The organism is Nocardiopsis sp. NPDC006832, from assembly GCF_040635885.1.
Classification (GTDB): domain Bacteria; phylum Actinomycetota; class Actinomycetes; order Streptosporangiales; family Streptosporangiaceae; genus Nocardiopsis.
Genome location: NZ_JBEYLC010000038.1, coordinates 1 through 57,671, shown reverse-complemented (window position 1 = coordinate 57,671; position 57,671 = coordinate 1). Strand labels below are relative to the sequence as shown.

39 protein-coding genes (1 of these 39 running past the window's edge) are annotated in these 57,671 nt (G+C 69.8%); 9 read left to right on the top strand and 30 right to left on the bottom strand.

Translation table 11 applies throughout. The features are described 5' to 3' along the window. Nucleotides 1-1,542 carry the start of an amino acid adenylation domain-containing protein gene (locus tag ABZ717_RS18400; protein ID WP_358511829.1) on the bottom strand. Its footprint begins 3,813 nt before the window's first position, so the window shows 1,542 of its 5,355 coding nt (coding positions 1-1,542); it begins with the start codon at nucleotides 1,540-1,542; its stop codon lies beyond the left edge, outside the window. Between the two features lie 203 nt (nucleotides 1,543-1,745). Between ABZ717_RS18400 and ABZ717_RS18395 the strand changes: the two genes are divergently transcribed. Continuing rightward, nucleotides 1,746-3,035 (top strand): MFS transporter, encoded by a 1,290-nt coding sequence (locus tag ABZ717_RS18395; RefSeq protein WP_358511826.1) that lies wholly within the window; start codon nucleotides 1,746-1,748, stop codon nucleotides 3,033-3,035. Nucleotides 3,036-3,122: 87 nt separating this feature from the next. On the opposite strand, the gene ABZ717_RS18390 is transcribed toward ABZ717_RS18395, so the two are convergent. The 11 genes from ABZ717_RS18390 to ABZ717_RS18340 form a co-directional block, all read right to left on the bottom strand. Next, nucleotides 3,123-4,751 carry a condensation domain-containing protein gene (locus ABZ717_RS18390; RefSeq protein ID WP_358511823.1) on the bottom strand — a complete coding sequence of 543 codons (1,629 nt, stop codon included), beginning with the start codon at nucleotides 4,749-4,751 and terminating at the stop codon, nucleotides 3,123-3,125. Next, the gene (locus ABZ717_RS18385; RefSeq protein WP_358511821.1) at nucleotides 4,748-8,086 is read right to left on the bottom strand and encodes an amino acid adenylation domain-containing protein; all 3,339 of its coding nucleotides are present in this window, start codon (nucleotides 8,084-8,086) and stop codon (nucleotides 4,748-4,750) included. Before ABZ717_RS18385 ends, ABZ717_RS18390 begins: the two co-directional genes overlap by 4 nt. Nucleotides 8,087-8,113: 27 nt before the next feature. Then, entirely contained in the window at nucleotides 8,114-9,457 is a 1,344-nt protein-coding gene (locus ABZ717_RS18380; RefSeq protein ID WP_358511818.1) for a M20/M25/M40 family metallo-hydrolase, read from the bottom strand. Nucleotides 9,458-9,459: 2 nt separating this feature from the next. After that, on the bottom strand, nucleotides 9,460-10,635 hold the full coding sequence (locus tag ABZ717_RS18375) for an acyl-CoA dehydrogenase family protein (RefSeq protein WP_358511815.1): 1,176 nt from the start codon (nucleotides 10,633-10,635) through the stop codon (nucleotides 9,460-9,462). 1 nt (nucleotide 10,636) lies between these two features. Then, the gene (locus ABZ717_RS18370) at nucleotides 10,637-11,815 is read right to left on the bottom strand and encodes an acyl-CoA dehydrogenase family protein (RefSeq protein ID WP_358511812.1); all 1,179 of its coding nucleotides are present in this window, start codon (nucleotides 11,813-11,815) and stop codon (nucleotides 10,637-10,639) included. After that, the gene (locus ABZ717_RS18365; protein ID WP_358511809.1) at nucleotides 11,812-15,126 is read right to left on the bottom strand and encodes an amino acid adenylation domain-containing protein; all 3,315 of its coding nucleotides are present in this window, start codon (nucleotides 15,124-15,126) and stop codon (nucleotides 11,812-11,814) included. Before ABZ717_RS18365 ends, ABZ717_RS18370 begins: the two co-directional genes overlap by 4 nt. Continuing rightward, entirely contained in the window at nucleotides 15,123-15,977 is an 855-nt protein-coding gene (locus ABZ717_RS18360) for a [LysW]-aminoadipate kinase (RefSeq protein ID WP_358511806.1), read from the bottom strand. Before ABZ717_RS18360 ends, ABZ717_RS18365 begins: the two co-directional genes overlap by 4 nt. Before the next feature lie 10 nt (nucleotides 15,978-15,987). After that, complete coding sequence (gene argC / locus ABZ717_RS18355) at nucleotides 15,988-17,010, bottom strand: N-acetyl-gamma-glutamyl-phosphate reductase (RefSeq protein ID WP_358511803.1); 1,023 nt, start codon at nucleotides 17,008-17,010, stop codon at nucleotides 15,988-15,990. Between the two features lie 34 nt (nucleotides 17,011-17,044). After that, on the bottom strand, nucleotides 17,045-17,215 hold the full coding sequence (gene lysW / locus ABZ717_RS18350; protein ID WP_358511800.1) for a lysine biosynthesis protein LysW: 171 nt from the start codon (nucleotides 17,213-17,215) through the stop codon (nucleotides 17,045-17,047). 201 nt (nucleotides 17,216-17,416) lie between these two features. Further along, nucleotides 17,417-18,421 (bottom strand): BtrH N-terminal domain-containing protein, encoded by a 1,005-nt coding sequence (locus ABZ717_RS18345; protein WP_358511797.1) that lies wholly within the window; start codon nucleotides 18,419-18,421, stop codon nucleotides 17,417-17,419. Beyond that, nucleotides 18,406-18,924: a hypothetical protein gene (locus ABZ717_RS18340; protein WP_358511794.1), complete on the bottom strand. Its 519-nt coding sequence runs from the start codon at nucleotides 18,922-18,924 to the stop codon at nucleotides 18,406-18,408. Before ABZ717_RS18340 ends, ABZ717_RS18345 begins: the two co-directional genes overlap by 16 nt. Before the next feature lie 93 nt (nucleotides 18,925-19,017). On the opposite strand from ABZ717_RS18340, the gene ABZ717_RS18335 reads away from it, so the two are divergent. Beyond that, nucleotides 19,018-19,896, top strand: a complete 879-nt coding sequence (locus ABZ717_RS18335; protein WP_358511791.1) for a GNAT family N-acetyltransferase — start codon at nucleotides 19,018-19,020, stop codon at nucleotides 19,894-19,896. A gap of 15 nt (nucleotides 19,897-19,911) precedes the next feature. On the opposite strand, the gene ABZ717_RS18330 is transcribed toward ABZ717_RS18335, so the two are convergent. The 13 genes from ABZ717_RS18330 to ABZ717_RS18270 form a co-directional block, all read right to left on the bottom strand. After that, complete coding sequence (locus ABZ717_RS18330; RefSeq protein ID WP_358511788.1) at nucleotides 19,912-20,910, bottom strand: transketolase C-terminal domain-containing protein; 999 nt, start codon at nucleotides 20,908-20,910, stop codon at nucleotides 19,912-19,914. Next, nucleotides 20,910-21,731 (bottom strand): transketolase, encoded by an 822-nt coding sequence (locus ABZ717_RS18325; protein ID WP_358511785.1) that lies wholly within the window; start codon nucleotides 21,729-21,731, stop codon nucleotides 20,910-20,912. The genes ABZ717_RS18330 and ABZ717_RS18325 overlap by 1 nt, the downstream gene beginning before the upstream one ends. Then, nucleotides 21,724-23,034, bottom strand: a complete 1,311-nt coding sequence (locus tag ABZ717_RS18320) for a DegT/DnrJ/EryC1/StrS family aminotransferase (RefSeq protein ID WP_358511783.1) — start codon at nucleotides 23,032-23,034, stop codon at nucleotides 21,724-21,726. Before ABZ717_RS18320 ends, ABZ717_RS18325 begins: the two co-directional genes overlap by 8 nt. Next, on the bottom strand, nucleotides 23,027-23,359 hold the full coding sequence (locus ABZ717_RS18315; RefSeq protein ID WP_358511780.1) for a hypothetical protein: 333 nt from the start codon (nucleotides 23,357-23,359) through the stop codon (nucleotides 23,027-23,029). The genes ABZ717_RS18320 and ABZ717_RS18315 overlap by 8 nt, the downstream gene beginning before the upstream one ends. Beyond that, the gene (lysX, locus tag ABZ717_RS18310) at nucleotides 23,356-24,234 is read right to left on the bottom strand and encodes a lysine biosynthesis protein LysX (RefSeq protein WP_358511777.1); all 879 of its coding nucleotides are present in this window, start codon (nucleotides 24,232-24,234) and stop codon (nucleotides 23,356-23,358) included. Before lysX ends, ABZ717_RS18315 begins: the two co-directional genes overlap by 4 nt. Further along, nucleotides 24,231-25,331, bottom strand: a complete 1,101-nt coding sequence (locus tag ABZ717_RS18305) for a M20/M25/M40 family metallo-hydrolase (RefSeq protein ID WP_358511774.1) — start codon at nucleotides 25,329-25,331, stop codon at nucleotides 24,231-24,233. The genes lysX and ABZ717_RS18305 overlap by 4 nt, the downstream gene beginning before the upstream one ends. Next, nucleotides 25,331-26,080, bottom strand: a complete 750-nt coding sequence (locus tag ABZ717_RS18300) for a 2OG-Fe dioxygenase family protein (RefSeq protein WP_358511771.1) — start codon at nucleotides 26,078-26,080, stop codon at nucleotides 25,331-25,333. Before ABZ717_RS18300 ends, ABZ717_RS18305 begins: the two co-directional genes overlap by 1 nt. Before the next feature lie 158 nt (nucleotides 26,081-26,238). Continuing rightward, nucleotides 26,239-27,018, bottom strand: coding sequence for an alpha/beta fold hydrolase (locus tag ABZ717_RS18295; RefSeq protein WP_358511768.1), 780 nt, complete (start codon nucleotides 27,016-27,018; stop codon nucleotides 26,239-26,241). 156 nt (nucleotides 27,019-27,174) lie between these two features. After that, nucleotides 27,175-27,975 carry a phenylalanine 4-monooxygenase gene (locus ABZ717_RS18290; protein ID WP_358511765.1) on the bottom strand — a complete coding sequence of 267 codons (801 nt, stop codon included), beginning with the start codon at nucleotides 27,973-27,975 and terminating at the stop codon, nucleotides 27,175-27,177. Between the two features lie 39 nt (nucleotides 27,976-28,014). Beyond that, complete coding sequence (locus tag ABZ717_RS18285) at nucleotides 28,015-28,749, bottom strand: sulfotransferase family protein (RefSeq protein ID WP_358511762.1); 735 nt, start codon at nucleotides 28,747-28,749, stop codon at nucleotides 28,015-28,017. Nucleotides 28,750-28,807: 58 nt separating this feature from the next. Then, nucleotides 28,808-31,078, bottom strand: coding sequence for a M20/M25/M40 family metallo-hydrolase (locus ABZ717_RS18280; protein WP_358511759.1), 2,271 nt, complete (start codon nucleotides 31,076-31,078; stop codon nucleotides 28,808-28,810). A gap of 35 nt (nucleotides 31,079-31,113) precedes the next feature. After that, nucleotides 31,114-32,076, bottom strand: a complete 963-nt coding sequence (locus ABZ717_RS18275) for a GNAT family N-acetyltransferase (protein ID WP_358511756.1) — start codon at nucleotides 32,074-32,076, stop codon at nucleotides 31,114-31,116. Further along, nucleotides 32,073-33,053, bottom strand: coding sequence for an alpha/beta fold hydrolase (locus ABZ717_RS18270; RefSeq protein WP_358511753.1), 981 nt, complete (start codon nucleotides 33,051-33,053; stop codon nucleotides 32,073-32,075). The genes ABZ717_RS18275 and ABZ717_RS18270 overlap by 4 nt, the downstream gene beginning before the upstream one ends. 187 nt (nucleotides 33,054-33,240) lie before the next feature. On the opposite strand from ABZ717_RS18270, the gene ABZ717_RS18265 reads away from it, so the two are divergent. Both ABZ717_RS18265 and ABZ717_RS18260 read left to right on the top strand, forming a co-directional pair. Continuing rightward, nucleotides 33,241-35,295, top strand: coding sequence for an amino acid adenylation domain-containing protein (locus tag ABZ717_RS18265; protein ID WP_358511750.1), 2,055 nt, complete (start codon nucleotides 33,241-33,243; stop codon nucleotides 35,293-35,295). 263 nt (nucleotides 35,296-35,558) lie between these two features. Then, nucleotides 35,559-38,621, top strand: a complete 3,063-nt coding sequence (locus ABZ717_RS18260) for a BTAD domain-containing putative transcriptional regulator (protein ID WP_358511747.1) — start codon at nucleotides 35,559-35,561, stop codon at nucleotides 38,619-38,621. On the opposite strand, the gene ABZ717_RS18255 is transcribed toward ABZ717_RS18260, so the two are convergent. Both ABZ717_RS18255 and ABZ717_RS18250 read right to left on the bottom strand, forming a co-directional pair. Next, on the bottom strand, nucleotides 38,606-39,244 hold the full coding sequence (locus tag ABZ717_RS18255; RefSeq protein ID WP_358511744.1) for a response regulator transcription factor: 639 nt from the start codon (nucleotides 39,242-39,244) through the stop codon (nucleotides 38,606-38,608). The two genes, ABZ717_RS18260 and ABZ717_RS18255, sit on opposite strands and share 16 nt — an antisense overlap. Further along, nucleotides 39,232-40,455 (bottom strand): histidine kinase, encoded by a 1,224-nt coding sequence (locus ABZ717_RS18250; RefSeq protein WP_358511741.1) that lies wholly within the window; start codon nucleotides 40,453-40,455, stop codon nucleotides 39,232-39,234. Before ABZ717_RS18250 ends, ABZ717_RS18255 begins: the two co-directional genes overlap by 13 nt. Nucleotides 40,456-40,615: 160 nt before the next feature. Between ABZ717_RS18250 and ABZ717_RS18245 the strand changes: the two genes are divergently transcribed. From ABZ717_RS18245 to ABZ717_RS18225, 5 genes are all read left to right on the top strand, one after another. Further along, nucleotides 40,616-41,326 carry an ABC transporter ATP-binding protein gene (locus ABZ717_RS18245; protein WP_358511738.1) on the top strand — a complete coding sequence of 237 codons (711 nt, stop codon included), beginning with the start codon at nucleotides 40,616-40,618 and terminating at the stop codon, nucleotides 41,324-41,326. Next, the gene (locus ABZ717_RS18240) at nucleotides 41,326-43,875 is read left to right on the top strand and encodes an FtsX-like permease family protein (protein ID WP_358511735.1); all 2,550 of its coding nucleotides are present in this window, start codon (nucleotides 41,326-41,328) and stop codon (nucleotides 43,873-43,875) included. The genes ABZ717_RS18245 and ABZ717_RS18240 overlap by 1 nt, the downstream gene beginning before the upstream one ends. A gap of 119 nt (nucleotides 43,876-43,994) precedes the next feature. Then, nucleotides 43,995-44,957, top strand: coding sequence for an ATP-binding cassette domain-containing protein (locus ABZ717_RS18235; RefSeq protein WP_358511732.1), 963 nt, complete (start codon nucleotides 43,995-43,997; stop codon nucleotides 44,955-44,957). Beyond that, on the top strand, nucleotides 44,954-45,775 hold the full coding sequence (locus ABZ717_RS18230) for an ABC transporter permease (RefSeq protein ID WP_358511729.1): 822 nt from the start codon (nucleotides 44,954-44,956) through the stop codon (nucleotides 45,773-45,775). Before ABZ717_RS18235 ends, ABZ717_RS18230 begins: the two co-directional genes overlap by 4 nt. Nucleotides 45,776-45,829: 54 nt before the next feature. Then, the gene (locus tag ABZ717_RS18225) at nucleotides 45,830-46,735 is read left to right on the top strand and encodes a helix-turn-helix domain-containing protein (RefSeq protein ID WP_358511726.1); all 906 of its coding nucleotides are present in this window, start codon (nucleotides 45,830-45,832) and stop codon (nucleotides 46,733-46,735) included. Between the two features lie 94 nt (nucleotides 46,736-46,829). Here the strand turns inward: ABZ717_RS18225 and ABZ717_RS18220 are convergent, their stop codons facing one another. From ABZ717_RS18220 to ABZ717_RS18210, 3 genes are all read right to left on the bottom strand, one after another. Then, nucleotides 46,830-47,039 (bottom strand): MbtH family protein, encoded by a 210-nt coding sequence (locus ABZ717_RS18220; protein ID WP_358511723.1) that lies wholly within the window; start codon nucleotides 47,037-47,039, stop codon nucleotides 46,830-46,832. A 78-nt stretch (nucleotides 47,040-47,117) separates the two neighbouring features. Further along, a complete protein-coding gene (locus ABZ717_RS18215; protein ID WP_358511720.1) occupies nucleotides 47,118-54,986 on the bottom strand; it encodes an amino acid adenylation domain-containing protein in 7,869 nt (2,622 codons plus the stop codon). Between the two features lie 54 nt (nucleotides 54,987-55,040). Next, nucleotides 55,041-57,671: amino acid adenylation domain-containing protein (locus tag ABZ717_RS18210; protein WP_358511717.1), on the bottom strand; the 2,631-nt coding region annotated here is incomplete at its 5' end.

Genomic DNA, 57,671 nt, shown 5'->3' with positions numbered 1-57,671 from the left:
CCGGGTCACCTCGTCCAGGTCCACGTCCTGACCGCTCCGGACCTCCTGCACGACGACGACCCGCTCCCGGCCGTCCTCCTCGTCCAGGGCGAAGGCCGCGCCACCGTTGGGCTGAAGCGCGGGCGAAGAGCGTTGGGCGGTGAGTTCGATGTCCTGCGGATAGTGGTTGCGTCCGCGGACGATGATCAAGTCCTTGCTGCGTCCGGTGACGTACAGCTGGCCGTCCCGAAGGAAACCCAGGTCTCCGGTGCGGAGGAAGGGGACCGCGGGTTCGTCGGCCAGGGTGAGCCCGAAGGGGTCGTCCTCGGTGTCGGGACGGTTCCAGTAGCCCTGGGCGACACTGGCCCCGTGGACCCAGATCTCCCCGACCTCGCCCTCGGGCAACGAGGTTCGTGTGGCCGGTTCGACGACCTCGACCCGATGCGCGGCGGGGACCGCGCCGCCGGCCACCACGTCGGAGGCGGCCCCGCCCCCGGCCCCTTCCATGGGCGGGGCCGAGACCCGGATACCGGAACCGTGGGGTCCGGCCGTGACCATGAGGGACGCTTCGGCCAGGCCGTAGCAGGGCAGGAGCGAGGAGGATCGGAACCCGGAGACGGCGAACTTGTCGGCGAAGGCCCGCATCGTGTCCTCGCGTACGGGCTCGGCGCCGTTGAAGGCCACCTCCCAACTGCTGAGGTCGAGCCGGGCGGCCTGCTCGTCGGTGACCTTCTCCACGCACAGGTCGTAGGCGAAGTTGGGGGCTCCGCTGACCACGGCCCTGTCTTCGCTGATGGCTTCGAGCCAGCGGTAGGGGTCGCGGATGAAGGTGACGGGTGACATCAGGGCCATGGTGCCGCCACGTCGCACGGTGCCCATGACCGAACCGATGAGTCCCATGTCGTGGTAGACGGGAAGCCAGGAGACACCGCGCATGTCGTCCCGCAGACCGAACGCCTCCTGGATCAGCGCGGTGTTCGCCAGCAGGTTGCCGTGGGTGAGCGCCACGCCTCTGGGGGTGGCGGTCGAGCCCGAGGTGTACTGGAGGAACGCCAGAGATCCCGTATCGAGTGCGGGGGCGTCCCAGCCCGTGGCGGCCGCGTCCGGTACGTCATCCGTCGCGACCAGGCGAAGCTTCTCCAGCCCGGGGACGAGACCGATGCGGCCGTCCATCCGATCGCGTCCGGCCGCCGTGGTCAGCGCGAACTCCGCACCGCTGTCCTGGACCATGCCCACCACGCGTGCGAGCGAACGCGGATTGCGGGTGGGCGGGTAGGCGGGGACCGCGACGACCCCCGCGTACAGGCAGCCGAAGAAGGCGGTGACGAACTCCAGACCAGGCGGGTAGAACAAGAGCGCGGAACGTCCGCCCAGGCCAAGGCCGAGCAGGTGCGTTCCGATCGCCCTGGCCCTCAGGTCGAGCTCCGCGTAGTCGATCCGGTCGGGCGTGGCACCCGCCTGCTCCGGACGGAAATTGAACGCGGTCCGGTCCGGCCTGTCCCCCGCGGCACCGGACAGCACGTCACGCCATGTCCTGGGCGCCCCCGTTGCGAAGTCGGTCATGCCTCACCCTTCGTTCGTCGGATCCCGGTCGTATGCGCCCCGGAACCAACCGGTCGCGACCTTTCCCCACAGTCCTCCTCGTGGCGCCGCACCGAAATCAGGGGTTTCCCGGACTCCACGGCGGCGCGGAAGCGGTGCGAACGTCCGAGGGTGCCGCTCCATGCCCGGCGTACCGAGCCGAATCCCTTCGTAGGAGGTCCTCGATGACGGCCCTTGATCCCATATCGACCACCGAATCCGGGAAGGGGGCGGCGCCGGCACGGGACTTCCGTCTTCTCTGGGGAGGCGACTTCTTCTCCCAGTTGGGTTCACAGACGACCCTGTTCCTGCTGCCCCTGCTGGCGATCTCCCTCTTGGACGCCTCCGGATTCCAGGTGGGTCTGCTCCAGGCCCTGTACATGGCACCGTTCGTGGTGCTTCCCCTGTTGGCGGGCCTGCTGCTGGAGCACCGGGCCCTCCGACCCGTGCTGATCGTGGTGGACCTGCTCAGGGCCTCGGTCGTGCTGACGATCGCCGCCTTGGCGCTGAGCGGTCAGATGACGCTCCCCCACCTCCTGGTCGCGGCACTGATCGGAGGTTGCCTGACGGTGGTCTACGACATCGCGTTGGTGTCCTACGTGCCACGCCTGGTCTCCTCCGGGTTCCTCGACACCGCGCACAGTCGGATGTCGGCGAACATCGCCGTGGGCGGCACCGCCGGACCGGGTGTGGGTGGCTGGACCGCGTCACTGCTGGGTCCCGCCTCGGCGATGGGGGCGAGCGGGCTGGCGTACCTGGGTTCGGCCCTGACCCTCTTCTTCGTCCGTCACCGGGAACGGGTCCCCACTCGTGCGGGAGACCGCGATCCACGTGCCGAACTGGCCGACGGCGTACGCGCCGTGTTCTCCAATCCCCCGGTCAGGGCCGTGTCGATCCACGCGGCGATCTACAACGCCGGAATTCCGCTGGTCACCGTGGGCGGCCTGATGTACCTGGTCGACGGGATGGGGATGAGCAGTGGTCTGTACGGCACCCTGATGCTGGTGGGAGGTCTCGGCGCGGTCACCGGCGCCCTGAGCGTCCCCCTGCTCATCAGGCGAATCGGATACGGCCCGAGCATGCTGACCGTGCTGCTGTTCTCCACCTTCCCCTATTTCCTTCTTCCCGCCTTCGGAGGGGTGGACGCGCTGGGCTTCTCCGCGGCGGGCGCGGCGTTCTTCATCGGCTCCGGTGGTGCCGCGGCCGGCAGCGTGGTGGCGACGACCATCCGGCAGAGGCTCACCCTCCCGGACCTTCGTACGCGGATGAACGCCACTTACCGTCTGGTGAGTTTCGGCGCGATTCCGATCGGTGCCCTGGGCGCCGGGTCCCTGGCCGACCTGATCGGCGCCCGCGAGACGTTGTGGCTCGCACCCGTCATCCTGCTGGTCTCCTGCCTGCCCGTGCTGCTGGGGCCGGTGCGACGACTGCGCGACGTCCCGGACCGAGCGGAACAAGGAGCACCGACGGTCTGAGTGGTCCGAGTGGCCTGAATGGCCTGAGTGGACCGAGCGACACGTGGCGGGACCGTACGGTGTCATCCGTACGGTCCCGCCACCGTCTCACGTCATCGCCGAGGTGAGCTGCCGGACGGTGTGCTCTCCGAGCACCATTTCCACCGGTAGTTCGACGCCCTTCTCCCGAGCCCGCATGACGATCCGTACCGCACGCATGGAGTCGCCGCCCAGAGCGTAGAACTCCTCGTCGACACTGACGATCTTCGTGCCGAACTCCTCGCTCCACAGGCTCAGGATCAGGTGCTCGGTCGGATTCGACGGCAGGGACCCCGCGCCGTCCAGCGCCCCGGCCGCGGGTTCGCCCTCCTCCACCGGGGTCGCCACGGCGACCTCGGAATCCCTGTCCGCCAAGGGGCAGGGAAGCTCGGACAGCCGAGCGTCGGGGTCGGTGCCCCAGGCACGCAGGACCGCCTGGATCGATTTGCTGAACAGCTCGGCGGTCTCCTGACGGAACCAATCGGCGCGCAGACCGATCGTTCCGCTCAGCGTGTCGTCGTTCTCCACCAGGTCGACCGTGGCGTCGAAGATCGCGCTGCCCTGGGACAGGTGGACCGGCTCGGCGGTCACCCCGGGAAGATCGACCCGCGCCGCGAGAGGTGTGTTGTCGACCGCGAGCATGACCTGCGCCAACGGGGGCCGTCCGGTCCGGCGTTCCGGTTTGAGTTCGTTGACCAGGACCTCGAAGGGGACATCGGCGTGGCCATAGGCACCGAAGCTGCTGTCACGCACACGTTCCAACAAGGTGAGCAGTGTGGGGTCCCCCGACAGGTCGACGCGCACCGGGAGGGTGTTGACGAAGAAGCCGACCAGGCTCTCCAGTTCCGGCTCGCCGCGCCCGGCCACCGGCAGGGCGAGCACGACGTCGTCCTGACCACTCCAACGGGCGAGGACGGCGGTGTAGGCGGCCATCACCACCATGGTGGGGGTGACGCCGGCCGGAGCGAGTCCGCGCAGATGTCGAACCGTGACCGGCGCGACGCGCAGTGGGGCGGTGACCGAAGCGTGCGGGGGCCGGCCGGTGCCCTCCGTGCCGGTGGGCAGGGCGAGCGGGCGGACGCCCTTCAGACGATCACGCCAGTAGCGGATCTGGTCGTCGAGCGAACCGCCCTCGACCTGCTCGCGCTGCCACAACGCGTAGTCCGCGTACTGCACGGGAACCTCCGCGAGTTCCCTCCCCCCGCCCTCGACCGCGGACGCGTACAGGGTCGCGATCTCGGCGAGCATCACCCCCAGGGACCATCCATCGGTGACGGTGTGGTGGGCGATGACGACGAGGACGTGATGCTCCTCGGACACCCGCAACAGGTGTCCGCGGAGCAGGGGGCCCTCGGCCAGGTCGAAGGGTTCCGCGGTCAGCTCCTCGATCCGCGCCAGGAGCGCCTCCTCGGAGTCGGCCAGGGGTTCGGTCACGAGGGTGACCGGCCGTGCTTCCCGCACGACCTGCATGACCCCTCCATCCCGCAGTCGTAGAACGGTGCGCAGCACCTCGTGCCGTTCCACCAGACCGGAGAGCGCTCCGGCCAACGCCGGTGCGTCGAGTCGTCCCCTCAGACGCAGGGCCATGGGCACGTTGTACAGCGGCATGTCCGGGGTGACCTGTTCCAGCAGCCACAGCCGTTCCTGTCCGTACGATGCCGGGAGGACGTAGAGGTCCTCCCCCGTCTTCGTGGTCATGTCGCGTCTCCATCGTCGAGAGTTGTCTTGGTGTCCGTACCGGCCCCGACCCGGTATCCGGTGCGGTCGACCCTGCGCAGCGACGGTCCCTTCGTCACGGTGCGGCGTCCGACGCGTTGGATCTCCGCGGCCATCGCGCCGACCGTCGGCATGGTGAACAGGCTCTCCATCGGCAGTTCGGTGCCCAGTTCCACTCGGATCCGGTGCGCGAGTTTGACCGCCAGGAGGGAGTTGCCCCCGAGATCGAAGAAGTCGTCCCCGACTCCGATTCCGTCCGTGTCCAGGATCTCCGCCCACAACCGGGCCAGGGCGCGCTCGCCGGGTGTGGCGGGGGCCGTCGCCCCCCGGTCCCCACAGGGTCGGTCGGGTGTGGGGAGTCGTCGACGGTCGAGCTTTCCGTTGGGGCTGAGCGGCCATTCGTCGACCCGGGTGAACGAGACGGGGACCATGTGCGACGGAAGACGTCCGCGCAGGGCCTTTTGCAGGTTCGGCACGCGTTCCTCCGTGTTCTCGACCGATTCGTCGGCCAGGAGCACGTAGGCGACCAGTACGGGGCCGGTCGAGCCATCGGTGCGCACGTCGGCGACCGCCGACTCGACGCCCTCCAACTCGGTCAGGGCGACCTCGATCTCCCCCAACTCCACGCGCATGCCCCGCAACTTGACCTGGCCGTCCATTCGGCCCAGGTACTCCACCGTCCCGTCCGATCGCCACCGGGCCAGGTCTCCGGTGCGATAGAGACGGGCACCGGGACCGCCGAACGGGTCCGGTACGAACCGCTCGGCGGTGAGCCCGGGGCGTTCCCAATAGCCACGGCAGACCTGGACGCCGCCGATCATCAGCTCCCCGGGCGCACCGATCGGGACGGGCGCCATGTCCTCGTCCACGACACGGATGGTGCAACCGTCGATCGGACGACCGATGGGGACACGGTGCCCGTAGCCGTCGCGACAGTCGAACCAGGTGACGTCGATGGCGGCCTCGGTGGGCCCATAGAGGTTGAAGACGGGTACTTCCGGCAGGCGTCGCTCGACCTCCCGGACCAGCCGGGAGGGCAGTTCCTCCCCGCTGCACACGATCCGGCGCAACCGTCGACAGCCCTCCAACGAGGGGGCCGTGAGGAACAGGTCGAGCATGGAGGGCACGAAGTGGATCGTGGATACGTCCGCCCGGTCCACCAGTTCGGACAGGTATCCGGGATCCGCGTGGCCGCCGGGTCGAGCGAGTACGCACCGCGCTCCGGTGATCAGCGGCCAGAACAGTTCCCACACCGAGACGTCGAACCCGATCGGGGTCTTCTGAAGGACTCCCTCGCCGATCTCCAACCCGTAGGTCCTCTGCATCCACAGCAACCGGTTGACCACGGCACGGTGTTCGTTCATCGCCCCCTTCGGGCGCCCGGTGGAGCCGGAGGTGTGGATGACGTAGGCCAGGGACCGGTCACTGACACGGAGCCGAAGTGGTGCCGCGGACCACTCGGCGATCTCTGCCGCGTCCCGGTCGGGACAGATCAGGCGAGCGGACGAATCGACCACCGCGGCGACGTCGGGAGGAACCTCGGTCGCGTCGGCGATGACCACCTTGGCCCGGGTGTCCTCCAGCATCATCCGGAGTCGTTCGGGCGGGTACTTCGTGTCCAGGGGGAGATAGGCGCCGCCCGCCTTGAGAACGGCGAGCAGGCCGACGAGAAGATCCGGGCCGCGCGGCAGTCCGACGCCGACGACCGTGTCCGGACCCACCCCTTCGGCGCGCAGCATTCGCGCGAGCCGGTTGGAGCGCCGATCCAACTCTCGGTAGGTCAGGGTGACGTCCTCGTACTGGAGGGCGATCGCGTCGGGGTGGGCTGCGACCCGATCCTCGAACAGTTCGTGCAGGGTGGTGGATCCGGTGCCGGGCACCGGCTCCTCCGTGCCGCCGAACACGTCCAGGAGTTCCGTGTGGACGTCGTCCGCCACCAATCCGAGCCGGGACACCGGCACATCCGGGTCCGCGTCGGTGAGCACCAGGCGCAGGGAGTCCGCCAGGCTCCGGGCGGTCGCCTCGTCGTACAGCTCGGCGCTGTACTCCAAACGGACCTCCCATCCCCCCTCCGACAGGGGTTCGAGATTGACCTCCAGGTCGAACTTGGCGGTGCCGGTGTCCAGGGCGACCAGGTCGAAGCCGAGGCCGCGCACCACCGGTTCCGGACGAGGCTCCTCGTCCACCTGGAACAGGTGGCGGACCAGGGCCGTACGGCCTCCGGGGTCCCGCTCGGCCCGCACGGCGTCGACGATCCGATCGAAGGGGACGTCCGCGTTGGAGTGGGCGTCGAGCATGCCGTCGTGGATCCGTGCCACCAGGGCACCGAACGTCGGGTCGTCGGACAGGTCGACGCGTACCGGAAGGGTGTTGACGAAGAAGCCGATCAGCCGGTTCACCTCGGGGCGTCGGCGTCCCGCCACCGGCACCGCGACGACCAGGTCGTCCTGACGCGACCAGCGGGAAAGGACCGTGGCGAACGCGGCGAACCCCACCGCGAACGGTGTCGTGCGGTGTTCCTCGACGAGCCGATCGATCGCGGTGTGGGCGGGGAGGGTCAGGACGATCGACCCCCCGGAGAAGTCCGGTGTCCCCGGCCGTGCCCGGTCCGTCGGGACCTCCGTCAGGGGTGCTCCCGCCAGCCGGTCCCGCCAATGGTCGAGCTGGCGCGTGACCGCCGGCGCGTCCTCGCGCTCGTTCTGCCACACGGCGTAGTCGGCGTACTGGATGTCCAGGGGCGGTTCGGTGACGGCGCCTCCTGCCCCGTAGGCGGCCACCAGTTCCGACACGAGGATCTCCAGCGACCAGCCGTCGGAGACCATGTGGTGGAGCGAGACCACGAGTAGGTGTTCTCGGGGCGTGACCCTCAGCAGGTGGAAGCGGGCGACGGGGCCACGCTCCAGGTCGAAGGGCTCGGCCGCGATCACCCGAGCCCGGTCGAACGGGTCGCCGTCCACGTCGGAGATCGAGAGGTCGACCTCCGAGGGGGGAAGGACCCGTTGGACGGGTTCACCATCGGCGGCCTGTTCGAAGACCGAACGAAGGACCTCGTGACGCGTGACGATCCCGGTCAGGGCCGTACGCAACGCGGTGACGTCGAGTTCGCCGCGCAGCCGCGCTCCCGCGCTGACGTTGTACAGCGCGGTTCCCGGCCGCAACCGGTCCAAGAACCACAGCCTGCGCTGGCCGGGTGAGAGCCGTGCGGGACCCTCCGCCCCGGAACGAGGCGGAATTCGGTCATCTCGTCCGATACCGCGTCTGCGGCGCAGTTCCCGTAGCAGTGCCCCACGCTCGTCGGTCAGCCATTCGGTGCCCATGTTCGCCTCTTCCTCGTACTCCGGTCCTCATCGGTGGTCGCGCAGCAGGGTGGACAGGCAGTCCGTGCCGAAGCGCAGGGCGTCGACGGGGATCCGCTCGTTGGCCTGGTGCAGCATCCCCCGGTGCGGAGCACCCGCGGGCAGGCGCATGGGCAACCATCCGTAGCAGCGGATGCCCAGCTGGGCGAAGAGCCTGTTGTCGGTGGACGCGGGCGTGATCATGGGCAGGGGTACCGCCCCCGGGTCGGCCTTCTCCAGGATCTCGACCATGGAGTCGTAGAAGCCGCCGAACTCGGGCTCGCGGATCCGACCGGGATCGACCCGGGCCCCCTCCAGGAGGAGTTCGAACTCGATGTCCGGACCGGCCAGGGCACGCACCTCGGCCTCGAAGTCCGCCACGGTGAAGTCTCCTGGCAGGATGCGGCCGTCCATGTCGACGCTGACGCTTTCAGGCATCATGTTGATCTTGTCCGGGGTGTGCACCACGGTCGGGTTGACCGTGTGACGGAGCACCGAGTCCAGGTAGCGGGCCTGTTCGTCGGGGAGGCCGGTGGGCAGCCGGTCGAGGGCGTCGTCCTCCCTCAGCCCGCGTACGGCCTCACCCGTCGGTCCGGGCAACCGCCGGGACAGTTCGGCGAGCATCCGGTCCGCCGCGACCCCCTTGTGACGCGGGAGGCGCGCTCCGGTGAGTGCGGTGAGCAGGCCGGCCAGACGCCTCATCGGGGTCTTCGCGGGCATCATCCGTGAACCGTGCCCCCCGGGGCCGCGCAGGGTGGCGCGTAGCCAACAGGCGCGTTTCTCCGCCACGACGATGGGGTGGAAGCGCACACCGTCCAACTCGATGTCGGCACCCGCCTCCTCCCCGATGGCGTAGCGCACGCCGTCGAACAGTTCCGCGTGGTTTCGGACCAGGTGACGGGCGCCGACCCCACTTCCGTTCTCCTCGTCGGCGACGACGGCGAGCAGGACGTCCCCGGCGGGTCGTTCCCCACGCTCGCGCATGCGCAGGAGGGAGGACAGCATCATCGCGAGGCCGCCCTTCATGTCGATGGCCCCTCGCCCCCACACCTCACCGTCGACGAGACGTCCTTCGAAGGGCGGGTACAGCCAGTCCTGGCCGGTGACGGGGACGACGTCGGAGTGGGCGTGCAGGAGTAGAGGGGGCGCTTCCCCCCTGCCCTTGAAGCGAGCGACCACGTTGGCCCGTTCAGGGGTGACCCCGATGACCTTGACGTCGATCTCCTCGTCGCCGTCCAACAGATCGGTGACGTAGGCGGCGCACGCTCCCTCGTCGCCGGGCGGATTGGTGGTGTCGATCCTGATCAGGTCCTGGAGCAGGGATACCGGATCGGTGGTTCCCGTTGTCGACATCGTCATCCCTTTCCAAGGTCGTCGACGAAGCTGGAGTGAAGCAGCCGGGCGGCCTCCCGACGGAGCCCGGTGGCGGTGCCGAAACGCTGCGCGTCCACCGCCGCCCGGCGGTAGAAGAACGACGCGTCACACCGCTCCGTCATACCGAGGGCACCGTGCAGGTGTACGGCCTCCGCGGACACGACGCGGGCGAGGTCACCGGCGAGGAAGGCGGCTTGGGCCGCGTGAAGGCGAATGTCGTCCGCTCCGGAGTCGGCGGCTCGCGCGGTACGACGGACCAGGGCCGCCAAGGCGGCGTTCTCGGCGCTGAGCCCCGCGAGCCGGTAGGCGGGGGCCTGCATCCTGGCGAGGGGAGTGCCGAAGGCCCGGCGCTCCTTCAAATGGGCGACGGTGAGATCTAGGGCTCCGCGGCACAGGCCCGACAGGTAGGCCGCGTGCCTGATCCTGGCCCGGGCCAGGACCTTCGCGTAGTCGGTACCGACCTCGATCAGGCCGTTCGGGGCGAGGACGGCCCGTTCGAAGGTGACCTCGTACAGGTCGCCGCGGCCGAGGTCGTCCTGACGGCGGATCCGGACACCCGGCTGTGCGGTGGGGACCAGGCAGGAGTACGGATCTCCCCCGACCGTGCCCACGGCCAGCAGCAGGTCCGTGTCCGCCGCGAAGGCGACGAACCGGCGCGTGCCGGTCACCGTCCCGTCGTGTGCGTCGACCGTCAGGGGGCCGACGGTCCCGGGCTCGTCCACGCCTCGCTCCCGAACGGCCAGGGACATGGTGCTCCGTCCCTCGGCGACGGAGTCGAGGAGTTCGTCGTGGCGTCCATCGAGGGCCAGGAGGTCGGCGACCGCCAGGGTGTCGGGAAGGGCGCTCTGGTACAGGCCGGGTCCGGTGAGTTCGGCCACCTCGACGGTGGTCTCCAGGGCCTTTTCGGACCCGCCCAGGCGTACCGGCAGGGACGCTCGCAGCACACCCATGTCGGTGAGGGTCGCCCACACACCGGCTCGGGCCTCCGCGTCGTCCCCGTTCAGGGCCGCGGACCCGCCACTGCCCCTGGGTCGATCACCGACCCTGCGCAGGACCGGGTTCAGGTCTTCGTGGAAGAGCTCGGCGCACGCCGCGCGCACCTCGGCCGGGGTGGCCCCCGCGGAGGTCGACTCGGACGTGGCGGTTTCGATCGTCATCTCAGAGCATCCCCAGACCGTTGGTCGCGATCAGGTAGAGCATGACCTCGGAGGTACCGGAGGCCAGCCGTTGCGCGGGTGCCATGCGGTAGTCGGCCTCGAACCGCGAGGTGCTCCCCGCCCGTTCGTCCCAGCGGGTCAGTTGCGAGTCGACGCCGTCGACCTCCGACCCCGTATCGAGGATCGGCCGGAACTGCTCGCTCGCGTACCACTTGCTCATCGCGGACGCCACGGGGTCCGGGGCACCGAGATCGAGGTTGTGGACCATCTCCCACGCCAGGGCGTGGGAGGCACGCAGTCGCGCGTCCAATTCCGCGAACCGGACCGCGAACACGGGATCATCGAGTCGGCCCGCGCGCACCGCTCGCTCCATCACCAGGTCCAGCAGGCGTCGGGCCTTGCCGTGGAAGTCGATCCCGGTGCGTTCCAGCTGGAGCAGCTCGTTCATCAGCCGCCATCCGTCGTCCAACCGTCCGACGACGTCCTCCGGACCCAGCCGCACGCCGTCGATGACGACGAGGCCGAAGCACTCGTCGGCCATGCTCGGCACCGGCTCGACGTGGACGCCCGGTGAGCGCAACGGCAGCAGGAACAGGGTGATCCCGTGCATGGCCACCGGACCTTCGCTGGTCCGCGCGGCGCACAAGGCGATCTCGCCGTACTGGGACTTCATGTTGTAGACCTTGGAGCCGTGCAACCGCCACCCGTCCCCGTCCGGCTCGGCACGAGTGGACAGCCCGGACAGGTCCGAGCCACAGCCTGGCTCGGTGAACAGAACGGTCGCGACCCGTTCGCCCGCGGCCAGGGCCGGGAGGTGCTCCCGCTTCTGCTCCGGGCTTCCCTCCGCCAGCAGGAACATGCCGACGAGGTCCACACCGAGGACGTGCACGTCGTCGGGGACACCGGCGAGCGTCATCTCCTCCGTGACGATGGCGGACTCCACCGGACCGAGGCCGAGACCGCCGTACTCGACCGGCCAACCGGGGGCCAGCAGGCCCCTGCGCCCCAACGTCCGGTAGATCTCCAGCAGAACCGGTTCCTCTCCCGGAGGACGGGCGGCCAGCTCGGCGAGCTCCGCGGCCACCTCCGGTCCCGTGAGCAGGGAACGCACCTCCTCACGGAAGGCCCGCTGCCGGGTGCTGAGCCCGGGGATGGGCTCCATCGGTGTCCGCACCGTCATGGGGTGCTCCCTTCCGCCTCGTTCAACAAGGCGAGCAGGTCGTCGTCGGAGGTCCCCGCCAGCTCGTCGGACTCGATGAGCTCGGCGAGGGCGGAGATGCTGGAGTTCACGAAGAGATCCCTCAGCTCCAGCCGCACTCCGAAGGCCGATTCGATCCGCGAGGCCAGTTCGGTGACCTTGAGCGAGTTCCCACCGACCTCGAAGAACCCGTCGTGGACGTCGACCTCGTCCTGGTCGCCCCGGTCCAGGAGGTCCGCCCAGATCCGCGCGAGCCTCCACTGGGTGTCGGTCGATGGAGGCGTCGGCGTCCGCCGCACCGCACCTTCCTCGGGGGCCGGCAAACGGCCACGATCGATCTTGCCGCTGGCGCCACGCGGGATCTCGGGCAGCACGATCATGACCGCTGGGACCAGGGAGGAGGGAAGGTGTTCGGCGGCCGTCCGTCGCACCCCGTCGAGGTCGGGTCCCCCCGCTTCCGCGTCGAGGGGGGTGAGGTAGGCGACCAGTCGGGCGTCGGCGCCCGAACCATGGCGTACCACCACGGCCTCGTCCACCTCGGGGTGGGCGGTGAGGGAGCGCTCGACCTCACCGGGTTCGACTCGGAGTCCGCGGATCTTGATCTGGTCGTCCACGCGGCCGAGGAAGCGCAGGTCACCGTTGGAGTCCCAGTGGACCAGGTCACCGGTACGGTAGGCGCGAGCTCCGGGAGGGCCGTAGGGGTCGGGGACGAAACGTTCCGCGGTGGCGTCGGGACGGTTCACGTATCCGCGTGCCACACCGGCTCCGGCGACGTAGAGCTCCCCTGGGACGCCTTCGGGTACGGGCGCTCCGAAGCGGTCCAGGACGTAGACGCGGTAGCCGCGCAAGGGACCGCCGATGGGCGGCATGGCGGTGTGTTCCTCGTCGGGGCACGCGTAGTCCGTGCAGGCGACCGTCGCCTCGGTGGGGCCGTAACCGTTGTGGAACTCCCGGTCCGGGGTGCGCCATCGATTGACCAGCTCGGCGGGGAAGGCCTCCAACCCCACGAACAGCGCGCGCAGGTCGGGGAGGTCGTCCGGGTCGAGCATCCCGAGGACGGCCGGCGGCAGATCCGTCACCGTCACGCGTTCGGAGCGCATCAGTGCGGTGAGCGAGGTCGGGTCGAGCAGGACCTCGCGTGGCGCGTGGACGAGGGTGGCTCCGCTGCCCAGGGCGGCGAAGAAGTCGAACAGGCTGACGTCGAAGGCCGGATTGGCGAACTGGAGCACCCGGTCTCCCCGGCCGAGGTCGAACCGCTCGATGATGGCCTCGGTGAAGTTCGTGATGGCGGACTGCTCCACCTGGACCCCCTTGGGGCGGCCGGTGGATCCGGAGGTGAAGATCACGTAGGCGAGGTTGCGTCCCGTCACGGTGACCGGCGGGGGGCCGACGGGCGCCGTGGGCCGGTCCTCGTCGGAGACGGTGACGGCCCGCACGTGCTCGGGCAGGAGGTCGGCCAGGTCCGCCGAGGTGACCACCACTTCGCATCCCGCGTCGGCGATGATGGCCTCCCTGCGTTGGGCCGGGTGGTCGGGATCCATCGGCATGAAGGCGGCCCCGGCCTTTCCCACGCCCAGGTAGGCGGTGGGGATGTCCGGGCCCCGTTCCAGCAGGACGCCGACGACGTCCTCGGGCCCGATACCTTGTTCCCGAAGCCTCCAGGCGAGATGGTTGGCCCGGCCCTCCAGTTCTCCGTAGGTGGTGTCGGAACCCTCGAAACGCAGGGCGACGTCGTCGGGCCGCTCTGCCGCCCTGGCCTCGACCAGCCGGTGGAGGAGCCGCCGTTCGCCCGGCGTCCCCCCGTCACTCCACCGCCCCGTCACCTCGGCCAGTTCGGTCTCGGTGAGCACACCGGTCTCGCTGAGCCGCAGCCCGGGGTCGACCACCACGGTGTTCAGTACCTGTTCGTAGTGATCGAACAGGCGAGCGACGCGTTCGGAGTCGAACAGCTCCGTGGAGAACTCCGCCCACAGCCGTAGTCCCTCGGGCAGTTCCGTCAGTTGGACGGCCAGGTCGAACCGGGCCGTCCCCGAATCGATCGGGAAGGCCTCGACCCGCAGGTCCTCGATCTCCGCGGACTCGATCGCCGCGTGTTGCAGGGTGAAGGAGGTCTGGAAAAGCGGATTGCGGTCGGGGTCGCGTTCCGGGCTCAGCTCCTCGACCACCTTCCCGAAGGGCAGGTCTTCGTGGAAGTGGGCGCCCATCACGGTGTCCCTCGTGCGGGACAGGAGCTCACGGAAGGTCGGGTCACCGGCGGTGGAGGTGCGCAGCACCAGGGTGTTGGAGAAGAAGCCCACCAGGGACTCGACCTCCGGGCGACCACGTCCCGACCACACGGACCCGACCACGATGTCGTCCTGTTGGGTGTACTTGGACATCAGCACGTTGAAGGCGGCCAGGACCACCGTCATCAGGGTGACCCGCTCGGCCCGGGCCAGCCGGTTCAGGTCGTCCCGTAGGCGTGCGGGAAGGACTCGGTCCAGGGTCGTCCCCGCGTGTGTGGGGACCCCGGGCCGGGGTCGATCCGTGGGCAGGTCGAGGATCGGCAGGTCGGTCAACCGATCACGCCAGTACGCCAGCTGCTCGTCGGCGCGTTCCCCGGTCATCCTGCCACGCTGCCAGACGGCGTAGTCTGCGTACTGCACAGCGAGCTCGGGCAGTCCGGCCGCTCCGCCACCACGCTCCGAGCGGTACAGCTCCACCAGTTCCCGAATGATGATCGCGGTCGACCAACCGTCGGTCGCGATGTGGTGCAGGGAGAGGAGGAGGACGTGGACGTCTTCGGCCTGACGCAACAGGTACGCCCTCAGGACCGGACCGTTCCTCAGGTCGAAGGGGGCGGCGGCCAGTTCCGAGACGTGTTCCCGGATCTGTTCGTCGCCGCCGGGTGCGTCGATGACCTGGAGCGGGACTTCGGCCGCCGGGGCGATCTCCTGGAAGGGGACTCCGTCCCTGACGGGGTATCGGGTGCGGAGGACCTCGTGACGGGCGACAAGGGCGGTCAGGGCCCTCTGCAGGGCCGAGCCGTCGAGCTCCCCGCGCAGACGCAGGGAGACCGGGGAGTTGTACACCGACCTCCCGGGGGCCCACTGGTCCAGGAACCACAGACGTTGCTGGGTGAAGGAGGTGGGCAGGGCACGTTCCCGGGGAACCGCCGTGATGGCCTCCCCGGTACCCAGGCCCGAGGATCGCTGGCTTTCGCGGAGCGCCATGAGCCGTCGGCGGGTGTCGGCCAGACTGCCTCCACCCGCTTTGTCGGCCGTGGCGTGCCCGGTTGACGGTGGTGTGGTCATCGATGACTCCCAACAGGTCGGGCCACCCGAACACGAGTTCCCTGTCCGACCAGCGCGGCGGACACGGGCGAGTCGACCCGCCCGTCCGCGATGACGGCGGAGTCGACCCCGTCGAGCAGGGCGCTCCGGGCCGCGCGCAGTTTGACGGACATCCCCCCGACCGCGGCCTCGTCGACACCCCCCTGGGGCTTGAGGGTGACCTCGGATCGCAGTGACGATTCGTCGGTGTGGTCCGCAAGCAGTCCCGGGGCGGCCGTGAGCAGGACCAGACGGGTGGGCAGACCCGCCGCGGCGAGCGCGCCGGCGATGGCGGCGGCGGTACGGTCGGCGTCGACGTTGACCGGGCGGTGGTCCTCCCCGAGCGCGGGCGGAGAGATCACTGGAACCCGCCCCTCCCCCAGTAGCGACAGGACGAGCGCCGGGTCCACGAGGGTGATCCGGCCGCTGTGGTCGTCACGGACGACTCGGGTGCGGCCGTCCACGACCACCCGGTGGGACTTCGGCCGCCGGGCCCGGATCAGACCACAGTCCATGCCGCTCAGCCCCACCGCGGGCACGCCCTCGCGGGACAGACTTGACACCAACTCCGGTTTGAACTCGCCCAGGAGGGCGTACTGGAGCACCTCCAGGGTCGCCGGGTCGGTGTAACGGCTGGACGTACCACCGGGGGTGGTGAGCCTGCGTTGGCGCACCCCCAGCCGTCGTGCGAGGTCGTCGAGGTCGGCGGCGCCTCCGTGCACCAGGACCACACGCCGCCCCTCGGCGACCAGGCGCCCCAGGTCTCGGCAGAGCCCCTCCCGGTCGAGGGAGTGGTCTCCGCCGACCTTGACCACGAGTACGTGATCGGACATCGAATCCTCCTCAGATCGGATGGAGCCCGGGAAATCCGAGCCCGGTCCGTTCGTCCCAGCCCATCCGGATGTTCAAGCTCTGCACCGCGTTGCCCGCGCCGCCCTTGACCAGGTTGTCCAGGGCGCCCACGAGCGTGAGGTTCCCGGTGCCCGGCTCCAGGGCGAACCCGACGTCGCAGTAGTTCGATCCCAAGAGGATCTTGGGTTCCGGGAGTCGGTAGTTGCCACGCTTCTGGGCGACCACGCGGACGAACGGCTCGTCCTTGTAGCGGGCCCGGTAGGCGGCTCGGATCTCTCGTTCGGTCACGTCCGGGTTCGTGGTGGCCCGGATCACGACCTGAACGCCGCGTACCGCGTCGATCCCGGTCGCGGACATCCTCGGCACGGCCCCGGTGGCCTGGGCGATCTCCGCCTCGTGGCGGTGACCCGCCGGAGCGAAGAGCCGCAGGACCCCACTGCGTTCGGCGTGCAGGTTCATCTCACCGGCGGAGGCCCCCGAACCGCTGGATCCCACCCGGCCGTCCACATAGACCTCAGGAGCCACCAGTCCGGCCGTGGTGAGGGGTTCCAGCGCGAGGATCGAGGCGGTGGCCATGCAGCCGGGCACACCGACCAGGTCCGCTCGGGTCAGCCGGTCCCTGTCCAACTCGGGAAGTCCGCGCACGGCGGTCCCGAGCAGTTCCGGGGCGAAGTGCTCACCGTAGTGACGGCGATACGTCTCCTGGTCGGCCAAACGCAGGTCGGCGCTGAGGTCGAAGACGATCTTGCCCTTGGTCGACTCCGCGGCCCGTGCCACCGGATCGGAGGCCCCCGAACCCGTAAAGAACAAGGCGTCACAGTCGGGCAGGCGGTCGGGGGAGCTGTAGACCAGATCGGTCAGGCCCCGCAGGTTGGGATGGGTGAGGTCGACCCTGCGGTCCGCGAGACGCGTCGACGTCACCGCGACGATCTCGACCTCCGGATGACCGAGGAGGAGCCGCAGCAGTTCCCCGCCGATGTAACCGGCCCCACCCACGATTCCGACGCTGATCATCGGCTCCCCCTTCGCCGTACCTTCGAGGTGGTTCTCACTCGCCCCAGTCCTCTTCGGGCTCGGGCGCGACGGCGATGGTCAGCGGGTCGAGGGAGACGACCTCCAGTTCACCGGCGCATTCACCGCACTCGATGATCTCGTTGCGTTCGATCGTGTCGACGACGGTGACATCGGCGACGCATTCCGGACAGGACTTAACAGCCATTCTTCGCTCTTTCTTCCGAATCGCGGTTCAACACATAACGGCGGATGATCGTCTACCGAAGAAAACGCGATCGTCCAACAGAAGCTTGAACAATCCGCAGACACCGGACCGACATAGCGCCTTTCTGTGATCCCAAGGTTTCCGCAAAACGCACGTCGGGGTCAGTAAGGGATCTCCCCCACACGGGGGCGGGCCCGGGTTTCACGACGGGACGGGCACGCGTTCCATGAGGGCCACGGCCCCCGAATACGCCTCCATCACGCGCTCGGCGCGGGCGCGCACACCTTCACCGTCCACGTCTGTTCGGGCGTTGGCCACGGCGATGCGCAAGGCCGACCACTCGTGGGCGACTCCGTCCACGGTGCGGGCCAGCTCCCTCAGTCGGGGGACACCGAACGTCTTGCCCGCACGAGCGAGGAACTCGGCGTGCAGACCGGTGACCGCGAGCAGTGGGCCGATGACGATGAACGCCTCGTCCGAGCCGCCGCCGGCCGGTTCGGAACCACCACGGAAGCGGTCCAGGAACGCACGCAGTCCGCTCAGCCCGCTGGTGGCGGAGGTACTCGGTTCGAGCAACCCTCGAACGTTGGCATCGATCACCCGTCCGACGAACTCCGGGGTGAACTCGGGTTGTTCCGCCTCGACGGTCAGCTCCAGCCACCGATTGCCGATCGGATTGGAGGTGAAGAACTTGTCCCGTTCGTGTACCACGGGGTTCCCTGAATCACGCGCGGCCGTGAACGCCGCCAAGGGGATCGGCCCCTGGTAGGCGGGCGGCGTGGGGTCTGCCACCAGCACCTCACCACGTTCGTCGTCGAAGCCGTGGACCGCGAGAAGGTGGTTGGTGTGCACGTCCTGGTAGGCGGGCCGGAACGGCAGGTGGAAGTTGTCGGCGGCCACGGCGACGATCTCACCCGCGACCAGGCGTCGACGAACCTGGAGCCATCCCTGTTCGGAGTCGGTCGGATGGTGCCAACGGGAGGTGACCCCGTGGAACGGGGCCAGGCATGCGAACAGGTCGTCGGACGCTCCGGGCAGGTAGTACTCCTCACGGCGCACGTCGCCCGGGTAGTGGAAACCCCAGGCCGCCCCGAGCGCCTCGATCGGGTCCAGGCCGTGGTGGTCCAACAGGACCCCGGCGGTGTTGTGGAGGCAGTGGGTGAGGTCGTGTCGCCAGTACCGGACGGGGGTCAGTTCGACGCGCACGACGTCTCCTTCTCGGGCTCTTGGACGAGGGTGAGGGCGAAGACGTGCATCGCCGGGTTGTCGGGAAGACGCAGCGCGCGGAGCCGACCGGGCACGGACACCGGAGAGCGCTGTTGCCAGATGGACGGGGCGTGCGGAGCGTGGGTGTGCCTGGGATAGCGCAGGGCGAGGGTACGGAAGGCGAGGGGTTCGCCGAAGCGGGCGTCCGTCTCCGGCCAGAAGTCGGACATGCGCAGGTGCTCGGCCCTCTCGGCGCCGTCGGCGTAGAGGAGACCGATGTGGTCCTCGGTCCTGCGCTCCGCGGCGCCCAAGAGGTAGATCCAGTCGTAGTCGCCGGGAGGCACCTCGACGACCTGTCCCCGACAGCGCACGTTGTCTCCGCCCACCACCGCCCTGGCGGGGAACGCGAAGGGCACACCGGCGACCTCGGACTCCGTGCCCGGAGCGGGGAGCTCCTCGGCCGGAAAGGTGTTGCCCCAGATGTTGAAGCCGTATTCCCCCACGGTTCCAGGGGGCTGGATTCCCCGATTATTACAATGCTGCGAAATGTCGATCACTGAGGTTTTCATTTTCCCTATCCCCTCTATATTCGAGGCATGGACAAAACGATGGAGACAATCAGCGCACCGGTGGTCTCGGAAATACGTGACCTGACCGGAACACTCGCGCGGCGGGTGACCGAACTGACCCGTGCCGCCTATCGGGCCGGTGACCTGGTCCCCGGTCTGCCCGTGGCGGACGGGGCGGTCGCCGGTCCGGAGGAGTTGCACGAGGACCTCGCCGGAGGAGCACACCTGTGGGTCGCCGCCGTGGGCGGGAGTCCGGTCGGAGCGGTGCGGGCGGTACGGACCGATGACGGCGCCTGGGAGGTTCGCCGCTTGGCCGTGGCCCCCTGGCACCGCCGGGGTGGCACCGCCAGGCTGCTGCTACGCCGCCTGGAGGAGTCCGCCTTCACCGCCGGAGCCGACCGGGTCGTGCTCGACGCCGTCGTGGAACGCGGCAACCCGGCCTTCTACGCCCGGGTGGGCTACACCGCCGTTCGCCATTTCGGAGCCGAGGACAAGCCCCTCTCCGAGGTGCGCATGGAGCGAGGGCCCGGATCCCCGGAGCGCGGTCGCTGTTCCGTTCCGCACACACCGGGAACGGCGGTGCTGTGGTGGTCGGTGCCACGAGGCTCCCTCTGCTCGGTGGTCCCGGTCCAGGAGGTCCCCGGCCCCGAGGCCGCGCCCACCGCCCCCTTCGGGCGAGAGGACGCGACGTTCGTGGGGGTGGACCTGTCCCCGGAACCCGAGGCGAGCGGCCGACGACCGATACTCGACGCGCTGTCCGTCGATGCCGCGTACCAGGACGGTGACGCCTTGACCTTCGACGCACCCGTCCACGAACTCAGCGCCTACCGTCGGCCCCGGCTGTCGCACCCCGATGTACTGGCCTGGTGGCGCAGCCCCTCGGTACGGCTCGCACGGCACACCTGACACCCGTGGCCCCGCTCAACGCCGGACCATGGCCAACGCCTCCCTCTCGATGCGTTCGGGACTGATCCCGGCGTACGTCAGAAGGTCGCGTTCGTCGGCCACGAAGTCCAGGTAGGCGTCGGGGAACCCCACCCGCCGTACGGGACACGGGTGCTCGGTGGAGACCACCTCGCAGACCGCGGCACCCAGCCCACCGATCTCCAGGTGGTCCTCCACCGTGACGATCCCGCGTGTCTCCCGGGCCGCCTCGATCAGGGCCTCCCGATCGATGGGCTTGATGGTGTGCATGTTCAGCACCCGGGTGGAGACGCCACGGGCCTCCAAGGCGTGCGCCGCTTCGACGGCCATGTGGACCGGGTGGGGTCCGGCGGCCACGATGGTCACGTCGCCGCCGTCCCGCAACACACGGGCTCGGCCCAGGGTGAACTCGGCGGAGGCATCTCCGATGACCGGGGTCGCCGCTCGCCCCAGCCGCAGGAACAAGGGCCCCTCCAGGTCCGTCGTGGCGCGTACGGCCCGTTCCGTCTCGGCCGCGTCACAGGGGACGACGACCGTCATGTTCGGCAGGGTCCGCGCGATCGCGATGTCGTCCAGTGCGTGGTGAGTGGGCCCGTAGTGTCCTGAGGAGGCACCACCGTGGGTGACCACCACGCGCACCGGAAGGTCGTTGCCCGCCACGTCGACCTTGAAGGCCTCACAGGCACGGGCGGTGGCGAAACCGGACAGGGTGTTGGCGTAGGGCAGCAGGCCGCCCGCCGCCAACCCCGCGGACACACCCATGAGGTTCATCTCGGCGATGCCGACGTTGACGTACTGTTCCGGCAACCGTTCGGCGAACCCGCTTTCCAGTCCCCCCATGTCCGTGTCCAGACAGAACACCCGGGGGTCCCGTTCCGCCAGTTCGACGAGTGTGCGTCGGTACACCTCGCGGGCCGGGACGGCGTAGTGATCCGCCCAGTCGACGTCCTCTCGCCGGGTCGGAGGGGCCAGGGTGTCCGCGGTCCGTTCGGTCATCACGTCCTCGACTTTCCGAGACCGAACAGCGCACGCTTGTGCAGCCGTTCCGTCAGCTGCACGGAGTGACTCTTCTTCTTGTTCTCGAACATGGGGACTCCTCGGCCCTTGATCGTCTCGGCCAGCAAGACCATCGGGCGGCCGGTCGACGTGCGTGGTCCGGTCAGGTGCTCGTGGAGCGCCTCCATGTCGTGACCGTCCACTTGGACGACGTCCCAGCCGAAGCTGCTCCACCGTTCGGCCAAGGGTTCGAGCCCCACGCAATCCTCGGTCGAACCGGTGATCTGGAGACCGTTGCGGTCCACGATGGCGACCAGGTTGTCCAGGCCCTGGTGGGCCGCGAACATCACCGCCTCCCAGATCGAGCCCTCTTGGAGCTCTCCGTCGCCGAGGAGGGCGAAGGCCCGACTTCGGCCACCGGTACGGCGTGCCGCCAACGCCGCGCCGGCCGCCAGGGAGAGTCCGTGTCCCAACGATCCGGTGGGGAACTCGACCCCGGGAAGACGCCGGAGCGGGTGGCCGGCGAGGCGGCTGCCATAAGCGCCGTAGGTGCCGAGTTCCTCTTCGGGGAGGAAGCCGAACTCCACGAGGACCGCGTACAGGGCGGCGCTCGCGTGGCCCTTGCTGAGTACGAACCTGTCGCGGTCCGGCCACTCGGGTTCGTCGGGCCGCACTCTGAGCACGTCCCGGTAGAGAACAGTGAGGATGTCCGCGCAGGACAGACTTCCACCGATGTGGGCACCGTTGGGGGTGGCGCCCATGTCCAGGACGCGTCGGCGTACCCGGTACGCCACGTCCTCACGAGAGGTCGTCTCACCCATGGGACACCTCCGCCGTTTCCGTGACCTTGTGCCAGGGTGGCCGGTAGTCCAGGTCCCCGTAATGAGCGACCACGCGGTCCAGGTGGCCCCAGACCTTCTCGAAGGCGTCCGCGCACAGACTCAGCACCGGCTCGGATTCCGGGTTGAGGTGCCAACGCTGGAGGGTGAGCGTCTCCTCGATGACCCCCAGACTCACCGGAAAGTCCTCGATCCGGCGACCGTAGGAGGCGAAGAGCGGCTGTCCCGGCAGCGGGACCACCTGGTACGGCTGTAGCGGCACCCCCTCGGCTCCCAGTGCCCGACGCAGGATCTCGCGGAAGACCCCGGGGGCGAGGTCCGGACGGCCCGCGGCGATCGGATCGAAGCGTAGGCGCAGGATGTGCCAGGCGTGGGTGCGTCCTTCGGGCACACGCGGTACGACCACTCCCGGCAGTTCGGCGAGCCGGTCGAGAAATCCACGTACGACCTTGTCCCTACGCTCGGTGTCGGTGTCGAGACGCCGTAGTTGGCAGGAGGTGAACGCCGCTTGGACCGCGCTGAGCTTCTCGTTCCCCGCCATGACCCGGGAGAGGTAATCGCGCTCCTCCCCGGCTCGCAGATCCTCACCGAACTGACGGTGCAGCACCACGCGCTCGTACAATCGCTCGTCGTCGGTGGTGACCAGACCGCCCTCCCCACAGGTGGGCAGGTTCTTCACGACGTTGAGGCTGGTCGCGTTGATGTCACCGATCGAACCGGCGCGCCTGTCCCCGTAGAGGGCCCCCTGTGCCTGGGCGGCGTCCTCCAGGAGGTAGAGGCCGTACTTGTCGGCGAGGGCGCGCAGAGCGGTCATGTCGCATGGCAGACCGTGCAGGTGCACTGCGATGATCGCCCGGGTACGCGAGGTGATCGCGGCCTCGGCCGCGACCGGGTCGATCGTGTAGTCGACGGGATCGACGTCGACGAACACCGGTACCAGCCCACGTTGGGCGACCGGCACGGCCGTCCCGACGAAGGTCAGGGCCGGGACCAGGACCTCTCCCCCGGCCTCGATGTCCAAGGCGGCGAGGGAGAGTTCGAGCGCGGCCGTACCGTTGGCGACCGCGGCGCAGTGTCGGGTGCCGACATAGTCGGCCCACTCGGACTCCAGCGCCGACACCGCGCCCCGGCCGGCGTCATTGGAGGTGTACGGTCCACGGGCGAGGACGTCCGCGACGGCGTTCTGCTCCTCGTCGGTGACCACGGGCCAGCCGATGCGGGCTCGTGTGGTCGCCGCTCGACGGACCGTCCTACGACCGCCGAGGATCGCGGGTCGCTCACTCATGTTCCATCCCTTCCATGCGTCGTGTGGCGGGGATCGGCTCCAGCGACAGCACCTTGACACCCGGGTTTCGGGGCAGGCGCAGGCCCACGAGGGTCTCCCGCCTGGGTACGGCGATGCGGGCCCGTACGATCCCGACCGCCGTCATGTGCAGGTATTCGGGTTCGACCCCGTCCTCGTAGTACAGCCAGACGGTCTCCACCCCGATGGTGTCGACGTCCAACGTCACCCGGATCCAGTCGTAGGAGGCCGCGGGCAGGTCGACACCGCGTCCATCACAAGGGATCGGCACGGCCGGCACCCCGGCCGCACCCTGGCGGACGCTCACGGCTCCTCCCATAGGTCCAGGCTCCGCAGGGTGTAGTCGACGTAGGCGCCGACCAGGTCGCTCCCGAGGATCTCGATGGCCCCGTGGAACTCCGGCGTGTGGTTGACCTCGTTGACGTACATCCTGCCGCTCCGGTCCTCGATGACGTCCACGCCCAGAACGCCTTCACCGATCGCGTCCGCCGTCCTCTTCAGTAGCTTCACCAGGTCGTCGGTGAGCGGGCACGGCTCGGCCCGGCCTCCCCGCGCGGTGTTGGTCCGCCAGTGGTCGTGCACCTTGTAGATGGCCCCGATCACCTCACCACCGAACACGTACGCCTTGATGTCGCGGCCCGGTTTGTCGACATATTGCTGGACGAAGGTGATCTGGTGTTGAGGTCCGTTGAACGCCGCGCGGTGTTCCAACACCGACTCGGCCTGTTCGTGGTCACGGATGCGCGCCGCGAGGCGCCCCCAGGATCCGGTCAACGGCTTGACCACGGCCGGGTAACCGAACCGGTCGAGTTCCGCCAACGCCGCGTCCGGTACGAGGCCGACCAGCGCGGGGATGGTGGGGAGCCCGCCCTTGCGCAGGGCCAGGGTGGTCAGGAGCTTGTCCCCGCACAGGTCGATCACGCTTGCACTGTTCATGACGGGGATTCCGGCGTGTTCGAGCATGCGACTCGCGTAGGAGTTGCGAACGTGGGAGATCTCCCGGCTCAGCGCGGCTCGGTAGGGAACGGTCAGTGGGCGATCGGTTTCGAGGTCGAAGGTGAGCGAACGCGTGTCCACCTGCTCGAACTCGATGTCACGTCGGCGCAGCTCCTTGAGGAGCAGGCGTTCTTCGAGTCGGACCCTCGACGTGAGTACCGCCAAGGGTCGTCGATCCGTGGTCATGTGATGTGACCTCCTTTTTTGTCATGATCATCACTCACCGTGACGAGGGGACGCTCCATCGCCTCCGACATCCGGAGCAGGGCACCGGTGAGGACGTCGATGGAGGCGAGGTAGTCGGTGAGGTCCACGTGCTCGTCATCGGTGTGACACAGCTTTGAGTCCCCGGGCCCGTAGGCCGCGGTGGGGACCGGCCATTGCGCACCGACCACGTTCCAGTCCGAGGTGCCCAGCTTGAGTTTGACCACCGGTTTCTCACCCCGAGACCGGATCTGCGCGCTCAGGGCCTTGGCCACGGGGTTACCCCGTGAGGTGCGCACCGCCGGAACGAACTCCAGGACGTCGACTTCGTCCTCACCGGCGATCTCGTCGAGCATGGTGATGAAGGCAGCCGGGGCGAAGGTCGTCGGGACACGACAGGAGATTTCGGCCTCGGCGGTCTCCAGGTCTCCCGTCAGGCGGACGAGTGAGGGCTGGAGACAGTCGAACAGTGGCGAGTTGCGTCGTTTGTCCACTCGTTCGCGCACCAGCGACCAGAACGCGCTCGCCGCCTCCACCGCGGTCTCCTGGCCGGAGCTGGTGTGCGCGGCGGGCCGGACGAACCGGACACGGAACCGGAACACACCCTTGTAGCCGATGCCCACGGCGTTGGTACCACTGGGTTCGCCGATGATCAGGGCTCCGGGGGTGGGCCGTCCCAGCAGGTGACGGGCTCCCGGTGAGTCCGCCTCCTCGCCCACCGCACCGATGACGGTCACGCATATGGGCGTCTCCGCACGCGAGATTCGGTCCGCCGCGCAGATCATGGCGGCCAGTGGTCCCTTCGCGTCGACGGTGCCGCGCCCGTAGAGGACGTTCCCCTCCCGGCGGATCGGCACCTCTCCCGGCACGGTGTCGATGTGGCCGAGCATGAGGACCTCGAACGCGGTGGGATCCCCGACCGATCCGTGGACGTTGCCCACCTCGTCGACGTGGACCCGGAAACCCAGGTCCTTCATGTACCGGGCGGTGAAGGAGACGGCCTCGTGTTCGTTCCCCGAGGTGGAGGGGGTCTCGACCAGGGCGCGCAGGAGGTCCACCTCGGGGCCGGCGACGGTCATCAGGAGACCTCCGGGCCCGCGGGGTTGAAGTCGACCAGCAACATGTCCCGAACACCGGCGATGTCGCCGACCGCGTTGATCGGGGATACCTCGTGGGTCACCCGGCCGTCATCGACGAAGACGGCGTCCAGGGGGTCGGTCATGGTGAGGACGACCGGCTCACCGCTTTCCGGGTAGACCGTGGAGATACCGCCCGAACAGGCCTCCCGACGCAGCATGTGCATGCCCACGTACATGTGGCCGTCACGGTGGCGGCCCTCCGGGGTGGGGTTGCCCTCGGCTCCGGGCCGGGCCACGATCCGCACCACGTGCAGGCCGACCTCCCAGTCGGTCACCCCGGACAGGCTGGTGGCCATCCGCGCGTCCCATCCGACCAGGGCGCGCATTCCGGCGTGCAGCAGTACCTCGTTCCCGATCGGGGCGAAGCTGCGGTTCTTGCCCTCCCACAACGGGATGACGTCTTGTCGGAAGTCGGTGTGCTCAAGGGGCCGGAACGAGAGCTCGCCGTCCTCCACCCGCACCCGGAGCCGTCCGTACCGACGCTGCCGGTAGGTGCCGCCGTCGGCCAGCTCCCGGTCCAAGGGCAGGTCGCTCCAGGCCGAGCGGAAGCCGTCGTCGGCGGCGTCGACCTGGTGTTCCAGGACGTCGGACCGCCGCACGTGGACGTATCCGTCCGTACGAACCCGCTCTACGCACCGTTCCGTGATCGGAGCGAGCGAACGGTGGGGGGTCGCTGTGGTGACACTCATGGACATCTCCTCGTGGTCGTGTGGATCCACATCTCACACGTGACGCGGAAGACGCGGTCTCCCGTCACGCCGCCGGAATCTCCGACAGGTTCACGGTGGCACGGGGGGCTCCGACATTCCTGTCGGTCATTACCCCGACGATCACACCGCCGCGCCGGTCAGGGCGCCTTCGTGGTCAGTACCGCGCGGACGTCTCCCACGAGGTGGTCGACCACCTCGCCGACCCTCCCCTGGAAGTAGAAGTGCCCTCCCTGGAACACGCGCGGTTCCGGTCCGCCCGGGAACTCGCGGTGACTCCATTCACGCAGCACGCCCGGTTCGGCGACGGCGTCCTCGGACCCACCGAACACGGACACCGTGACACCCGCGGGCCAGGGTGTGCCCCCGTCCGGGGCCCACGTGTCGACCAACTGGAAGTCGGCACGGATCACCGGCTCGTACAGCTCCCAGAGTCGGATGTCCTCAAGGAGCTCACGGGGTGTCCCACCGAGCTCCGCGACACGGCTCCGTAGTTCGGAGGTGGGCAGCGTGTGGGCGGGAATCCGTTCCTCGGCCACGTCTGCGCACCAGGCGGACAGCCCCGCCCAGAAGGGAAGGGGGTCCCCTCGAAGGGCCAGCGTCCGCACCAGTTCGTGGATGACGAGGGCGCCCATGCTGTGGCCGAAGAAGGCCGTCGGCCGATCCATCAGCGGAACGATCGCCGACCGGACGTGGTCGACGAGCTCCCGCACCTCCGTCAACGCGGAGCGACCCGCGAGCCTGCCCCGGCCGGGCGCCTCCAACAGGCACACCTCCCAGTCATCGGGGAGATGTGGCAGCCACTCCCGGTAGAGCAGGTGCGAGCCACCGGCGTGGTGCATCAGGAACAGGCGTAGCTCCGGATCGGGTACCGGGCGCGGGACGAACACCGCGGTGGGTGCCGACGAAGGCATGGTCATCGGAGTTCCTCGGGATCGTGGGTGGCCGGGCCCCATCGTCGTGTCGGCCCCCACTCGGAGGAGCCCGGCCGAGAGGGGGCTGGGAACGGGACGTGAACGGATGTGGCGCCGATACCGGATTTCGTCGGGAGCGGCACCACACCACGTGGGCCGAGGTCAGGCGAGCTTTTCCAGGAAGCCGCGGATCTCGCCGTCCAACTGTTCGAACGAATCCGCGGCGAACAGCACCGGCTGATGCTCGGTGATGTCGTAGGGCTGGTCGAGCATGCCCTGGATGGAGAAGCCCTGGAGCGGTGTGGTGGCCAACCCCTCCAGCTCTCCCACCGAGGAGAGCAGGGCGGCACCATAGGCACGCGTACCTCCGGCCTCGCGGATCACGCCGACCTCCATCGTGAACCAGAAGACCTTGCTGAGGGCATCGAGACCGGACTCGGAGCGCACCCGCCGCGCGGTCTCACCGAAGCACCGGTAGAGGTCGGCGAAGCCGGTGTCGGCGAGCATGACCGCATGGCCGACCAACTCGTGGATGAGGTCGGGTTCGGGTGTGTAGTAGGGAGTGTGGCTCGCGCGTAGGTACTGGGTGCTGTGGAAGCGCTGGTCGGCGAACGCCTCATAGAACTGCCGGGCCGGCACCAGGTCACCCGCGGGCAGCAGGCCGAATCCGGTGGCCGAGCTGATCTCCTCGGACAGTTCGGGGAGGGAGGGAACGCGGCCCAGGCCCAGGTCGACGCGTTGGGCCGCGGCGAGGTATCGGGCACACGCGGTGGAGCGGTGCACGCTCTTGAGCTTGCCCACGACCTCCTCCCAGAGGAGGTTCTCCTCTTCGGTGTAGTCGATTCGGGGCAGCGGGTCACCGACGACGTGACCGGAGATCAGGTCCTGGATCTCCTTCTTTCGAACCTGGAAGCGTTCCTGTGCCAAGGCATCGGCCGAGATCGTGTCCAGCTGGATGGACATGGGGGACTCCTTGTTCGGCGTGGTGAGGGATGAGGAGGGTCAGGCGATGACGAGCTTGCGGTCCCGCAGGGCCCTGTAGGCCGGACGGTGGTGGTCGCTGAACGCGGCCAGCATGGGATTGTTGTCCACCGTGTCCGCGTACTCGGTGACGGTCCCGTGGATGCCGGAACTCTCGCTGGCACCGACGTGCCAGCGCTTGGACCGCTCCCATTCGGGACGGCCGCCGGGCTCCCACTCCAGTGCGGCGGGGTCGTAGGCGATCCCCACTTCCCGGCAGTAGGCGGACAGGGTGCGGGCGGGAGCACGGACGAGATCTTCGGAGTCGATGACGATCGCCCGACCACCCGCGTCGATCACGGCCTCGTACAGTTCGTGGAGCTGGATCAGCCCGATGTCGCCCTCCCCCATCTCCGGTCGGAGGGCGAAGTAGGAGGCCGCGATCTGTTCGGGACTACGAACGAGGAAGGTGTGCACGACCTCCCGTAGGAAGTCGGCGTCCTCCAGGACCTCCTGGTAACGATGGTCCGTGGTGTCCTTGAGGAACACCGGTCGACGCTTGGAGAGATCCCGGATCGCCCCTACGAGAGCGCGGTGGGTGTGGACCTCCCGGCCCTCGACGGTGGTGGCGCCGAAGTCCATGATGTTGCAGAACGGCTCGTGCAGTCCGATGTGGTCCCCACGCTCGACCATGGCCCGAAAGAAGACGGTCGACCGCGCCCGTGGAGCGCTCCAGAGCGCCAGCGTCCGGGGGGACGGGTTCTGTTTGTTCTCCATACCCACGACCTTCGCGTTCCGTTGTGGGCGCCTGTAGTCGGGGGATTCCCTGACCGGGTCAGACTTCGCTGGTGACGGCCGCGATACCGCGTCCGAAACCACCCGCGGACCAGGTCACCGTGGCCGGTTTCGGGTCACCCAGGGCGTCCCGTGGCACGTCGGCGGTGTATGCGAGCAGCCGCAGCGGTAGATCTTCCTCGCCACGCACGACCAACGTCAGGTCCACGCCGTCACCTGGGGCGACGAAGTGGAACCCCCAGTCCCATCCCGTGTGGGTGTCCGGCCGGTTCACGGCGGTGGAGAGGGCGACTCCGTCGACGGCGACCCGCTCCAGTCGGTCGGGGCCGGTCGTGGAGTACAGGGACAGTACGGTGGTGCGCTCTCCCCCCGCGGTCAGGCGCACGCGCACCTCGCGCAGGTCGTCGTCGAGTTCGTGGGAGTCGACGACCTCGGCCCGGGGGATCGGCAGACCGACCACGGGCGCCGGACCGCTTCTATATCCCTCTGGCAGGTACAAGGCCGGAAAGGTGTCCTCGACGTCCTGCGGTTCCCCCACGACGTATTGGTCGAGCCAGGGCGAGCCCGCGGCGTTGGGGCTCAACCAGACCGCCCGTCCCGTGTCGTCGTCGTAGACGTAGTGCAGGTTGTACTGGGCGGGATGCTTTTCGTCCACACCGTCCACGACGAAGCCCACCGCGATCACGACCACCGCGGCCGTGGCCACCGCCCCCGTCACGACCTTCGACGGTCGTCTCCCGCGACACCGACCGAGTTGGGGCATCAGCGGAAGCAACGCCAGGACCAACACCACCAACACCACCGGGGCCAGGGCGAGTCCGACGGTGGGGAACAACAGGGCCACGACGGGCGGGAAGAGGACCATCGAGACCAGGGCTCCCGCGGCCAGGGCGAAGGACCGCGGGGGCGAGCCCTCCTCGGTCCGCGCCGCCAGGGCGAGCCCCGCCGCCCCGGCCATCGCCGGCCAGGTGAACAGGTATGCGGCCTCGGGCGCCGCCACCGTGAGGATCACGGTGAGCGCACAGAACCAGACCAGGGCCCCCGCCAACAGGGCCGGGTCCCCACGCCGCCGTCGAACCCGGCCCGCCCACACCCCACATGTCACGAGGGTGAGCAGGACCAGCCCCACCAGGACCGGGGCCGGCCGATAGGTGTCCCCGAACGGGAAGTTCTCGAAGTGCGGTCGCACGGCAACGCCCGACCACCACGCCATCACCCCCAGTCCTGCCGCCACCGCCAACGGAACCGTGTACCCGGCGGCGGTTCGCAGGACCTCCGCCAGGCTCAGCAGTCCTGCCCGGCGCGTGAACCACAGGGCGGCGACCGTGCCGACGACCGCGAGGGCGCCGAGTACGTACGCCAGGGCGATCGGGTAGTGCACGAGGACACCGAACACGGTCAGGTACGTGATGTCCCCACCATCCTCCAGGGCCGGATCCCGTTCCGTCAGCGCGGCCGTGGTGGCCAGCGCCGTGTCCCCCATGTCCTGAAGACTGCGCGCGTCCAATGACCCCAGGTCGTCGAGAGGGGTGTCGTAGCGCGCGGATCCTCCGAGGATGACGAAGTTCATCCCCGTGTACCCGGCTTCCGAGAAGACCGTGAAGTCGGTGTTGTTGGGCAGTACACGGTAGACGCCGTCGGAGAAGGAACCGGCGAAGGGCGTGGATTCGGCCAGCGCGGGAACGAACGCCCCGGCCCGGTCCCCGGCCTCGAACATGAGCGCCGGCCCCTTCGTGCCGCGCGCCTCCATGTTGAGGACCACCGTCCGGTCCGGATCACCCGCGACCTCGGGGTCGAGGGTGAAGGCCCGGGCGCCCAACTGGCCCGATTCCTCGGCGTCGGTGAAGAGGAACTCCACGTCGTTGTACGGCGCGGGCCCCTCGGTGAGTGCTCGGGCGACTTCCAAGAGAATGGCCACGCCCATGCCATTGTCGGTGGCTCCCGGGCCGATGGGCACGGAATCATAGTGGGCGACCAGGAGGACCCGCCCCCCGTCTCCCGTGCCGGGGAGGACGGCGTGCACGTTGGCGACGTTGCCCACGACGTGTGGTGTGAACGTCAGGTCCCGCTCCACCGTCGCCGTCAGGACCTCGGGTTCCAGGCCCAGATCCTCCAACTCACCGGTCAGGTAGGCCCTGGTATCGGCGGCCGCCGGCGTTCCGGAGGGACGCGGGCGCTCAGCGATCCGCTCGATGTGTTCGCTCGCCCGATCCGCCGAGAACTCCTCGGAACTCGCGGTGGCCGGGAGCGGATCGGGTGGTAGTAGGGGGATCAGGCTGAGGAGACCGACCGCGAACACCGATGACAGCACCAGTGCCGGTCTCCATGGGAGGGGGTCCCGGGCGCTCACCCCTGTTCTCCGGGCGAGGGTGACAGCACGAGCCGGATCTCCGTGTTCCGGTAGCCCGCGGCCTCGAAGGCGGCGGCCATCGGCCTGTTGGCCAGGTCCGTGGCGGCCGAGATGTGCACCGCTTCGGCCTCCGTGACGAGGATGCGGGTCGTCTCCGCGAGCATGTCCCGGACGTGGCCGTTGCCCCGTTGTTCGGGCACGACCCCGATGTAGCCGATGGTCGGACCGTAGGGGTTGCGGGTGGGGACGATCAGCCCGACCAGCTCTCCCTCGGGGGTGTGCGCGAGACGCCACCACTCGCGCTTTCCCGGAAAGCCACGGTAGAGCTCCAAGTCCTCACGGGCCTGCCGCTCTGGACTCATGACGAGGAGTTCCTGCCGGGTGTCGAAGTCGAGACTGTCCACCGCCACCCTCCGGAAGACCTCGGCGAAGACCTCGTCGTCGGGTTCGGGGGTATAGACGAGCCTCCCCTCCGGATCGGCCACCTCGATGTCCGGGGTCCATTCGAAGCGCAGGCGCTCGTTCTCCATGTTCAACCCGGCCCGGGTCGCGGCCGCGTGACGCCATTCGAGGGCGCTCACCACGTCGGGACGCTCACGCCAGCCGACCGGAAGCTTGAGGTGGTAGTCGGGGAGATCCTGGGCTCCCGAGTCGCGGAAGGCCCGATGACCGGCATCCAGGAGTTCGGCCGCGAGCGCGACCGGGTCCTCCACGTCGTCGGCCGTGGAGAGGCAGTTGAGGGCGAGCGGGTACTTCCCGTCCGAGAACCCCCACCACAGGGCGCGGGCCAGCACTCGACCATCGCGTTCGGCGATCCAGGTCCACTCGGGACGGTAATGGGCGCCCTCCGCCTCCAACTCGTACTGGTCGCGGGTGACCTTGCTGATGGGTTCGGTGACCTCATAGGCGAAGGCGTGGGTCATCTCGTCATCGGTGACGGGACGGAATCGTGTACTCACTGGTGGACTCCTCGATCCTGTTCTGCTTGAAACCGCGGCCCCGTCCCGGACAAGAGCCGGTCCAGCACTTCGGCCAGCCGGTCGCTCTCGGGGGGCCGCATCATGCCGTAGTGGTCACCCGGTACGGTGCGGTGCGACACGCGCCCTCGAACGTGGGCGCCCCAGAGTGCCCTGGCCTCGGCACCGGGCACCCCGTCGGCCGCGGTGATGAGGTGGAGGTCGCCGTCGTAGGTGGGGGGCGAGCCGCCCGCGCCCGCGGTCATCAGGGCGAGGCCGATCCGCAGTCGCCGTAGCGCTCCCTCGCGCTCGCCCTCCTGAACGCATCCGGAGGCGACCAGGGCGTTCAGGGCCAGGCTCAGGCGCGTGTCCTCGTCATGTCCACGCAGCTCATCAGGGTCCAGACCCGGAGGATGCTTCTCCAGGGTCAGCGCGAAGCTGTCGGTGAGGTAGGCCAAGAGCGCGGACCCGTCGATGGTCGAATCCTCAGGAGGCAGGCTGTCGAGCAGGACCAACCCGTCCACCCGGATCCCCTCGGTGCGCAGGGCGCAGGCCAGGGCGTGCGCGAGGACCCCTCCGGCGGACCAGCCGACCAGATGACATGGGCCGGCACCGACGAGATCACGCACCGCGGCGACGTGGACGTCGACGATCTCCCGCAGGGAGTTCGCCACGGCGTCGCCCCGTTCTATCCCGGGTGCCTGAAGACCGTGGACCGCGGGCCCGGCCGCGAGCACGTCGACGAGCCGGAGGTAGGGCAGCACCGTGCCGTTGACCGCGTGGACGAAGATGATCGGTGTCCCGTCGGAGCCCTTCCTCATGGGGACGACGGTTCGCGTCGCCGACCTCCCGGGTTCGGGGCGACGGACCGAGGGCACCGTCCCGGAACGGCGGCGCTCCCTCAGTAGTCGTAGGAACTCCTCGCGTTGTCGGGGATCGAGTCTTTCCAGACGCCGCTCGATCTCTCCGTCTTCGACCATGATCGTCTCTTCTTCCCGATGCGCGTACGTCCACCATCGGCCGACGTTCCGCACAGTCTTTCGACGTGCGCGCCGCCACGGGAGTAGGGGAAAACCCCGATGCCGCACCTGCCCTCCCCTGCGCGAGAATGCTCTTCCGGACGATGGACCACATCAGGCGCACTCACCCTCGGTATGGAGCGACACTATGAGCGACGCATCAGCGGAACCCGAATCCTGGGCCGTTCCTCCCAGGGTGTTGATCGCCGGTCTCGTGGGGGTTCTGGCCCGGGTCACCGGTGTCTCCGAGGTACGTGTCGACCTGCTCCCCGCCAAGGACGAGGTCGCGGACGAGCCATTGATCGTGCGAGTGCGCACCGATGACGATCCGACCTTCGGTGAACTCCTCGAACGGGCCGCGTTCCATACGGACGGGTTCTGGAAGAAGGCGGCGATCACGGAGAACGCGTACCCGATTCGGTTCGAGACGGACCTCGCGCCGGACGACGAACAGGATGGGGACGCACTGGCCCGGATCGAGCCACTGCCCGGACCGGACGACGGGTACGAATTCCTGGTCCGGTGTCGGCCGGGGAAACTCGGCGACGTGTGGGGCGATCGGCGTTCCGGCCGGCTCACCCGCTTCGTGGCGGCGGGTCTGGCAGCGCCGGGCACACGCTGGAGTGAGCTGCCGATCCTTTCCGCCGGCGAGTACAAGCGGTCCGTGTCCGGATGGAACGACACCGCCGTCGACTACTCGGACGTCACCGGTAAATGCCTGCACGAGTTGTTCGAGTATTGGGTCGCGAAGGCACCGAACACCCCCGCCGCCAGGTTCGGCGACGACGAACTGAGCTACGCGGAGCTGAACACGCGCGCCAACCGGTTGGCCTTCCACCTGCGTCGTCTGGGGGTGGGCCGTGAACACGTCGTCGGAATGCTGCTTCCGCGCGGCCTCGAACTACCCAGAACGATCATGGGAATCCTCAAGTCGGGCGGGGCGTACCTTCCCTTGGACCCGAACCATCCCGCCGAGAGAATCGCCGGGATCATCCGCGACAGCGCGTGTTCGGTGGTGGTGACCACCATGGCATTGGCGGAGTCGCTTCCGGACGAGGTGCTGCCGCTGTGCGTGGACTCCCCCGCCGTCGAGCGAACCCTCCGTGCGGCGCCCGCTGACGACCCGAAGGTCGAGGTCACGCCGAAGAACCTGGCCTACGTGCTGTACACCTCGGGGTCCTCTGGTCTGCCCAAGGGGGTTCTGGTCCAGCATGACTCGGTGGTGAACATGGTGGAATGCAACCGCCGGTCCTATGGCGTCGGTCCGGGCGACAGGGTCCTGCAGTACTCCAACCCGTGCTTCGACGTGAGCGTGGTCGACTTCTTCGCCGGTCTGTGCAATGGCGCGACGCTGGTCCTGGCGCCGAGGAGTGTCCTGTTGGATCCTCAGGCACTCGTGGAGTTGATGCGTCTGGAGAAGGTGACCTTCCTGGAGATCACCACGGCGGTGGCCCGGCTGCTGGACGTCGATGACCTGCCCCACCTTCGCATGATCAACGTCGGAGGTGAGGCCCTCACCGGGGACGTGGTGTCCGCCTTGCAGAACGGATACCGAACCGTCTACAACAAGTACGGGCCCACGGAGACCACCGTGTTCACGGTCGCCTACCTGTGCGTCAACGGTTCGCAGGAGAGGCGGACGCCGATCGGGTCCCCGGTGGCCAATCACCGGGCGTACGTGATGGACGCCCATCACAACCCGATGCCGGTGGGCGTGCCCGGGGAGTTGATGATCGGCGGGGCCGGCGTCACCCGGGGTTACCTGGGCCACCCCGGTCTCACCGCCGAGCGGTTCGTCCCCGATCCGTGGTCACCGGACGGTGGTCGTCTCTACCGGACCGGTGACTGTGCGCGCTGGTCCCCCGAGGGGGAACTGGAGTTCCTGGGGCGCATGGATGACCAGATCAAGGTCAACGGGCTGCGCATCGAGCCGGGTGAGGTGGAGACGGCGCTGTCCTCCCACGAGGCGGTGAGGGCCGTCGTGGTGGACGTGGACACCGCCACGGGCGGTCAGTCCCTGGTCGCCTACATCCAGTACGCCGAGGGACGGGCGGCCATCGACCTGGGCGACGTGCGCCGCCACCTGGCCGACGTCTTGCCGTCGGCCCTCATCCCGTCCCGGCTGGTGACGGTGGAGGAAATGCCACTGAACCGGAACGGGAAGATCGACCGTCGACACCTGCTCCGCACCGACGGATCCTAGGTCCGCCCTCCCGGGCCACGGGCTCCGAGGGGCGGCCTCGGTCGGGCGGCGCGGAGGACCGCCGGATGCGGGACGTGCGTTCGCGGGACCCGTCCTCCCGACCCCCTGGTCACGGCCGAACATCCATCACCTCCCAACGCTCGCCGGTAGGGGGGGTACGCGGGCCCGACGTTCGTCGAAACGACGCGGCACCCCTGCCGGTGCCGGCGCCGGGAGTGCGGTCGCCTTGTGCGGCGGCGGCGGGCTCTGAGAGATTGTCCAGCGTGCGAGTCGCGATGCTGGGTCCCTTCGAGGTGCGAGACGACCGGGGCCGACGCCTGTCCGTGGTGGGCGGACGTGCCACCTCACTACTCGCCCGACTGGCGTTGTCCCCCGGACGAACCGTCCCGGTGGACACTCTCCTCGACGACCTATGGGACGGGACTCCGCCCGACGGAGGCGTGCACACCCTGCGGCGTCTGGTCTCGCGAACCCGCCGCAGCCTGCACGAACATGGCCTGGAGATCGGCCCCGACGCGCATTCGGGCGGCTACCGTCTGGACCTGACCTCCGAGGAGGTCGACCTCCACGCGTTCACCGGGCTGTGCGCGGAGGGCACCCGCCTGCTCGAACACTCGCCTGAGCGGGCGGCGTCCGTCCTGGACCAGGCCCTGGGCCTGTGGCGCGGTACCGCCCTGGGCGGTGTGGACGCGGACTTCGCCCGCCAGAACGCCCTGCGGCTGGAGGAACTGCGGCTGAGCGCGGTCGAGGACCGTGCCGACGCCGCCCTCCGGTTGGGTGAGGCTCCCACCGTCCTGCCGGAGCTGCGCTCCCTGTGCGCCGACCACCCCCTCCGTGAACGCTGCCACGGCCTGCTGGTGAAGGCTCTGCACGCCACCGGCCGGGGCGGGGAGGCGCTCGTCGTCTACGAGGAGCTGCGCTCGGCCCTGTCCCGTGAACTGGGCACCGACCCCTCCGCCTGGCTGCGCGAACTGCACCAGGAGCTGCTGCGGGACCGCGCCTCCGTACGCCCCAGGGAATGGGTGAACCCCTACCTCACCCGGTTCTTCGGTCGGAGCGACGAGCTCTTCACCATAGGATCCGCCTTCGACAGAACCCGGCTGGTGACCCTGATCGGCCCGGGCGGGGTCGGTAAGACGCGGCTCGCCGCCGAGTACTGCTCCTCCCAGGGCTCGGAAACGCGTGTGCGCTTCGTGGAACTGGCCCCCCTGCGCGAGGACGACGGCCTGATCGAGACGCTCGCCGGCGTCCTGGGCGGCTCGGCGGCCGTTCCCCCCGGACCGGACCGGTTCACCCGGGTCGTCTCCGCGTTGTCGACGGCGCCCACGCTGCTGGTCCTGGACAACTGCGAACACCTGGTGGAAGGCGTGGCGAACCTGGCCGAAAGGCTGCTCTCCCACTGCCCGGACCTGCTCATGCTGACGACCAGCCGCGAGCCCCTCGCCGTCGGCGGAGAAGCCCTCGTTCGGGTGGAGGCCCTGGACACCGAGGGTTCGGAGGCCATGGAGATGTTCGCCGAGCTGGCCGCCCTGGCCCGGCCCGGCTTCACGGTGAACGAGGACAACGCCGAGGCGGTGTCCGAGATCTGTCATCGTCTGGACGGGCTACCGCTGGCCATCGAACTGGCCGCGGCCCGGATCCGCTCGATGACGGTCCACCAGATCTCCCGGCACCTGGACGAACGCTTCCAACTGCTCGCGGGTGCCCGCCGGGCCAACAACGCCCGACACCGCACCCTGCGCGCGGTGCTCGACTGGACCTGGGACCTGCTCACCGAGGAAGAACGCCTGGTGTCGCGCCGACTGTCGATCCTGCCCGGCGGCTCCACGGTCTCCGCCGCCGAGGCCGTGTGCGAGGGTCTCGCCCGCGCCGAGGTCCCCTACCTCCTGGCCTCCCTGGTCGACCGGTCCCTCGTCCAGGTCACGGAGTCACCCGGGTCCGGGGTGCGGCACCGTCTCATGGAGACACCCCGTGTGTACCTGGAGGAGCGCTTGCGCGAGAGCGGCGAGGAGCGGCGGACACGCGACGCGGCCGCGCGATACTTCACCGACCTGGCGGAGGACGCCTCCCGGCGGCTGATCGGCCCGGACCAGGGACAGGCGTTGGAGCTACTCGACGAGGAGCACGGCAATCTCGTGGAGAGCATGCGCCACCTGGTACGTCATGGGGAAACGGGGCCCGCGGCCAGGATCGCGCTGGCGCTGTGCTGGTACTGGGTGGTGCGCGGCCGCTACGAGGAGGCCGCCCGCCGACTGGACGAACTGTCCGACTCCGCGGACGAGCTCCCCTCCACCGCCCGAGCGGTGTTCCCCGCGGTGCGCGCCATCCTGCCCGTCCCCGGACCGGGCGTGCCCCCGCCCCGTGAGTCCGGCCTCGCGCTGACCCCCGAGGCCCTGGCGGAGTATCCCCCGCTCGCGATGATCGCCCCGAAGCACCGGCTCATGACCGGGGACCACGCGGGCGTACGCGCGGACGCCGAGGCGTCCCGCGACCACGCGCACCCCTGGGTGCGTGCGGCGGGTCTGGCCACCGCCGCCCTCGCCGCCGAGGGCGATGGGGACGCCGCCCTCGCCGAGCGGCTCACCGCTTCGGCGGCGGAGTCCTTCGGCGACCTGGGCGACCTGTGGACGACCGTGCAGCTCACCGCAGCGCTCGCCGGTTACCGGTCCGCGCGCGGAGAGAACGACGGGGCCGTCAGCGACCTGCGTCGGGCCCTCGTCCTGGAGCGTTCCTTGGGCTCCTTGGCCCCGCCCGTATCACTCCTGCTCCAACTCGGCGGGGAACTGGTGCGTGCGGAGCGGTTCGACGAGGCCGAGCGTGTGCTGCGCGGAGTGTGGGACGACCCCGAACCCGTCGCCATCGAACATCGGATCCTGTGCGTGCTCGGCCTGGTGGAGCCCGCCCTCGCCCGAGGACACCACGCGCACGCGCGTGAGTTGCTCGACCGGGCGCGGGAGTTGCTCGACGGCGCCCTGGTGGACGTCGACTACCTGCGGGCCGAGCTGCTGTGTCGGGAGGTCTCCCTCGCCCTTGCCGAGGACGACCCGCCCCGGGCCCGCGCGGCATGGGCGCGCGCGGGGGCGTTCGCGGACTCCCTCGCCGGCACCGAGGCCAGGGCGCGCGTGACCGAACTGGAGGCCCGGGTCCTGCTGGCCGAAGGCGATCCGGCCGGAGCGGCCGACGCCCTGGATCGGGCGTCGCGTGCGCGGGGGCGCCCCGATCTGGGCAACCCCTACGTGCGTCGCCTCACCGAGGAGCTGCGCGAGCGGCTGGGCGCCGACGGTGTCGACCGGTCTCCGGGAACGGGACCTCACCCCCTGATGTAGGCCAGAACCGCCCGCACCCGGCGGTTGCTCCCCTCCTCGGTGAGACCGAGCTTGGTGAATATCGAGCCGATGTGCTTGCCCACGGTGGGGGTGGACAGGTCGAGGAGGTCACGGATCCTGGCGTTGTCGTGCCCCTCGGCCATGAGGGCGAGCACCTGTTTCTCACGGGGGCTCAGACTCTCCAGAGGGTCGTTCCCGGACCGCGTCCTGAGCAGGTGGGCGATCACTTCGGGGTCGAGGGCCACCCCGCCCCCGGCCACGCGTCTGAGCGCGTCGGAGAACTCGGCGACCTCACCGATGCGGTCCTTGAGCAGGTAGCCGATACCGTGGCTGTCCGCGAGCAGTTCGCTCGCGTATCCGTCCTCCACGTGCGCGGAGAGGACGAGGATGGGGAAACCCGGGATCTCGGCGCGGATCCGCGCGGCTATGTCGAGGCCCTCCCTGCGGTGGTCGGGCGGCAGACGCACGTCCAAGACGGCGACGTCCGGCCGTAGCTCCTCGAACATCGAGTGGAACTCGGCGGCGTCTCCGGCCGCGCCGACCACTTCGAACCCCTCCACCTCCAGGAGCAGGACGAGCCCCTGACGGAGCAACACGTCGTCCTCGGCGATCAGAACGCGCACGGCAGCCTCACCTCGATGACAGTCGGCCCGCCGGGCGGGCTCGTGACGCGGGTTCGGCCGTCGAAGGCCGCCACCCGATGGCGTATCCCGGACAGTCCGCTGCCCAGGTGCTCGTCGGCCCCGCCCTCACCGTCGTCGTCGACCGTCACGGTGAGGGTCGACGCGTCCTCCGCGAGGCGGACCCGGGCCCGGGAGGCACCGGAGTGTTTGGCGACGTTGGTGAGGGACTCGGTGACGACGAAGTAGGCCGCGGCCTCGACGGCCGCCGGGAGCCGGGGCAGTTCCCCGACCTCCATTTCGCAGGGCACCCCCGACCGGGAGGCCAAGGAGGAGACCGCGGCGGCCAGACCCTGGTCGGCGAGGATCGGCGGGTAGATGCTGCGGACCACGGCGCGCAGGTCCCGAAGGGCCTCCTCCGAGGCGTCCTTCGCGCGGGTCATCAGCTCCCGCGCCCGCTCGGGGTCCTTGGCCATCACACGCTCGATCAACCCCAGGTGCATGCGGACGGCGACGAGCCGGTTCTGGGTGCCGTCGTGCAGGTCCCGCTCGATCCGGCGCAGCTCCATGCCGTGCGCCTCCAAGGCCTCCTGGCGGAGAAGGTTGGCTTCGGCCAACCGGTCACGAAGCCGGCCGGCGCCCGCCCGCAGGAGGACACACCCCGCCAGGTGCGCGTGAGCCGAGGCCGCCCGAGGCACGAAATACCGGTTGAGGGCGAGATATGCCAGCCCGACCAACGGGGTGGTGAGCGCCGCCCCCCATGAGTCGACGGGATAACCGCCGGGGCTCACCGCCATTTCCGTCGGCAGTGCCCACCACCAGAACAGACAGGTGAAGGAGACCAGGACACCGATTCCGAGAATGATGGCGATGACGGCGCACGACAACCCGAGGAGCGCGTTGACGCACATCCAGCGAATCGCGTTCCACAGGTCCGGGCAGTGGAGGTTTTCGGTTACCTCGTCCCGCTGATCCGGGCCTTGCAGAAACTCCCTGGCCAGGGCGAGGTCCCGAGCGGCCCCGCGCACCAGGGGGGCCGCGACCCACCGGCGCAGACGGACACCGACATACACGACCACCAGCGCATGGGCCCCGATCAGGGCGCTGATCAGGAGCCACGAGCGTAATGCGCCCGCTCCCGCGCGCAGGCAGTAGAGGGTGCTATCCCACGCACCCTTGCGCGCGCCCTCCCGCAGTTCGACCGCGTATGACAAAAGGAAACTCCCGGACCGATAATCGGGAAATCAATTTCAGGCCCATGATAACATTCCGGCGTTGATATTCAGAGAGGACGAGATGTTTCGAACAAAGAGAAAAGGACATGATACCGACCCGGGGAACAGAACTGATCCCGGTGCAACCCCGGCTCTTCGCATGCTTGACGTGCACAGAACATACGACACGGGGGCCGGAAAGGTGAGCGCTCTTCGTGGTATTTCCGTAGAACTTGCGAAAGGAAGCTTCACTGCGGTAATGGGCCCCTCCGGCTCCGGGAAAAGCACCTTCCTGCACTGCGCCGCGGGCCTCGACCGGCCCACCGAGGGCGAGGTGCTGTTGGGAGGAACCAGCCTGGTGGGGATGTCGCAGAACGCCCTCAGCCGTCTGCGACGCGAGCGCGTGGGGTTCGTGTTCCAGGCCTACAACCTGCTCTCCGCGCTGAGCGTGCAGGACAACATCACGATGCCGCTGCGACTTTCCGGGACACCCGTGGACCAGGAGTGGGCCGACCAGGTGGTACGCCGGGTGGGCATCCACGATCGGCTCCACCACCGCCCCAACGAGCTCTCCGGCGGGCAACAGCAACGTGTGGCCCTCGCCAGGGCGCTCATCGGCCGCCCCGACCTGATCCTGGCGGACGAGCCGACCGGCGCCCTGGACTCCCACACCGGCACGCAGGTGCTGGAACTGCTGCGCTCCACCGTCGACTCCCTGGGCCAGACCGTCCTCATGGTGACCCATGACCCCGTCGCCGCGTCCTATGCCCGGACCGTGCTCTTCCTCGCGGACGGTCTCATCGCCGACTCCCTCCACTCCCCCACCCCCGAGAGCGTGGCCGAGCGCATGAGCGGCCTGGGGAGCCGGTGATGCTGGACATCGCGTGGAAGACCCTGCGTGCCCGCAAGGGCTCCTTCGTGGGAGCCTTCATCGCCCTTTTCTGTGGATCCGCCCTGCTCGTGGCCTCCGGTGTGCTGGTCGAGTCGGGTCTGCGCGCCTCGGTGTCCCCTCACCGCTACGCCGCGGCGGACGCGGTGGTCGGGGGTCAGGAGAGGGTGGCCCTTCCCGACACGGACCTCGCCTTCCTGCCCCGACTCACCGAGCCCGTGCGTCTGCCCTCGGACCTGGTCGAGACCCTCGGCGACGTGGACGGGGTGGCGGCGGCGATCGGCGACCACCACCTGACGCCGGCCGTGCGCTCCCCGCAGGACGGCGTGGACCCGATCCCTGTGACCGGACACGACTGGGCCACCGCACCATTGGGCCCCTTCGAGGTCACGGAGGGCACGGAGCCCGTGCGGACCGACGAGGTCGCCCTGGAGACCACGCTGGCCGCCGAGCTCGGGGTGGACGTCGGTGACCCGGTGGAGGTCGTGCACGAGGCCGAACCCCGCTCCTACCGTGTGAGCGGCCTGGTCACCCATGCCTCCGGTGATGGAGGACGACAGGGCACCCTGTTCCTTTCCTCCGAGGAGACCCGGCACCTGGCCACCGATCCCGAGGCCTACGACACGGTGGGCGTGCTCATGGAGCGGGGAGCCGACCCCGAAACGGTCGCCGCCGCCCTGGAGACGGCCGCCGATGACGTCGAAACGGTCGCCTACACCGGTGCCCTCACCCAGCAGGCGGAGTTCACCGACCTCGACCAGGCACGGGGGCTACTACTGCTCATCGCCACGTCCTTCGGTGGGTTGGCGGTGCTCATCGCGCTGTTCGTGGTCTCCGGCACGCTCGCTCTGTCGATCGACACCCGCAAACGCGAGTTCGCCGCCCTACGGGCCATAGGCGCCACTCCGACGCAGGTGCTGCGCATGGTGGGCGCGGAGGTCCTGCTGCTGTCCCTGGTCGCCGGTGTCCTGGGCTGCCTGCCCGGGTTCCTGATCGCGGAGACGATGCGCGAAGCGTTCGTGTCCCTCGGTGTGCTCCCGGCCGACCTGCCCCTGGTCCTGGGACCGCTCCCCGCCGTCGGCGCCGTCCTCGCGACCGTCCTGACCGCTCTGGTGGGCGGTATGGTCGCCGCCGCGCGGCCGGCCACGGCCGACCCCGTGGAGGCCCTGCGCGAATCGTCCGCCGCTCGGCGCGCGCCCGGTCGCTGGAGGATCACCGCCGGGCTGGTGTGCCTGGTGTTGGGAGCCGGCGCGGCGATGGCCCCCGTCGCACTGCGCAACGACGCCGGCGCGGCCGGGACGGGGAGCGCGACCCTGCTGCTGGTGATCGGTGTGGCGTTCAGCGGACCGTTCCTCCTCGTGCCCCTGGTGTCCCTGATCACTCGGCCACTGCGCGCGATGGGGGCCAGTGGTTTCCTGGCGGCAGAGAACAGCGCCGCGGAGACGGGACGGCTCTCCACGGTCCTGACCCCCCTGGTCCTGGCGATCGGGGTCACGGTGTCCATGGTGTACACGCAGACGGTGCTCTCGGCCGCGGTGACCGAACAGACCGAGGCCGGGGTGACGGCCGACGCCCTGGTGGTCGAACAGGGGTCGGGAGGAATGGGGGCAGGGGTCCTGGCGGAACTGGACGCCCTGCCCGAGACCGGTACCGTCGCGCCGTTGCACGAGACAGGGGTGTTCGTGCCCTATTCGGTGTTCGGCGACCCCGACGTGGCCACCTTCACCGCGTTGGGGGTCGCCCCCGGGTCGGTCGCGGACACGCTGGACCCGGGCGTCACGGAGGGGAGCCTGGACGACCTCACCACCGAAGCGGTGGCGCTGGAGACGTCGGGCGCCGCGCTGCTCGGGGCGTCCGTGGGCGATGAGGTGGAGGTGGTGCTGGGCGACGGGCGGGAACGAACCCTGCGTCTGGTCGCCACTTACGAACGCGGCCTGGGGCTGGCGGGGATGCTGCTGCCCCAAGAGGTCCTGGAGGGGCACACGGGTCCTCCCTCCCGTGCCTTGGTGAACGCCGCCGAGGGAACCTCGGACGATGAGTTGTCGGTGGCGCTGGCCGGTTTCGCCGAGGAGCACCCCACCCTGGACACGTCGGACCGGCGGGGATTCGCGGACGGGGCCAGGGCGGAGGCGGACCTGAGCGCCTGGGTGAACCTGGTCGGGCTGGGCGTGATCCTGGCCTACATCGCGATCGCGGTGGTGAACAGCCTGGTGATGTCCACCGCGGCCCGCTCACGCGAGTTCGCGCTCCTGATGCTGGTCGGGGCCACCCGCGGCCAGGTCCTCCGCGCCATGCGCGGCGAGGCCGCGGTGGCGGCCGTTCTGGCCACCCTGATCGGCACCGTGACGGCGCTCGTTCCACTGACCGTGCTGAGCATGGCCTTCCTCGGTACCCCGGTCCCGCCGGGTTCGCCGCTCGTCTACGTCGGTGTGGTGGGCGGGGCCTGCGCGCTGGGTGTCCTCTCGGTCATGCTGCCGGTCCGGCTCGCCCTGCGGACACCACCGGTGGAGACCGTCAACGTGCGCGAGTAGCCGTGGCGGGGGCCGTGCCTCCCGCTCCCGCCACGCCCGCGGACACCGGTGTCCGCGCGATGTCCGCGCGATGTCCGCTCGGCTTGGAACGGTGGTCTCCAAGAACGAGGAGGCAAGCCATGACCACCTGTATCCGGGCCACCGGCCTGGTCAAGCGCTTCGGTGACACCACCGCCCTGGACGGAGTGGACCTGGAGGTCCCCACCGGGTCGATCCTGGGTGTCCTGGGCCCCAACGGCGCGGGCAAGACCACCATGGTCCGCATCCTGGCGACGCTGCTCAGACCGGACGCGGGAACCGTGACCATCGCCGGATACGACGCCCTGCACGACCCGGTGGCCGTACGCGGGATCATCGGCCTGACCGGTCAGTACGCCTCGGTGGACGAGGAACTGACCGGACGGGAGAACCTGGAGCTCATCGGACAGCTCCTGCGTCTGTCGACCCGGGAGTACCGCTCGCGTGCCGTCGAGTTGGTGGAGCGGTTCGACCTCACCGACGCCGGGGACCGACCGGTGCGCACCTACTCCGGGGGGATGCGGCGCCGTATCGACCTCGCCGCGAGTCTGGTGGGCCGCCCCCAGGTCCTCTACCTGGACGAGCCCACCACGGGGTTGGACCCCCGCAGCCGCAACGGGCTGTGGCGGACCGTCCGAGAACTGGCCGAGGACGGGACCACGATCCTGCTCACCACCCAGTACCTGGAGGAGGCCGACGAACTGGCCGACCGGGTCACCGTGATCGACCACGGCCGTGTGGTGGCCGAGGGCGAACCCCAGGAGCTCAAACGTCGGACCGGTTCCCAGACCCTGCACGTGCGCACCGTCGACCAGGCCGACACCGAGCGCGTGGTCGGCCTGCTGACCGAGCTCCTCGGGTTCGCGCCCTCCGTCCACGAGGACAACACGACGATCACCGCGCCCGCCGACGACACCGTCCTGTTGGCGGCCCTGGTCCGACGATTGGACCAAGAGGCGATCGCCACCGACGAGCTGGGAACACGACTGCCCAGCATGGACGACGCCTTCCTGTCCCTGACCGGTCGCAGCACCCACGCCCACGCCGAGGAGAGCACCGTATGACCGCCACCATCGCGCCCCGGACCACCGTCGTCCGAACCCGACCGGAGCGGATCGGCCTGTTACTCGGTCTCACCCACGGCCTCACTCTCGCCAAACGCAACCTGCGCTACGTGGTGCGCACGCCGGCCACCCTCATCGACACGGTCATCCAACCGGTGCTGTTCCTGCTGGTGTTCGTGTTCCTGTTCGGCGGGGCCATCTCGGGCACCTGGCAGGAGTACCTCCAAACCCTGGTGCCGGGCCTGATGGTGCAGATCACCATGTACGCGAGCATCGGTACGGGCATGGCCTTGAGCACGGACATCTCCAAGGGGGTGTTCGACCGTTTCCGCAGCCTGCCCATCGCGCGCTCGGCTCCGCTGGTCGGCGCGGTCCTGGGCGACGTCATCCGCTACGTGGTGGCCGTCGCCGTGCTCCTCGCCCTGGCCTTCGCGCTGGGCTTTCGTGTGCAGACCGACCCCCTGTCCGCCCTCTTCGCGTTCGTGCTGGTCGTGGTGTTCGGGTTGACGCTGTGCTGGTTGTCGGTGCTGGTGGGGATGGTGGCGGCCAGCCCACAGGCCGTCCCGGGGATCGCGATGGCGGTCGTCCTGCCGCTGACCTTCGGCAGCAACATCTTCGCCGACCCGGAGACGATGCCCCACTGGCTGGAGCTGTGGGTCGGCGTCAACCCGGTGACCTACTTCGTCGACACCGTGCGTGGGCTGATGGTCGGTGGTCCCGTGGCGCGGCCACTGCTGGTGAGTCTGTTCGCGGTGGTCGTCGGGCACGCGGTGCTCCTGCCCCTGGCGCTCCGCGCCTATCTGCGAAGAGTCCGGTGACGTGGCTCCGACGTGTACCGGATGAACGGCCGAGTGGATGAAAGGTGTGACGGTATGTCGAGAATCCTGCTGGACGGACGCGGCACCGCCCGCGTCCGGGTCCGGGCCGAACTTCCAGTGTTGGCCGAGGCCGCCCAGGCCCTCGTGCCCCTCCTGGGGTCCACGCCTCCTCGGGGCGGGGCGGAGTGGGTGCGCCTGACCCGCTCCCACCTGGCCCACGCCCGTCTGACCCACGGTGCGTTGGCGGAGGCCCGCGCCCTGGTCGTGTCGGACCTGCCGAGCGCCACCGCGTGCGCCGAGACCTCCCCCACCGGTCTGCGACGGGTGCTGCGCACCCTGGAGACGGTGTCCGAAGCCGCGGTCGAGCCCTACCGGAGACAGATCGAGGCCCGAGGGCACCGGGCCGCCCGGCTCCTCGGCGACCGCATCGTCTCGCACGGCGTGGCCGTCGCGCTGGGTTCGCTGGGCTCCCGGTGCCGTTGGGAGGACGGCGGGCTGTTCGTGGACGACGGCATCGAACGCGAGTTCGTGGCGCGCGAGGACGGGCTCCTGCTGATGCCCTCGGTGTTCGTGGGTCCCGAACCGCGCGTGGCGCGATGGAGCGGTACCGAGGGTCCGCGCACCGTCGTCCTGTTTCCGGCACTCGGTCCGGGCGACTCCCTGGACTCGCTCCTGGAGCGGGGCCGCTCACGGGAGAGTCTGGAACGACTCATCGGGCGGACCCGGACCGCGGTCCTGGCCGCGTTGGTCGTGCCCGCCTCGACCGGTCGACTGGCCAAGGATCTGTACGTGTCGCCCACCTCCATCAGCGAGCACACGGCGGCGCTGCGTCGTGCCGGCCTGATCACGACCACCCGTGAGGGCAACCGTGCCCGTCACCTGGTCACCGCCTTCGGTCTGGCCCTACTGGAACACGCCGAGGCCCGGGAACGCTCCGTCGCGCTGGTGGAGTCGGCCTGAGTGGACGCCGACCCCGCCGGCGGTGAAGAACGGGGGTGACCGCCGATGCGGTCACCCCCGTTCGTGCGCGTTCCCGGCCCTCGGGCCGGCCGGATCAGCCCTCCAGGGCGGCCACGAGGCCGGCCGGGCGCATGTCGGTCCAGTTCTCCTCGACGTACTCCAGCGCGCTTGCTCGGGAGGTCGCCTCCAGGGCGATGTCCCATCCCTCGGGAATCTCCGCGAAGGAGGGCCACAGGGAGTGCTGGCCCTCGGCGTTGACCAGGACGAGGTACTGGGCGTCGTCGTTCTCGAACGGGTTGCTCATGGTGGGGTTCTTCCTCTCGTGGTGTTACCGGTCGTGGTGGTCGTGGTGTCCGCGTTCAACGCCGAAGGCGCGCGGTCCTCACTCGGTGCGGGTACGGGACGCCGCCGGTCGGGTGCGGCGCCGGGGCGCGGCCCGCAGTAGTTCGCCCAGGGCGTCGACGAACGCCTCCGCCAGGCGCTCGATGGTCGAACGCCGGTGTCGGTTGGTGGAGTAGGTCCAGGAGAACTCCATCCGACCCCCCGTGACCGCGCCGGTCACGTCGAGCAGGTTGGTGCGCTCCTCGTCCGGGGCGTGGTCGCACGCGGGCAGGGGCAGCGCGCGCCGGACCAGGCCCTCCTCCCCGGCGTCGCCGAACCGTCCCAGATAGTTGAAGGAGACGGGGACCTCGGGCTTCGAGCGCAAAGGCTCGGTCTCGGGCCCGTCGGCCAGGTGGCTCAGCGCGCCGAACCCGATACCGGCCGGGGCCGAGCGGTTGCCGCGTTTGACCGCGGCGACGGTCTCGGCCCAGCCTCCCTCCTCCGGGATGTCCAGCAGGGCGGGATGGATGGTGGTGAACCAGCCGACCGTTCGGGACAGGTCGACGTCCTCGAACAGGTCCTCGCGACCGTGCCCCTCCTTCTCGACGAGGATCCGGTGGGATCCGGTCCAGTCGGACAGGACCCGACCCAGCGCCGCCAACAGGACGTCGTCGATCCTGCTTCGGAAGGCACCGGGCCCCCAGGACAGGAGGGCCTCCGCGTCCTCTGGCGGAACGGCCACGGTGACCACGTCCTGGGAGGCCACGTCGTTGGCGCCCTCGGTGTGGTCCAGGGGCGGGTCCGGAACGTTCTCCACCATGTCCAGCCATGCGGGGAGATCGGCGTCGAACCCGCCCTCGCGCGTGTGGTCGGCCAACCGGCGCGCCCATTCGGGGAAGGTCGAGGTGCGCTCCCCCAGGTCCACCGGACGTGCCTTCGCCAGCTGGTCGTACGCGGTGGCCAGGTCCTCCAGGATCACCCGCCAGGAAACCCCGTCCACCACCAGGTGGTGCGCGGACAGCAGGATCCTGTGCCGGTCTCGCTCCCCGGTGTCCACGACCACGGCCTCGAACAGCGGACCTTCCGACATCCGGGAGGCGGGTCTCTCCCTCAGGGCCTCGGCGTGGACGGCCCGGTCGGTCTCCTCCTCGGTCATGGCCGAGGCGTCCAGGGCCCGCACCGCCAGGTCGTGGGCGTCCGCGTCCAGGTGCTGACGCCAGGCGCCGTCCACGCGCTCCGCCCGCAGGCGCAGCATGTCGTGTCGGGCCAGGACCCGCCTGGCCGCGTCGACCACCAGGGTGGTGTCGGTCCCCGGTGCCAGCTCGAAGTGCAAGGACATGTCGAAGTGCTCGGGGTGGCGGGGGTGGGTGTCCAGGAACCAGCGCTGGACGGGGGTCGGGGGCACCTCGCCGGTCAGCGGAGTGGTCTCGGCCCGACCTCGGGAGGGCTCCTTCGTCTGGCGCTCGTCGAGGGCCTCCCCCAGCGCGCCGAGGGTCTGGTGGAGGAAGACGTCCTTGGACGTGACCTCGCGTCCGGCCGCGCGCACCCGCGACACCATCTGGATGCTGAGGATGGAGTCACCGCCCAGTTCGAAGAAGTTGTCGTTGGCCCCCACCTTCTCCACTCCCAACAGGTCGCCCCAGACCTGGACCAGCAGCTCTTCGGTGGGGGTCCGGGGTGGCACGTAGCCGACCGTGACGAAGGCTCCGTCGTCCGGCTCCGGAAGCGCGTTCCGATCGGTCTTGCCGTTGGCGTTGAGCGGCAGGGCCTCCAGTACGACCACGGCGGTCGGGACCATGTAGTCGGGCAGGTGGCGGGCCGTCCCCTCCCGTACCTCGACGGCGCCGATCGGCTCCGTTTCCGGGTCGGGCACGACGTAGGCGACCAGTCGCCGGAGACCGGGCCGGTCCTCACGTGCGACGACGGTCGCGGCCCGCACCCCTGGAAGGGCGGAGACCACGGACTCGACCTCGCCGAGTTCGATCCGAAACCCTCGGATCTTCACCTGGTCGTCGTTACGGCCCAGGAACTCCAACTCGTGGTCGGCGGTCCAGCGCACGATGTCGCCGGTCCGGTAGACACGACCCCCCGAACCGAAGGGGTCGGCGACGAACCGCTCGGCGGTGGCCCCCGGCGCCCCGTCGTATCCCGAGGCCAGGGAGTCACCCGACAGGTACAGCTCGCCGTACACCCCGAGCGGCACGGGACGCAGCCAGGGGTCCAGGACGCGGGCACGCGTTCCGACGACCGGGCGTCCGATGCGTGGGCGCTCACCCTCCCGCACGCGCCAGACGGTGCTGTTCACGGTGTTCTCGGTGGGGCCGTAGAAGTTGTGGACCGCGCGCACCCCTGCCGAGGCCAGTCGCTCGTACAGCACGGTGTCCAAGGCCTCGGCGCCCACGCTCAGAACGCTCATGGGGTGACGTCCCCCGTCCAGGAGGCCGACGGCGACCAGCTGGTTCAGGTAGGAAGGGGTGGTGTCGAGGTAGTCCACACCGTGCCGGTCCAGGTAGGCGCACAGGGCCTCGGCGTCGACCCGCGTCTCCTCGTCCACGACGTGCAGGTGGTGTCCGTCGAGCAGCCAGACGAAGGGGTCCCATGAGGCATCGAACGTCCAGGCCGCCAGGTGGGCCGCGGTGAGGGTGCCACTGGTGGTGTCGCCGGTGTCCAGGACGGCGGTCCGGTAGGCGTGGACGGCGGCGAGCACGTTGGCGTGGCTCACGACCACACCCTTGGGTGTACCGGTGGAGCCGGACGTGTACATCACGTACGCGGGATGGGATCCGTGCAGGGCACGGACCCGATGGTCGTCGGTGAAGGGTACGGGGTGGTCGCTCCGGGGCAGGTCGTCGGTGACCAGGAGCGGCACCGCGCCGTCCACCAGGGCGCGTGCCTCCTCCTCGGCCCCGCGGGCCGTGAGCGCGTACACCACGCCGGCTCCGGAGACGACGGAGCGCGCCCGCGTGGCCGGGGCCTTGGGGTCCACCGGAACGTAGGCCGCACCCGCACGGAGTACGGCGAAGAGGACGGCCACGGCCTCGGCGGTACGGGGCAGCAACGTGGCGACCCTGTCGCCGGGGCCGATGCCCAGCCCGGCCAGGTGGTGGGCCAGGACGTCGACGCGTTCGTCGAGTTCATGGAAGGTGAGGGTGGTGGATCCCGCGGTGAGGGCCGCCGCCTCGGGCCGCCTGCGCGCGAGACGGGTCAGGGCGTCGAGGGCGTGGGAGTCCCCGGCCTGTTCCACCCGTTCCGGGGAGGAGGCGTCACGTCCGACGGAGAGCAGATCCGCCCGTTCCCCGGGCGGCAACATGCCCACCTCGCGCAGCGGGGCCCCTGGCGCCCGGGCGATCCCGTCCAACAGGACGCACAGGTGGGTGGCGATCCGTTCCATGGTGGCCGGGTCGAACAGGTCGGTGTCGTACTCGATCGAGCCGAGCAGACGGCCCTCGGACTCATGGAAGTCCACGCTGAGGTCGAACAGGGAGTGCTGTCGGCGCAGCGGGTGGTCGGTCGCCTCCAAGTCACCGATGTTCCACTCCTGGGCGGGGGCGTTCTGGAGCGCCACGACCGCCTGGACCAGAGTGGGCCGGGAAGGGTCGCGCTCGGGCTCCACGGCGTCCACGACGGCGTCGAAGGGGACTCCGCCGTGCTCGAACGCGGTGAGCAGGGTCTCGCGCACGTCGGCCAGCAACTCGGATCCGGTCAGTGACTCGTCCACCCGGGTGCGCAGCGCGATCGTGTTCACGAAGAACCCGACCACGTCCTCCAGTTCGGTGTGCTCTCGGCCGGAGACGACCGTGCCGACGGTGACGTCCCCCTGACCGGTGTAGCGGGACAGCAGGACCTGAACGGCCCCGGACAGCACCATGAACAGGGTCAGGCCGCCGGACACCTCCAGCTCACGAACCGCCGCGAGCGTGCCCGGATCCACCTCGAACCGGTGAGTCGCTCCATGGCCACGGCGGACGAGGGGGCGGGGGTGGTCCGTGGGCAGGTCCAGGGGCTCCACATCGGCCAGCGTGGTGCGCCAGTACCCGAGTTCGGCCCCGAACGCCTCGGACTCCATGTGGGCGTCCTGCCAGGCTGCGAAGTCCGCGTACTGGAGGCGGGCGTTCGGGAGTCCGGCGCGTACCGCCAGGTCGGCCGGATCCACCAGGGTGGCGTCGAAGGCACCGCCGGGGTCGTCGACCCCGTCGGCGCGGGATTCCCGGACCGCCGCGTCGTAGAGGACGCCGAGTTCCTTGGTGAGGACGGACAGCGACCAGGCGTCCACGACGATGTGGTGGACACCCAGGGCCAGCACGTGGTCCTCGCGTCCGAGGGTGATCAGCGACCAGCGCAGCAGCGGACCCCGGGCGAGGTCGAACGGTCGTTGGACGAACTCCTCCAGGAAGGGGTCCAGCGAGCTCTGTCCGTCTCGTGCGGTGAGGTCGACCGTGGTCAGGTCCACTCGCGCGGAACCGGGGTCGTCGGCCGGGTGGACCACCTGGACGGGACGACCGTCGTGCTCCTCGAAGGTCGTGCGCAGGGACTCGTGCCGGTGGACGAGGGTGGCCAGGGCCGCCGCGAGCGCCCGGTCGTCCAGGGAACCGCGCAACCGCAGCGCGAACCCCGAGTTGTACTCGGAGCCACCCGGCTCGTAACGGTCCAGGAACCACAGTCGGCGTTGGGCCGCCGACAACGGCAGCGCGGCGTCCCGGGCGACCGGGACCAACGCGGGCGTGTCCTCCGCGCCCCCGGCCGCCAGCATCGGGGCGAGTTCGGCGATGGTCGGGTGCTCGAAGACGGCTCGCACCGGCAGACGGGTGCCGAAGGCGTCGGCCGCGCGGGCGACCATGCGTACGGCGGTGACCGAGTCACCGCCGACCCGGAAGAAACCGTCGTGAACGCCCACCCGCTCCAGGCCGAGCAGATCGGTCCATAGGTCGGCCAGACGACGCTCGGCCTCCGTGGTGGGCTCGGTGTGGGCGGTGAGGTCCTGCGCGGCCCAGTCCACGGCGGGGAGCGCCCGACGGTCGATCTTGCCGTTGGGGGTCAAAGGCACGCGCTCCAGCACGACGATGGCGGCGGGCACCATGTGAGCGGGCAGCGCCTCGGCGGCCAGAGCGGACAGATCGGCGGGCGCGGGGTCCGTGCCGTCCTCGGGGACGACGTAGGCGACGAGCCGGGTGCCCGTGCTCCCGCCGGTGGCGACCACGACCGCCTGTCCGACCCCCGTCAGCGCGGTCAAGGACGCCTCGACCTCGGCCGGCTCGACGCGGTGTCCGCGTACCTTGACCTGGTCGTCCACCCGTCCCAGGAACTCCAGGGAACCGTCGTGGCGACGACGGACCAGGTCGCCCGAACGGTACATGCGAGCGCCCGAAGGCCCGGAGGGATCGGCCACGAAGCGGGTGGCGGTCAGGCCGGGCCTGTTCAGGTAGCCGTGCGCGAGACCGTCGCCACCGATGTACAGCTCCCCCGGGACGCCCTCGCGCACCGGACGCAGCCAACGGTCGAGGATCTGGACACGGGTGCCGGCCACGGGTTCCCCGAGGGGCAGGGGACCGGTTCCGGACAGCGGCGTGCTCATGGTGGTGCAGACGGTGGATTCGGTGGGTCCGTAGGCGTTGTACATCCGGCGCCCGCGAGAGAAGGGCGCGACCAGCTCCGGCGGGCACGCCTCACCGGCGACGAGCAGGTGCTCGACCGGGCCGAGGTCCTCGGGGGACAGCGCGGGCAGCAGGGCCGGAGGCAGGGTGACGTGCGTGATGCCGTGGGTCCGCAATGCTTCGGGCAGACCCTCACCGAGCAGCCGTTCACGGGGCAGCAGCACGGAGACGGCGCCGTTGAGCAGGGCCACCAGGAGTTCGGCGACGGCGGCGTCGAAGCTCGGCGAGGCGAACTGCAGCATCCGGTCACCCGAGGTCACGTCCATGCGCTCGCCCTGGGTGGCGACCAGTGCCGCGATGCCCCGGTGCGGAACGAGGACCCCCTTGGGCCGGCCGGTGGATCCGGAGGTGTAGATGAGGTAGGCGGGGTCCTCGACGCCGAGGTCCTCACGCAGTGGTTCGCCCGCCCAAGTCGGCGAGGGACACAGGACACGGACACCGTCCGGGAGACGTTCGGCGAACCCAGGGGTGGTCAGCACGGCGGCGGGGCGCGCGTCCTCGATCATGTGGGCCAGGCGCGCCGGTGGATAGTCCGGATCGAGCGGCATGTGGACCGCACCCGCGTAGACGACGGCGAGCAGCAGGAGGGCGTGGTCGGTGCCACGTTCGAGGCAGACCCCGACCCGATCACCGCGCCGCACGCCCTCGGAACGCAGGTACCCGGCGATCCGGGCGGCGCGATCGTCCAGTTCGGCGAAGGTCCAGGCGTTCCCGGCCCCTGTCACCGCGAGGGCGTCGGGCTGCAGCGCCACCCGTTCGGCCATGAGTTCGACGATCGTGCGCGGCCGGGGCCCCACCGGACCGGAGCACGCTCCGGGTCCGTCCAGGTCCACTGCTCGCAGGGGGCGATCGTCCTCGGCGTCCTCCAGGATCCGGACGAGGTCGCCCACGAAACGGGCCACCGACTCGGCGTCGAGGATGTCGGTGTTGAACTCGGCCGATCCCGCGAGCGCGTCCTCCTCGGCCCGGAACTCCAAGGTGAGGTCGAATACGGCGTGTTCTCGACGGACGGGGAAGGGCCGAACGTCCAGGGAGCCCAGTGACGCCGCGCCCCCACCGTCCGCGTTCTGGAACACGACGGCGGCCTGCACCAGCGGAGGCACGGAGGGATCACGGTCGTCGAGCACGGTGTCGACGACCGCTTCGAAGGGGACCTCGGCGTGGTCGAAGTCGGCCAGGACTCCGTCACGCGTGCGGAGCAGGTTCTCACCGAACGAGACCTCCTCGTCCACTCGTCCGCGCAGGGCGAGGGTGTTGACGAAGAACCCGTTGAGACCGTGCAGGCGACTGTTCTCCCGACCCGCGGTGACGGTGCCCAGGACGACGTCGTCCTCACCGGTCCAGCGCGCCATGGCCACCCGCGCGGCGGTGGTCAGCACCATGTAGAGGTTGGTGTTGTGGTCGCGTGCGACGCGTTCCAGGAGGTGGAGCGTCTCGGCGGGCAGCCGGAAGCGGTGACTGTCGCCGCGCATGCCGCGTACCGGGGGCCGGGGGCGGTCCAGGGGCACTCTGAGGGGTTCGACTCCGGCCAGACGGTCGCGCCAGTGGCCCAGCGAGGCCTCGTAGCGTTCGCCGCTGAGACGGTCGCGCTGCCAGGCGGCGTAGTCCACGTACTGGAACGGGAGCGGATCCAGTGTCGCCGCCGATTCGGCCGCTCCCCTCCCGGGCGAGCGCAGGGCCTCGGTGTAGAGACGGTCGAGCTCTCCTTGGAGGACACCGAGGGACCAACCGTCGGTGACGATGTGGTGGAGGACGACGAGTAGGACGTGCCGTGTGTCGTGGACGCGGAACAGGTGAGCGCGGATCAGTGGCCCCCGTTCCAGGTCGAAGGGCTCCGCGTAGTGGAGGGCGATGAGTTCGGCCGCCTCCTCCTCTCCCCCCGATGCGTCGGCCACGTGCAGGGGGAGTTCGGAGGGCTCTCCCACGATCTGACGACCCTCGCCGTCGATCTCGTGGAAGGTGGTGCGCAGTGACTCGTGCCGGTGACGCAGGGCGGTCAGGGAACGTTCCAACGCGGGAACGTCCAGCGGGCCGTCAAGGTCCAGGGCGAACCCCGAGTTGTAGTCGACCCGACCGGGTTCGATGCGGTCCAGGATCCACAGCCGCTGTTGGGCGAAGGAAAGGGGGGCCGGCACGGACCGGTCCACCGTCGGGAAGTCCCCGGTCCGTTTCCTGCGCTCGCGAAGGCGGCGCAGCATCTCCTCGCGAAGGGGATCCTGGTTCGGTCCCCGGCCGGCGGTGTCGCCGGGGCGCTGTCCCCGGTCGTTGGCGTGGTTCATCGTGTGGTCCTCGAAGATCCGTGGAGCTGGTGGCTTTCGGTGGTGCCCACAGGGTCAGTCGACCATCTGGCTCATGAGAAGGTCCTCGACGGCCTGGGCGTAGCTCTGGAGGGTGGGGTGGTCGAACAGGGTTCTCGTGGGGACCTGGACGTCGAGCATGTCCCCGAGTTCACCGACGACCTGGATGCTGCGCACCGAGTCACCGCCGATGTCGAAGAAGTCGTCCTCGCGTCCGACCCGATCGAGTTTGAGGGCGTTGGCCCAGACCTCGGCGACGATCTCTTCCGTGAGGGTCATCGGAGGGGTGAAGCGCGCTTCGGAGGGTTCGGTGTGTTCGGGAGCGGGCAGGGCTCGGCGGTCCACCTTGCCGTTGGTGTTGAGCGGCAGTTCGGACAGGACGGTGAGGACGGAGGGGACCGAGTAGGCCGGTAGGGCGTGGCGGAGCGCTTCGGTCACCACCTCCGTGTCCAACCGTCCGGGACCGGTCTCGGTCAGGTACCCGACCAGGACCTTGGCCCCGGACGGTGCGGTGACCACGGAGGCCACCGCCTGTGCCACGCCCGGCACTCGGGTCAGGGCGTTCTCGACCTCGCCGAGCTCGATGCGAAAACCACGCAGCTTGATCTGACCGTCGGCGCGCCCCACGAACTCGATCTGTCCCCCGGTGGTCCAACGCACCAGGTCACCGGTGCGGTAGAGGCGACCGCCCGAACCGAAGGGGTCGGCGACGAAGCGTTCGGAGGTCAGTCCGGGACGTCCGTCATAGCCGCGTGCCACGCCCTCTCCCGCGATGTACAGCTCACCGACCGCACCGACCGGAACCGGACGCAGGGCGGTGTCCAGGACGTGGGTCCGGGTGCCGTCCATCGGACGGCCGATCGGGCAGTGCCCGGAACCCGCCCACTCGGCGCCGATCGGCACGCAGGTGGCGAACGTGGTGGTCTCGGTGGGGCCGTACACGTGGACGACCTCGGTTTCCGGGCAGACTTCCAGGACCCTGGAGAAGGAGGCGGGATCGGCCTTCTCGCCCCCGGTCCACACCTGACGCAGCCCCGCGAAGCACCCGGGATCCTGCCGGGCGAAGAGGTTGAACAGGGCCGTGGTGAGGAACACCGACCGGACCCCGTGGTCGGCGCGGGCCGCGCGGACCGCCTCGGCGGTGACCCCGCCCTCGGGCGCGACGACGACGGTGCCCCCGTGCAGCAACGGCACCCAGACCTCGTAGGTGGCGGCGTCGAAGGCGTGCGGCGAGTGGAAGAGCACCCGTTCGTGCGCGCCGGGCCATCTACTGTCCGCCGCCAGGGCCACGATGTTGCGGTGGTCCACGACCACGCCCTTGGGCACCCCGGTGGAGCCGGAGGTGAACATGACGTAGGCGGACGAGCGGGAGACCGGCCGCACGGGGACGGCCCGCGCTCCCCGCCCCGCGGGGGCGGTGGGCGACCCGGGCACCGACGGCGGAACGGTCACGGCGGCGAAACCATCGGGACCGTAGCGGTGGACGGTGACGTCGACGATCCCGGTGTAGAGGTCGAGCATCCCGGGATCGACCAGGGCCGCGCGCACCCCGCTGTCGGCGGCGAGCTCGACCACCCGAGCGGCGGGGACCGTGTCGTGCAGGGGCACGTAGGCGGCGCCCGCCTTGAGCACGGCCAGCATGGCGACGACGACCCTCGGGCTCCGGGGCAACGACAGGAACACCCGGGACTCGTGGGTGACACCGTGCGCGCGGAGGTGGTCCGCCAGGTGTTCGGCCTCTGCGTCCAGTTCGGCGTAGGTCCACTCCCGGCCCTCACCCACCACGGCGATGGCGTCCGGGTGGCGGTGCGCTCCCTCCTCGAACAGGTCCACCACCGTACGGTCGTCCGGTTCCGGGACGGCGCCGTCGGTGAAGGAGGCCGTGTCGGAGGCGTCGGCGCCCGCCAGCGCGGCCAGCGGCCGCTCCGGGTCCTGAACGAGCGAGGTGAGGATGCGCTCCAGGTCGGTGAGCAGGCGTTCGACCGTGTCCGGGTCGAAGTGCTCGGGCTCGTAGCCGATGAGGAGCCGGATCCGCTCGGTACCGTACGCGCTCAGGGCGAGCGGGTAGTTGGTGGCCTCGTTGGCGGTGACGTCGACGATCTCCAGGCCGTGTTCAGCGGCCGAGTCCTGGTCCACCGGGTAGTTCTCGAACACCACCAGGCTGTCGAAGAGCGGGGTGTCACCCGCAAGGGCGGCCTCCGCCTGGATGCGCGACAGCGACAGGTGGTCGTGCAGACGGGCGTCCGCCTGCACGCTCTGGAGTGCCCGCAGCCAGGTGAGGACCGTGGCGGCGGGATTCACCCGGATCCGGACCGGCAGGGTGTTGATGAAGATGCCCACCGCCGACTCGACGTCGGGCAGGTCGGCGGGACGGCCGGAGGTGGTCGCGCCGAACACCACGTCCTCCTCACCCGAGTGCGCCGAAAGAAGCAGCGCCCAGGCCGCCTGGACCAGCGCGTTCACCGTCAGGCCGTGCTCACGCGCGAAGGCGTGGACGGCCCCGGAACGCTCCGCCGGGAGGTGGGTCTCGATCCGCACTCGGGAGCGGGCGGTGCGCACGTTCTGGGGCGCCCGGTCGTAGGGCAGGGGTGTGGGGGCCTCCAGCCCGGCCAGTACCCCACGCCAGTACTCCAACCCCTCCTGCTCGTCACGCCCGGCGATCCACTC

What these genes read in the sequence shown, in the direction of transcription:
- ABZ717_RS18395 (WP_358511826.1), top strand. Translation starts at nt 1,746, where the DNA reads ATGACGGCCCTTGATCCCATATCGACCACCGAATCCGGGAAGGGGGCG.
- ABZ717_RS18390 (WP_358511823.1), bottom strand. Translation starts at nt 4,751, where the DNA reads ATGACCACGAAGACGGGGGAGGACCTCTACGTCCTCCCGGCATCGTAC.
- ABZ717_RS18385 (WP_358511821.1), bottom strand. Translation starts at nt 8,086, where the DNA reads ATGGGCACCGAATGGCTGACCGACGAGCGTGGGGCACTGCTACGGGAA.
- ABZ717_RS18380 (WP_358511818.1), bottom strand. Translation starts at nt 9,457, where the DNA reads ATGTCGACAACGGGAACCACCGATCCGGTATCCCTGCTCCAGGACCTG.
- ABZ717_RS18375 (WP_358511815.1), bottom strand. Translation starts at nt 10,635, where the DNA reads ATGACGATCGAAACCGCCACGTCCGAGTCGACCTCCGCGGGGGCCACC.
- ABZ717_RS18370 (WP_358511812.1), bottom strand. Translation starts at nt 11,815, where the DNA reads ATGACGGTGCGGACACCGATGGAGCCCATCCCCGGGCTCAGCACCCGG.
- ABZ717_RS18365 (WP_358511809.1), bottom strand. Translation starts at nt 15,126, where the DNA reads ATGACCACACCACCGTCAACCGGGCACGCCACGGCCGACAAAGCGGGT.
- ABZ717_RS18360 (WP_358511806.1), bottom strand. Translation starts at nt 15,977, where the DNA reads ATGTCCGATCACGTACTCGTGGTCAAGGTCGGCGGAGACCACTCCCTC.
- argC (WP_358511803.1), bottom strand. Translation starts at nt 17,010, where the DNA reads ATGATCAGCGTCGGAATCGTGGGTGGGGCCGGTTACATCGGCGGGGAA.
- lysW (WP_358511800.1), bottom strand. Translation starts at nt 17,215, where the DNA reads ATGGCTGTTAAGTCCTGTCCGGAATGCGTCGCCGATGTCACCGTCGTC.
- ABZ717_RS18335 (WP_358511791.1), top strand. Translation starts at nt 19,018, where the DNA reads ATGGACAAAACGATGGAGACAATCAGCGCACCGGTGGTCTCGGAAATA.
- ABZ717_RS18330 (WP_358511788.1), bottom strand. Translation starts at nt 20,910, where the DNA reads ATGACCGAACGGACCGCGGACACCCTGGCCCCTCCGACCCGGCGAGAG.
- ABZ717_RS18325 (WP_358511785.1), bottom strand. Translation starts at nt 21,731, where the DNA reads ATGGGTGAGACGACCTCTCGTGAGGACGTGGCGTACCGGGTACGCCGA.
- ABZ717_RS18320 (WP_358511783.1), bottom strand. Translation starts at nt 23,034, where the DNA reads ATGAGTGAGCGACCCGCGATCCTCGGCGGTCGTAGGACGGTCCGTCGA.
- lysX (WP_358511777.1), bottom strand. Translation starts at nt 24,234, where the DNA reads ATGACCACGGATCGACGACCCTTGGCGGTACTCACGTCGAGGGTCCGA.
- ABZ717_RS18305 (WP_358511774.1), bottom strand. Translation starts at nt 25,331, where the DNA reads ATGACCGTCGCCGGCCCCGAGGTGGACCTCCTGCGCGCCCTGGTCGAG.
- ABZ717_RS18300 (WP_358511771.1), bottom strand. Translation starts at nt 26,080, where the DNA reads ATGAGTGTCACCACAGCGACCCCCCACCGTTCGCTCGCTCCGATCACG.
- ABZ717_RS18295 (WP_358511768.1), bottom strand. Translation starts at nt 27,018, where the DNA reads ATGACCATGCCTTCGTCGGCACCCACCGCGGTGTTCGTCCCGCGCCCG.
- ABZ717_RS18290 (WP_358511765.1), bottom strand. Translation starts at nt 27,975, where the DNA reads ATGTCCATCCAGCTGGACACGATCTCGGCCGATGCCTTGGCACAGGAA.
- ABZ717_RS18285 (WP_358511762.1), bottom strand. Translation starts at nt 28,749, where the DNA reads ATGGAGAACAAACAGAACCCGTCCCCCCGGACGCTGGCGCTCTGGAGC.
- ABZ717_RS18270 (WP_358511753.1), bottom strand. Translation starts at nt 33,053, where the DNA reads ATGGTCGAAGACGGAGAGATCGAGCGGCGTCTGGAAAGACTCGATCCC.
- ABZ717_RS18265 (WP_358511750.1), top strand. Translation starts at nt 33,241, where the DNA reads ATGAGCGACGCATCAGCGGAACCCGAATCCTGGGCCGTTCCTCCCAGG.
- ABZ717_RS18245 (WP_358511738.1), top strand. Translation starts at nt 40,616, where the DNA reads ATGCTTGACGTGCACAGAACATACGACACGGGGGCCGGAAAGGTGAGC.
- ABZ717_RS18240 (WP_358511735.1), top strand. Translation starts at nt 41,326, where the DNA reads ATGCTGGACATCGCGTGGAAGACCCTGCGTGCCCGCAAGGGCTCCTTC.
- ABZ717_RS18235 (WP_358511732.1), top strand. Translation starts at nt 43,995, where the DNA reads ATGACCACCTGTATCCGGGCCACCGGCCTGGTCAAGCGCTTCGGTGAC.
- ABZ717_RS18230 (WP_358511729.1), top strand. Translation starts at nt 44,954, where the DNA reads ATGACCGCCACCATCGCGCCCCGGACCACCGTCGTCCGAACCCGACCG.
- ABZ717_RS18225 (WP_358511726.1), top strand. Translation starts at nt 45,830, where the DNA reads ATGTCGAGAATCCTGCTGGACGGACGCGGCACCGCCCGCGTCCGGGTC.
- ABZ717_RS18220 (WP_358511723.1), bottom strand. Translation starts at nt 47,039, where the DNA reads ATGAGCAACCCGTTCGAGAACGACGACGCCCAGTACCTCGTCCTGGTC.
- ABZ717_RS18215 (WP_358511720.1), bottom strand. Translation starts at nt 54,986, where the DNA reads ATGAACCACGCCAACGACCGGGGACAGCGCCCCGGCGACACCGCCGGC.